This is a genomic window from Pseudomonas sp. fls2-241-TYG-175, assembly GCF_030209155.1.
GTDB lineage: Bacteria > Pseudomonadota > Gammaproteobacteria > Pseudomonadales > Pseudomonadaceae > Aquipseudomonas > Aquipseudomonas viridiflava.
The window spans coordinates 57469-113952 of the sequence record NZ_JARVSO010000011.1 but is presented as its reverse complement, the minus strand read 5'-3'; the positions used below and the strand labels follow the sequence as shown (position 1 = coordinate 113952).

The 56484-nt window shown below is 59.2% G+C and carries 55 protein-coding genes and 1 other RNA gene (2 of these 56 cut by a window edge); 14 read left to right on the top strand and 42 right to left on the bottom strand.

Annotation, left to right across the window (positions count from 1 at the left end; genetic code table 11):
- The 3 genes from QRN20_RS09765 to colR all read right to left on the bottom strand — a co-directional run.
- On the bottom strand, positions 1 to 436 hold the 5' portion of the coding sequence (locus QRN20_RS09765) for a class I SAM-dependent methyltransferase (RefSeq protein WP_004881473.1). It extends 245 nt beyond the left edge of the window; only the first 436 of its 681 coding nucleotides appear in the window; its start codon is at positions 434 to 436; its stop codon lies beyond the left edge, outside the window.
- A gap of 184 nt (positions 437 to 620) precedes the next feature.
- Entirely contained in the window at positions 621 to 1910 is a 1290-nt protein-coding gene (locus QRN20_RS09760; RefSeq protein WP_029243277.1) for a sensor histidine kinase, read from the bottom strand.
- The gene (gene colR, locus QRN20_RS09755) at positions 1900 to 2583 is read right to left on the bottom strand and encodes a two-component system response regulator ColR (RefSeq protein WP_004881475.1); all 684 of its coding nucleotides are present in this window, start codon (positions 2581 to 2583) and stop codon (positions 1900 to 1902) included. The genes QRN20_RS09760 and colR overlap by 11 nt, the downstream gene beginning before the upstream one ends.
- A 179-nt stretch (positions 2584 to 2762) precedes the next feature.
- Between colR and QRN20_RS09750 the strand changes: the two genes are divergently transcribed.
- Entirely contained in the window at positions 2763 to 3575 is an 813-nt protein-coding gene (locus QRN20_RS09750; RefSeq protein ID WP_413818014.1) for a phosphatase PAP2 family protein, read from the top strand.
- Between the two features lie 546 nt (positions 3576 to 4121).
- On the opposite strand, the gene groL is transcribed toward QRN20_RS09750, so the two are convergent.
- The 4 genes from groL to QRN20_RS09730 form a co-directional block, all read right to left on the bottom strand.
- Positions 4122 to 5765 (bottom strand): chaperonin GroEL, encoded by a 1644-nt coding sequence (gene groL, locus QRN20_RS09745; RefSeq protein WP_029243278.1) that lies wholly within the window; start codon positions 5763 to 5765, stop codon positions 4122 to 4124.
- A gap of 49 nt (positions 5766 to 5814) precedes the next feature.
- Positions 5815 to 6108 (bottom strand): co-chaperone GroES, encoded by a 294-nt coding sequence (locus QRN20_RS09740; protein ID WP_004881479.1) that lies wholly within the window; start codon positions 6106 to 6108, stop codon positions 5815 to 5817.
- A gap of 257 nt (positions 6109 to 6365) precedes the next feature.
- Complete coding sequence (locus QRN20_RS09735) at positions 6366 to 6860, bottom strand: FxsA family protein (protein ID WP_004881480.1); 495 nt, start codon at positions 6858 to 6860, stop codon at positions 6366 to 6368.
- 67 nt (positions 6861 to 6927) lie between these two features.
- Complete coding sequence (locus QRN20_RS09730) at positions 6928 to 7659, bottom strand: HugZ family pyridoxamine 5'-phosphate oxidase (RefSeq protein WP_122605970.1); 732 nt, start codon at positions 7657 to 7659, stop codon at positions 6928 to 6930.
- Between the two features lie 137 nt (positions 7660 to 7796).
- On the opposite strand from QRN20_RS09730, the gene QRN20_RS09725 reads away from it, so the two are divergent.
- Positions 7797 to 8555 carry an SDR family oxidoreductase gene (locus QRN20_RS09725; protein WP_029243280.1) on the top strand — a complete coding sequence of 253 codons (759 nt, stop codon included), beginning with the start codon at positions 7797 to 7799 and terminating at the stop codon, positions 8553 to 8555.
- Between the two features lie 51 nt (positions 8556 to 8606).
- Here QRN20_RS09725 and QRN20_RS09720 read toward each other — a convergent pair whose 3' ends face one another.
- Positions 8607 to 9614, bottom strand: a complete 1008-nt coding sequence (locus QRN20_RS09720) for a DUF481 domain-containing protein (RefSeq protein WP_043304909.1) — start codon at positions 9612 to 9614, stop codon at positions 8607 to 8609.
- A gap of 160 nt (positions 9615 to 9774) precedes the next feature.
- On the opposite strand from QRN20_RS09720, the gene QRN20_RS09715 reads away from it, so the two are divergent.
- The 3 genes from QRN20_RS09715 to QRN20_RS09705 are packed head-to-tail and all read left to right on the top strand — an operon-like array spanning position 9775 to position 12102.
- The gene (locus QRN20_RS09715; protein WP_043304908.1) at positions 9775 to 10131 is read left to right on the top strand and encodes an MGMT family protein; all 357 of its coding nucleotides are present in this window, start codon (positions 9775 to 9777) and stop codon (positions 10129 to 10131) included.
- A 54-nt stretch (positions 10132 to 10185) separates the two neighbouring features.
- A complete protein-coding gene (locus QRN20_RS09710; RefSeq protein WP_057407933.1) occupies positions 10186 to 11736 on the top strand; it encodes an AmpG family muropeptide MFS transporter in 1551 nt (516 codons plus the stop codon).
- A gap of 42 nt (positions 11737 to 11778) precedes the next feature.
- Positions 11779 to 12102, top strand: coding sequence for a hypothetical protein (locus QRN20_RS09705; protein ID WP_122501632.1), 324 nt, complete (start codon positions 11779 to 11781; stop codon positions 12100 to 12102).
- 54 nt (positions 12103 to 12156) lie between these two features.
- Here the strand turns inward: QRN20_RS09705 and QRN20_RS09700 are convergent, their stop codons facing one another.
- Positions 12157 to 12999 carry a mechanosensitive ion channel family protein gene (locus QRN20_RS09700; protein WP_029243284.1) on the bottom strand — a complete coding sequence of 281 codons (843 nt, stop codon included), beginning with the start codon at positions 12997 to 12999 and terminating at the stop codon, positions 12157 to 12159.
- Positions 13000 to 13118: 119 nt separating this feature from the next.
- Positions 13119 to 13598 carry a YajQ family cyclic di-GMP-binding protein gene (locus tag QRN20_RS09695; RefSeq protein ID WP_004881488.1) on the bottom strand — a complete coding sequence of 160 codons (480 nt, stop codon included), beginning with the start codon at positions 13596 to 13598 and terminating at the stop codon, positions 13119 to 13121.
- Positions 13599 to 13769: 171 nt separating this feature from the next.
- Between QRN20_RS09695 and QRN20_RS09690 the strand changes: the two genes are divergently transcribed.
- Genes QRN20_RS09690 through QRN20_RS09680 form a run of 3 tightly spaced genes read left to right on the top strand, consistent with a single transcriptional unit; the run spans position 13770 to position 17364 of the window.
- Positions 13770 to 14690 (top strand): putative 2-dehydropantoate 2-reductase, encoded by a 921-nt coding sequence (locus QRN20_RS09690; RefSeq protein WP_122517898.1) that lies wholly within the window; start codon positions 13770 to 13772, stop codon positions 14688 to 14690.
- 44 nt (positions 14691 to 14734) lie between these two features.
- Entirely contained in the window at positions 14735 to 16771 is a 2037-nt protein-coding gene (locus QRN20_RS09685) for a sensor histidine kinase (protein WP_122501630.1), read from the top strand.
- 14 nt (positions 16772 to 16785) lie between these two features.
- Positions 16786 to 17364 carry a cob(I)yrinic acid a,c-diamide adenosyltransferase gene (locus QRN20_RS09680; protein WP_004881491.1) on the top strand — a complete coding sequence of 193 codons (579 nt, stop codon included), beginning with the start codon at positions 16786 to 16788 and terminating at the stop codon, positions 17362 to 17364.
- A 196-nt stretch (positions 17365 to 17560) separates the two neighbouring features.
- Here the strand turns inward: QRN20_RS09680 and QRN20_RS09675 are convergent, their stop codons facing one another.
- From QRN20_RS09675 to secA, 4 genes are all read right to left on the bottom strand, one after another.
- Positions 17561 to 18508: a Nudix family hydrolase gene (locus QRN20_RS09675; RefSeq protein WP_122413639.1), complete on the bottom strand. Its 948-nt coding sequence runs from the start codon at positions 18506 to 18508 to the stop codon at positions 17561 to 17563.
- 2 nt (positions 18509 to 18510) lie between these two features.
- Positions 18511 to 19137: a glutathione S-transferase family protein gene (locus QRN20_RS09670; protein WP_029243289.1), complete on the bottom strand. Its 627-nt coding sequence runs from the start codon at positions 19135 to 19137 to the stop codon at positions 18511 to 18513.
- A gap of 51 nt (positions 19138 to 19188) precedes the next feature.
- A complete protein-coding gene (argJ, locus tag QRN20_RS09665) occupies positions 19189 to 20406 on the bottom strand; it encodes a bifunctional glutamate N-acetyltransferase/amino-acid acetyltransferase ArgJ (RefSeq protein WP_122413638.1) in 1218 nt (405 codons plus the stop codon).
- Between the two features lie 111 nt (positions 20407 to 20517).
- Positions 20518 to 23256 (bottom strand): preprotein translocase subunit SecA, encoded by a 2739-nt coding sequence (secA, locus tag QRN20_RS09660; protein ID WP_088234613.1) that lies wholly within the window; start codon positions 23254 to 23256, stop codon positions 20518 to 20520.
- A gap of 305 nt (positions 23257 to 23561) precedes the next feature.
- Between secA and QRN20_RS09655 the strand changes: the two genes are divergently transcribed.
- A complete protein-coding gene (locus QRN20_RS09655; RefSeq protein ID WP_025996288.1) occupies positions 23562 to 24017 on the top strand; it encodes a DUF721 domain-containing protein in 456 nt (151 codons plus the stop codon).
- A gap of 274 nt (positions 24018 to 24291) precedes the next feature.
- Here the strand turns inward: QRN20_RS09655 and lpxC are convergent, their stop codons facing one another.
- The 18 genes from lpxC to rsmI form a co-directional block, all read right to left on the bottom strand.
- Positions 24292 to 25203 (bottom strand): UDP-3-O-acyl-N-acetylglucosamine deacetylase, encoded by a 912-nt coding sequence (lpxC, locus tag QRN20_RS09650; protein WP_029243292.1) that lies wholly within the window; start codon positions 25201 to 25203, stop codon positions 24292 to 24294.
- A 112-nt stretch (positions 25204 to 25315) separates the two neighbouring features.
- The gene (ftsZ, locus tag QRN20_RS09645; protein WP_004881499.1) at positions 25316 to 26503 is read right to left on the bottom strand and encodes a cell division protein FtsZ; all 1188 of its coding nucleotides are present in this window, start codon (positions 26501 to 26503) and stop codon (positions 25316 to 25318) included.
- Positions 26504 to 26579: 76 nt separating this feature from the next.
- Positions 26580 to 27836, bottom strand: a complete 1257-nt coding sequence (gene ftsA, locus QRN20_RS09640; RefSeq protein WP_004881500.1) for a cell division protein FtsA — start codon at positions 27834 to 27836, stop codon at positions 26580 to 26582.
- 14 nt (positions 27837 to 27850) lie between these two features.
- Positions 27851 to 28714 (bottom strand): cell division protein FtsQ/DivIB, encoded by an 864-nt coding sequence (locus QRN20_RS09635; RefSeq protein ID WP_029243293.1) that lies wholly within the window; start codon positions 28712 to 28714, stop codon positions 27851 to 27853.
- 3 nt (positions 28715 to 28717) lie between these two features.
- On the bottom strand, positions 28718 to 29677 hold the full coding sequence (locus tag QRN20_RS09630; RefSeq protein ID WP_122754792.1) for a D-alanine--D-alanine ligase: 960 nt from the start codon (positions 29675 to 29677) through the stop codon (positions 28718 to 28720).
- Positions 29674 to 31134, bottom strand: coding sequence for a UDP-N-acetylmuramate--L-alanine ligase (gene murC, locus QRN20_RS09625; protein WP_122754793.1), 1461 nt, complete (start codon positions 31132 to 31134; stop codon positions 29674 to 29676). The genes QRN20_RS09630 and murC overlap by 4 nt, the downstream gene beginning before the upstream one ends.
- The gene (gene murG / locus QRN20_RS09620) at positions 31127 to 32197 is read right to left on the bottom strand and encodes an undecaprenyldiphospho-muramoylpentapeptide beta-N-acetylglucosaminyltransferase (RefSeq protein WP_122425466.1); all 1071 of its coding nucleotides are present in this window, start codon (positions 32195 to 32197) and stop codon (positions 31127 to 31129) included. The genes murC and murG overlap by 8 nt, the downstream gene beginning before the upstream one ends.
- Positions 32187 to 33401: a putative lipid II flippase FtsW gene (gene ftsW / locus QRN20_RS09615; RefSeq protein WP_004881505.1), complete on the bottom strand. Its 1215-nt coding sequence runs from the start codon at positions 33399 to 33401 to the stop codon at positions 32187 to 32189. The genes murG and ftsW overlap by 11 nt, the downstream gene beginning before the upstream one ends.
- Complete coding sequence (gene murD / locus QRN20_RS09610) at positions 33398 to 34744, bottom strand: UDP-N-acetylmuramoyl-L-alanine--D-glutamate ligase (protein WP_122440187.1); 1347 nt, start codon at positions 34742 to 34744, stop codon at positions 33398 to 33400. The genes ftsW and murD overlap by 4 nt, the downstream gene beginning before the upstream one ends.
- Positions 34745 to 34749: 5 nt before the next feature.
- Positions 34750 to 35832: a phospho-N-acetylmuramoyl-pentapeptide-transferase gene (mraY, locus tag QRN20_RS09605; protein WP_025996294.1), complete on the bottom strand. Its 1083-nt coding sequence runs from the start codon at positions 35830 to 35832 to the stop codon at positions 34750 to 34752.
- Complete coding sequence (locus QRN20_RS09600; RefSeq protein ID WP_096767552.1) at positions 35832 to 37202, bottom strand: UDP-N-acetylmuramoyl-tripeptide--D-alanyl-D-alanine ligase; 1371 nt, start codon at positions 37200 to 37202, stop codon at positions 35832 to 35834. The genes mraY and QRN20_RS09600 overlap by 1 nt, the downstream gene beginning before the upstream one ends.
- Positions 37195 to 38658: a UDP-N-acetylmuramoyl-L-alanyl-D-glutamate--2,6-diaminopimelate ligase gene (locus QRN20_RS09595; RefSeq protein WP_029243300.1), complete on the bottom strand. Its 1464-nt coding sequence runs from the start codon at positions 38656 to 38658 to the stop codon at positions 37195 to 37197. The genes QRN20_RS09600 and QRN20_RS09595 overlap by 8 nt, the downstream gene beginning before the upstream one ends.
- Complete coding sequence (locus QRN20_RS09590; protein WP_161987312.1) at positions 38658 to 40385, bottom strand: peptidoglycan D,D-transpeptidase FtsI family protein; 1728 nt, start codon at positions 40383 to 40385, stop codon at positions 38658 to 38660. Before QRN20_RS09590 ends, QRN20_RS09595 begins: the two co-directional genes overlap by 1 nt.
- Complete coding sequence (gene ftsL / locus QRN20_RS09585; RefSeq protein WP_004881511.1) at positions 40385 to 40678, bottom strand: cell division protein FtsL; 294 nt, start codon at positions 40676 to 40678, stop codon at positions 40385 to 40387. The genes QRN20_RS09590 and ftsL overlap by 1 nt, the downstream gene beginning before the upstream one ends.
- The gene (gene rsmH / locus QRN20_RS09580; protein ID WP_080922308.1) at positions 40675 to 41616 is read right to left on the bottom strand and encodes a 16S rRNA (cytosine(1402)-N(4))-methyltransferase RsmH; all 942 of its coding nucleotides are present in this window, start codon (positions 41614 to 41616) and stop codon (positions 40675 to 40677) included. Before rsmH ends, ftsL begins: the two co-directional genes overlap by 4 nt.
- Before the next feature lie 2 nt (positions 41617 to 41618).
- On the bottom strand, positions 41619 to 42074 hold the full coding sequence (mraZ, locus tag QRN20_RS09575; protein ID WP_004881513.1) for a division/cell wall cluster transcriptional repressor MraZ: 456 nt from the start codon (positions 42072 to 42074) through the stop codon (positions 41619 to 41621).
- Positions 42075 to 42380: 306 nt separating this feature from the next.
- An RNA gene (gene rnpB, locus QRN20_RS09570) (RNase P RNA component class A) lies at positions 42381 to 42738 on the bottom strand.
- A gap of 88 nt (positions 42739 to 42826) precedes the next feature.
- Positions 42827 to 43696: a 16S rRNA (cytidine(1402)-2'-O)-methyltransferase gene (gene rsmI, locus QRN20_RS09565; protein WP_025996301.1), complete on the bottom strand. Its 870-nt coding sequence runs from the start codon at positions 43694 to 43696 to the stop codon at positions 42827 to 42829.
- Positions 43697 to 43970: 274 nt separating this feature from the next.
- Between rsmI and QRN20_RS09560 the strand changes: the two genes are divergently transcribed.
- From QRN20_RS09560 to QRN20_RS09545, 4 genes are all read left to right on the top strand, one after another.
- On the top strand, positions 43971 to 45785 hold the full coding sequence (locus tag QRN20_RS09560) for a penicillin-binding protein activator (protein ID WP_285360247.1): 1815 nt from the start codon (positions 43971 to 43973) through the stop codon (positions 45783 to 45785).
- Positions 45785 to 46156: a YraN family protein gene (locus tag QRN20_RS09555; protein WP_425331849.1), complete on the top strand. Its 372-nt coding sequence runs from the start codon at positions 45785 to 45787 to the stop codon at positions 46154 to 46156. The genes QRN20_RS09560 and QRN20_RS09555 overlap by 1 nt, the downstream gene beginning before the upstream one ends.
- Before the next feature lie 122 nt (positions 46157 to 46278).
- Entirely contained in the window at positions 46279 to 46872 is a 594-nt protein-coding gene (locus tag QRN20_RS09550) for a phosphoheptose isomerase (RefSeq protein WP_025996304.1), read from the top strand.
- Positions 46869 to 47447 carry a BON domain-containing protein gene (locus QRN20_RS09545; RefSeq protein WP_058431416.1) on the top strand — a complete coding sequence of 193 codons (579 nt, stop codon included), beginning with the start codon at positions 46869 to 46871 and terminating at the stop codon, positions 47445 to 47447. The genes QRN20_RS09550 and QRN20_RS09545 overlap by 4 nt, the downstream gene beginning before the upstream one ends.
- A gap of 49 nt (positions 47448 to 47496) precedes the next feature.
- On the opposite strand, the gene QRN20_RS09540 is transcribed toward QRN20_RS09545, so the two are convergent.
- The 7 genes from QRN20_RS09540 to rplM all read right to left on the bottom strand — a co-directional run bounded on the left by QRN20_RS09540 (position 47497) and on the right by rplM (position 52444).
- Positions 47497 to 47913: a ClpXP protease specificity-enhancing factor gene (locus tag QRN20_RS09540; RefSeq protein WP_004881519.1), complete on the bottom strand. Its 417-nt coding sequence runs from the start codon at positions 47911 to 47913 to the stop codon at positions 47497 to 47499.
- A 17-nt stretch (positions 47914 to 47930) separates the two neighbouring features.
- Positions 47931 to 48548: a glutathione S-transferase N-terminal domain-containing protein gene (locus tag QRN20_RS09535; protein WP_025996306.1), complete on the bottom strand. Its 618-nt coding sequence runs from the start codon at positions 48546 to 48548 to the stop codon at positions 47931 to 47933.
- Positions 48549 to 48772: 224 nt separating this feature from the next.
- Positions 48773 to 49552, bottom strand: a complete 780-nt coding sequence (locus tag QRN20_RS09530; RefSeq protein ID WP_058431415.1) for a cytochrome c1 — start codon at positions 49550 to 49552, stop codon at positions 48773 to 48775.
- A complete protein-coding gene (locus QRN20_RS09525) occupies positions 49549 to 50763 on the bottom strand; it encodes a cytochrome b (RefSeq protein WP_285360246.1) in 1215 nt (404 codons plus the stop codon). Before QRN20_RS09525 ends, QRN20_RS09530 begins: the two co-directional genes overlap by 4 nt.
- Complete coding sequence (gene petA, locus QRN20_RS09520) at positions 50763 to 51356, bottom strand: ubiquinol-cytochrome c reductase iron-sulfur subunit (RefSeq protein WP_004881523.1); 594 nt, start codon at positions 51354 to 51356, stop codon at positions 50763 to 50765. Before petA ends, QRN20_RS09525 begins: the two co-directional genes overlap by 1 nt.
- 252 nt (positions 51357 to 51608) lie before the next feature.
- Complete coding sequence (rpsI, locus tag QRN20_RS09515; RefSeq protein ID WP_004881524.1) at positions 51609 to 52001, bottom strand: 30S ribosomal protein S9; 393 nt, start codon at positions 51999 to 52001, stop codon at positions 51609 to 51611.
- Between the two features lie 14 nt (positions 52002 to 52015).
- Complete coding sequence (gene rplM, locus QRN20_RS09510; protein ID WP_002555065.1) at positions 52016 to 52444, bottom strand: 50S ribosomal protein L13; 429 nt, start codon at positions 52442 to 52444, stop codon at positions 52016 to 52018.
- Between the two features lie 493 nt (positions 52445 to 52937).
- Between rplM and QRN20_RS09505 the strand changes: the two genes are divergently transcribed.
- A complete protein-coding gene (locus tag QRN20_RS09505) occupies positions 52938 to 53834 on the top strand; it encodes a GlxA family transcriptional regulator (RefSeq protein ID WP_161627638.1) in 897 nt (298 codons plus the stop codon).
- A gap of 75 nt (positions 53835 to 53909) precedes the next feature.
- Here QRN20_RS09505 and zapE read toward each other — a convergent pair whose 3' ends face one another.
- From zapE to QRN20_RS09490, 3 genes are all read right to left on the bottom strand, one after another.
- A complete protein-coding gene (zapE, locus tag QRN20_RS09500; protein ID WP_004881527.1) occupies positions 53910 to 55004 on the bottom strand; it encodes a cell division protein ZapE in 1095 nt (364 codons plus the stop codon).
- 61 nt (positions 55005 to 55065) lie between these two features.
- Positions 55066 to 56415, bottom strand: a complete 1350-nt coding sequence (locus tag QRN20_RS09495) for a tryptophan--tRNA ligase (RefSeq protein ID WP_029243308.1) — start codon at positions 56413 to 56415, stop codon at positions 55066 to 55068.
- Positions 56416 to 56442: 27 nt separating this feature from the next.
- Positions 56443 to 56484: the 3' end of an alpha/beta hydrolase gene (locus QRN20_RS09490; RefSeq protein WP_032650795.1), read on the bottom strand. Its footprint extends 588 nt past the window's final position; only the last 42 of its 630 coding nucleotides appear in the window; the start codon falls outside the window, past its right edge — the gene reads right to left on this strand; its stop codon occupies positions 56443 to 56445.

Below are 56484 nucleotides of genomic sequence, written 5' to 3'. Positions count from 1 at the left end.
GCTGAAACTCCCGTAACAGAGCCATCCGGTCACTCGACTGACCGACATGGTGCAACAGACGCATGCAGAAGATGCTGTCCACCGCGTTGTCAGGCAGGTCGATAGCGAAAGCAGATGTCTGCAAGGGTCGTACCCTTTTCACCACATCGGCCGGTTGAGATTCACAGGCGATTCGCAGCATGTCGGCGGAGTTGTCCGCACCGATGATGGAACGATTGGGTTTCTCGGCCAGCAAAGGCCAGAAACGACCTGCCCCGCATGGAAGATCCAGCACCAGACCGGGGTCTCCGACCATGTGCAGTGCCTTTCGTGCCAACTGTTCGTCACGATAATGAGACAACTTGCGCCATAGACCGTCCTGATGTTTTTCCAGGTACTGGCGAGCGTGGTCCTTGTCGTACTTACGGGAAAACTCAAGTTCAATGCGGTCGCTCATGAGAGCATCTCCTGACGTTAATGGCGGCCAAATTAGTCAGGTCGCCGTCATCGTCAGGTCATCTGAATGTGAAAAAAACGTCACATTGACCGGTCAAATGTTTCCAGAGTTTACAGGTACTTGCGTGCCACGTGAGCCGCCTCTGGTCAGAGAGCGGCCTGCACATGGCGAATCAGGACGGGCATCAGGGTTTGACGATGTCCAGCGTGACCCTGAAGCGGCAGCCATGGGGCTCCATCGGCGTCAGGCTCACACTCCAGCCCTGGTTGGCACAGATACGCTGTACCAGCGACAGACCCAGGCCGAGACCTTCGCCACGCTGCTCATTGCCGCGCACGAAGGGTTCGAACATGGCTTCACGTTTCTCTTCGGGGATCCCCACACCGCTGTCTTCGACGACGAAGCTTTCGGACTGCAGCGTCAGCGTAATGAAACCGTGGTCGGTATAATGCAGCGCATTGCGCAGCAGGTTGCCCATCACGGCGTGAAGGAAGGTTGCGTTGTAGCGGATGTCAGAGACCTGGCCTTCCGGTGGCGGGTTATACGTCAGCTTCAGCCCTTTGCCCTCTATCGGGTCACGCCATTGTGAGATCAGTTGCTCGGCAACACCGACCAGCGTCGCCTTGGGCGTCATGGCGGGATCTTCGCGCTGGGTACGGGCGAGCATCAGGAAGGTCTGGACCAGATCACGCATCTCTTCACAGGCGCGGCCGATGCGCTCCACCTGCCGGCGCGCACGCTGGTCGAGTGCCGGGTTCTCCAGCAGCAATTCACAGGAGCTGGCGAGCACCATCAGCGGCGTGCGCAGCTCATGGCTCACGTCGCTGGTGAACATCCGCTCGCGGATCAATGCCTGGCGCAGGCGCCCCAGCGTGGCGTCGAAGGCGACGGCCAGCTCACCCACTTCGTCTGCGGCGTAGTCAGGTGCCAGAGGCGGCGCAAGGCCCAACAACTGATCGCGATGACGGACCTGTCGGGCCAGCCGCACAACCGGCGCCATCACGCGTCGGGCAAGCACCCAGCCCAGGAAGACGGCCAGCGCCAGTGCGAGGACAAAGCCCACCAGCACCACCGCGAACAGCACGCGCTCGCGCTCTTCAAAATCGCTCTGGTCCTGCAGCAAGGCGTAGTGACGACCATCGACCACTTCGATCATCGCGTGATAGGACAGCGGCCCGCGGAACACCTCGTGAAAGCCCGGCTCGAGATGACGCAAGTCCTTGGGCAGGTCGAAATCGCCAGGACCGTTGGTGAAATAGAACAACTGGTCAGGCTTGGGCCGATGGCTCCAGTCGCTGACGCTGTCCATCAGCATCAGGCGGTTGAGATCGCCGCCCAGGCCTGCGGAAATCAGTTTTTCTTCGACCAGGTGAACGGTGGAAATAATGCCGATTGCAAAGGATCCGGCGACCAGCGCACTCATCAGGGCAAACGCGATGATGATTCGCTGGGCAAGGCTCTGTTTAAACTCCATCCCGGCCCTCGGCCAAGCGGTAGCCCACACCGTGTACGGTTTGCAGCAGCGGCTTGGAAAACGGTTTATCGATCACCTGACGCAGCTGGTGCACGTGACTGCGCAGGCTGTCGCTGTCAGGGCAGTCATCGCCCCACAGCGCTTCTTCGAGAATTTCGCGACGCAGCACATGCGGGCTCTTCTGCATCAAGACCGCGAGCAGTTTGAGCCCGACCGGGTTGAGCTTGAGCATCCGCCCTTCCCGCGTCACTTCCAGCGTGTCGAGGTCGTAGATCAGGTCGGAGACCTGCAGGGTGCGACGTCCGCCGCCTTGGGCACGACGCAGCACAGCCTCTATACGCGCCGCGAGTTCGGACAGGGCGAATGGCTTGAGCAGATAATCGTCAGCGCCGGAGCGAAAGCCCTGCAGGCGGTCGTCGAGCTGGTCACGCGCGGTCAGCATGATCACTGGCGTGTCACGACGAGCATCTTCGCGCAGGCGCTTGCACAGGGTGTAACCGTCGATACCGGGCAGCATGATGTCCAGTACGATCAGGTCGTAATGTTCGGTGGCGGCCAGATGCAGTCCCGAGAGGCCATCCTGTGCGCAATCGACGGTGTAGCCTTTCATGCCCAGGTAATCGGCCATGTTTGCCAGGATGTCGCGGTTGTCTTCAACCAGAAGAATTCGCATGGAGCACTCTCATATGCAATTTGGGCTGGCGCAGCTTAAGACGAAGTGGACGTCAGGGCCAGCGCCGAAACGGCCTAACGATTTTTTCATCCAGAATTCACAACTCACATGACACACTCCGAAACAAAATTGCCGCAATTCACGACTGCGGTACGTATTCCACCAAAACCGGATTTGCCATATTGAAAGCCGTCTCCCCGCCGTACTTCCGTCCGCTCAACTTCTGGATATGCCTGGGCATACCCGCCGTCACCGCCCTGATACTGGCTCTGCTGGAGCTGACCTCCGTGGACATGGACCTTGCCAGACTGGCTTTCGATCCGGCGGCCGGTGCGTTCATTGGCAGGCACAGCTACTTTCTGGAAGACGTGCTTCATGATCGCGCCAAACAGGTAGTGATGGCGATTGGAGTACTGGCGATGATCAGCTTCGCTGCGTCCTTCAAGGTCGAGCGCGTGATGCCATGGCGTCGCGAACTGGGGTGTCTGGTGCTGTCGATGGCCCTAGCCACCGGTTTCGTGACTCCGCTCAAGGTTGTGACCTCCGTGCAGTGCCCCTGGAGCCTGACCGAGTTCGGCGGCCAGGAAACCTACAGCGAACTGCTCAGCCCGCGTCCCGAGACCGACAAGCCCGGCCGCTGCTGGCCGGGCGGTCATGCGGCTACCGGTTTTACCCTGTTTGCCCTGTTCTTCATGTTTCGCGACCGCAAGCCCCGTCTGGCCAAAGCCGGACTGATACTGGCCTTCACGCTGGGATCGATCTTTTCAGTGGGTCGCATGCTGCAGGGTGCGCACTTTCTGTCGCACAACCTCTGGACGGCGGTGTTCTGCTGGTTGATCTGTCTGGGGGTTTATTACTTTGTCTTGTACAGGCCCGAATATAAGAGATCTTTGACAGAGCATGGAGGAACAACCGAGTCACACTGCGTAAGTGTGCCGCAAGAAGTAGATCAAACTAACAAGACGCACCTCAAGCCTGACAGTACTCGATAATCAATAAACCCCGCACCATGCGGGGTTTATTTTAGGCAATCCGCCTTCAGCACTGAAGCCAATCAGTGCTGGCTCTCCCCGTATTGCTCATCCACAAAGCAGCGGGTTGATCACGCACATTGAGATAGGAATACAGATCGTCCCCCCAATACCAGAGATCTCTATTTCACCGGGTGGGCAATTTCCTGCCCAGGCGCCAGAAGAAACCAATGCACTGCTAGCCAGCACCGCTGCAAAACTTATCATCCTTATAAAGCTTTTCATTTCATCCACATCCCCGAAGGGCCTGTCGCTTTTGAAATACCACCAGCGTGGAATACATCCTTACGGTGGTTACACAGCGCCATTGCCTTCTCTGTCGTGAGAGCTCACAACGTTGCCTTACTACCAAGTTTAATGTGCCGTTCCGTTAGCGCCATTGAAGGCTAATCATATTTAGCAGCAACTCCATTTCCTGAGTGCCGTATTCGATATATTCACCAACCCATAAAAAAACCCCGCACAAGGCGGGGTTCTTTATGGGTGTCGCTTAGGGGTAAAGCTGGCTTACATCATGCCGCCCATACCACCCATGCCGCCCATGTCCGGCATGCCGCCGCCTGCTGGCTTGTCGTCAGGCACGTCAGCGATCATCGCTTCGGTGGTGATCATCAAGCTGGCGATCGAGGACGCTGCTTGCAGAGCCGAGCGAGTGACCTTGGCCGGGTCCAGGATACCCATTTCGATCATGTCGCCGTATTCGCCGGAAGCAGCGTTGTAACCGAAGTTACCCGAACCCTGCTTGACCTTGTCGACTACAACGCTTGGCTCGTCGCCGGAGTTGGCAACGATCTGACGCAGTGGTGCTTCAACAGCACGACGCAGCAGAGCGATACCGACGTCCTGATCGGCGTTGTCGCCTTTCAGACCTTCGATGGCCTGCAGGGAGCGAACCAGCGCCACGCCACCGCCAGGTACCACGCCTTCTTCAACGGCTGCGCGGGTTGCGTGCAGGGCGTCTTCAACGCGGGCTTTCTTCTCTTTCATTTCGACTTCGGAACCGGCGCCGACCTTGATCACCGCAACACCGCCGGACAGCTTGGCCAGACGCTCTTGCAGTTTCTCTTTGTCGTAGTCGGAGCTGGTGTCACCGATTTGCTGGCGGATCTGAGCGATGCGCGAGTCGATGTCGGTTTTAACGCCAGCACCGTCGATGATGGTGGTGTTTTCTTTGTTCAGTACAACGCGCTTGGCATTACCCAGGTGTTCCAGGGTAGTGGTTTCCAGGCTCAGACCGATCTCTTCGGAGATAACGGTACCGCCAGTCAGAACAGCGATGTCCTGCAGCATGGCCTTGCGACGGTCACCGAAACCTGGAGCCTTCACGGCTGCAACTTTCACGATGCCGCGCATGTTGTTCACTACCAGAGTCGCCAGGGCTTCGCCTTCGACGTCTTCGGCAACGATCAACAGTGGACGACCTGCCTTGGCGACGGCTTCCAGAACCGGCAGCATTTCGCGGATGTTGGAGATCTTCTTGTCAACCAACAGCAGCAGCGGGCTGTCCAGCTCGGCAACCATGGTGTCCGGCTTGTTGATGAAGTACGGGGACAGGTAACCACGGTCGAACTGCATGCCTTCAACGACAGACAGTTCGTTTTCCAGACCCGAACCTTCTTCAACGGTGATAACGCCGTCTTTGGTCACTTTTTCCATGGCTTCGGCAATGATGTCGCCGATGGAGTGATCAGAGTTGGCCGAGATGGTGCCGACCTGGGCGATTGCCTTGGTGTCGGTGCATGGCTTGGACAGCAGCTTGAGCTGAGCAACGATGGCGATGGTCGCCTTGTCGATGCCGCGCTTCAGGTCCATCGGGTTCATGCCGGCAGCGACGGCTTTCAGGCCTTCGTTGACGATAGCCTGAGCCAGAACGGTGGCGGTGGTAGTACCGTCGCCCGCATCATCGTTGGCACGGGAAGCAACGTCTTTGACCAGCTGCGCGCCCATGTTTTCGAAACGGTCTTTGAGTTCGATTTCCTTGGCAACCGACACACCATCTTTGGTGATCAGCGGAGCGCCGAAGCTCTTCTCGATGATGACGTTACGGCCTTTTGGGCCCAGGGTCGCTTTTACTGCGTCAGCCAGGACGTTTACACCGGCGAGCATTTTCTTGCGGCCAGAATCGCCGAATTTAACTTCTTTAGCAGCCATGATCATTATTCCTTGAATACTTTGTAGTAACGGAAATCAGCGCGAGCACTCAGCCTTCGATAACAGCGAGAATCTCGTTCTCGCTCATCACCAGCAGGTCTTCGCCATCTACTTTCACAGTGTTGCTGCCGGAATAAGGGCCAAACACCACCTTGTCACCCACTTTCACGGCCAGCGCACGTACTTCACCGTTGTCCAGCACGCGGCCGGTACCAACAGCGACGATCTCGCCACGGTTTGGCTTTTCGGCAGCCGAACCTGGCAGAACGATACCGCCGGCAGTTTTCGTTTCTTCTTCGCTGCGACGGATTACGACGCGGTCATGCAGAGGACGAAGCTTCATTGTCGATCTCCTGATTATGGTTGTTGAGCGTCCGGTGAATGCACCGGCCTGTTATAAATTCCGGACTTGCCGGTTACGGTTCGACGCGCGAACCGCAGAATACGGTCTGGCAATCAGGCCAGAAACCTTGCGGTGACCCATACATAAGGGCGAGCAAGGTTATTACAAGGCTTGGGCAAGAAAATTTTTGCAGTTTGACAGAGCCCACAAACGAGCGCGGCACCCGAAGGTGCCGCGCAGCGAAGGGGTTGCAGGGATTATTTGTCCCGGTGCTCGAACTCGCCCTCGATCACGTCGGGTTCGCGGGTGGGCTGGTGAATCGCGTGCGTGCGGCTGTTCGCCGTCTGCTCATCGGCACGACTCTGCAGGTCATCGGCGAAGGCGCGCTGGCGCATGGCCTGAGCCTCGGCGCGCTGACGAACCTTGCTGATCAGCAACCGTCGAGTGACAGGCAGCAGACAGATCACGCCCAGGATGTCACTGATGAAGCCTGGCAACAGCAGAAGGCCACCGCCTACCGCAACCATCAGGCCTTCAAGCATCTGCTGGGCAGGCAGCTCGCCACGGGACAGGCTTTCACGGGCACGCAGGGCCGTTGCAAAACCTGCCACACGCATGACGAAAAGTCCCAGCATCGATGTCGCCAGGACCAACAGGAATGTCCAGAGAAAACCAATGGACATGCCGACCCGAACCAGAATGAACAGTTCGAGTACCGGAAAAAGTAAGAACATCAGCAAAAAAACACGCATCAAATCAGTTCCTCAGCGCAAGAGTGCCTTGCAAGTAGACCGTATGTGATGTCAGAAAGTCGTTAATTCAAGCGTGCTTCCCGTCATTTACCGGCCATTTTTCTGCGTGAGCCAGTTGAACCAAGGCCTCGCGGACTTGTGTCGGTGTATTACAAGGCTCGCTGAATGCCAGCCAATAAACGCTGTTCGCGATACCCAGGTGCATACCTTCACTGTCGATACCGACCAGTCGCGCGGGCTCGGTTTGCGGCAGGCCCGACAATTCGACGTAGTGCGCAATGGCTTTGGCGTGGTCCTGATTCATGTGCTCGACCATGCCCGTTTCGACCTTGCCGGCAAACGGATTGTCCAGCGCCACCTCGTCCAGCCAGTGAATGGCGCCGAAGCCGCCGATGTACCGGTAGCGAACAGGTGCAAGCACCCAGAAATCGAAATCGTGAGCGGTGTGATAACTCTGCGACTCGGGGAAGAACCGGTAGTACCGTCGTGCTGCAGCCTCGATCGCATCGGGATCACTGAGCTTTTCGGCCTGCGCCAGAACCGTCACCCGGCCAACCGCCTGCACATCCTCGGCGCCCCGATCGCCCACCAGCAGCGAGCACTTGGGATCGAGCGTCAGGTTATGGGTGTGCTGAGCGATGCGGCTGATCAGTACCAATGGCCGCCCCCGATCATCCAGGCAGTAAGGTACAACCGAACCGAACGGGTAGCCCGGCATTGACTTGGAATGCGTTGACAGGACAGCCCTGTACTCCTTGAGCAGCAGGTGCCTGGCATCCTTAGAGGCTTTCGCGCTCATCGTGTGACTCCTTGAAACGTTTGCGTCGAGCTGAAGACGAACGCGCGGAAACAGAATATAACGTGCTCTGGCAACGGCATTCGGACTCATCTCGAATGAGCCATGCCGTGAAGACAATCAGCGGATTGGACACGCACATGGAATTGAAAGACAAGCTAATAATAATCACCGGCGGAGGCCAGGGTCTGGGCCGCGCGATGGCCGAATACCTGGCCGGCAAAGGTGCGAATCTGGCGTTGGTGGACCTGAATCAGGAAAAACTCGACCAGGCGGTTGCAGCCTGCCAGACACAAGGCGTGCAGGCACGGGCCTACCTGTGCAACGTCGCGAACGAAGATCAGGTTGTGGAAACCGTGAGCAGGATCGCCGAGGATTTCGGGACCATTCACGGATTGGTCAACAACGCGGGCATCCTGCGCGACGGTCTGTTGGTCAAGGTCAAGGACGGCGTCATGACCAAGCTGAGCCTGGCTCAGTGGCAGTCGGTGATCGACGTCAACCTGACCGGCGTCTTCCTGTGCACACGCGAAGTGGCCGCGAAGATGATCGAGCAGAACAGTCAGGGCGCGATCATCAATATCTCTTCGATTTCACGCGCGGGCAACATCGGCCAGACCAACTATTCGGCCGCCAAGGCCGGTGTCGCGGCAGCGACCGTGACTTGGGCACGGGAACTGGCGCGTTACGGCATCAGGGTCGCAGGCGTGGCACCCGGTTTCATCGAAACCGAGATGACCGGCAGCATGAGGCCAGAGGCGCTGGAGAAGATGACGTCTGCCATCCCGCTCAAACGCATGGGCAAGCCGGACGAAATCGCCCACTCGGTCGCTTACATTCTGGAAAATGATTATTTCAGCGGGCGCATACTGGAGCTGGACGGCGCGATGAGAATCTAGACGGTGATTGACCAGCGACGCGCCCTGTAAGCGCGTCGCTGGCCCACGTGCTTACCAGGCGACGCCGAAACCTGCGGTGTAGCGAGTCTTGTCGACATCGCCGTTGCTGGAGCCGCTGATGACATCTTTCTCGGCCTTGAGGTTAAGCGAGGCCCACTCGGTGACCTTGTAGCGCAGCCCCGCCTCTACATCCAGCGAGTAATCCGCAACGCCACTCAACGGTTTGCCCAGCTCGCCGTTGGTGAAGAACTCGACCTTCTTGCCGATCAGGTAACGGTTGTAGTCCCAGGTGCCGGCAACGGAGTAGAAGTTTTCCTTCTCGTCGTTGGAAAACTCGAAGTCAGTGCGGTTGAGCAGTGCGCCGACCTTGAAGGCACCCAGTTCGTCATCCCAGAACTGATAACCAGGACCGGTACCGACGACACGCTGGCGGGACAGGTCTTCGATCTTGTCGCGCTTGTAGGTGACGCGGGCGTCCCAGAAGAATTTCTCGGTCAGGAAGCGGTCGATGGAGTACTCGGCGCTCCAGTTGTCGGTGCCGACCACATCGTCTGTGGTTTCGCGGTTGTATTCGCCTCTGGCGTTATGACGCCACTGACCGTGACGCGCCGACGTCTTGAAAGCGACGTTGTAATCATTGGTGTCGTTCTCGGCCTGCTGGAAGTCCAGCGCAGCGTCGATGTTGCCCTTCCAGACCAGATCGGTGATGACCGGCTTGGGCTTGATGATCTGCTGAATGCTCGCCAGTTCGACGGTTTTAGGCGCCTCGCCATTGGCGAGAATCACCTTGCCGTCATCGGATGCTTTCAGTGACTTGGCGACTTCACCCGTGTACTGGTCCTGTTTGACGAGTAACGGCTGATCGCTTTCCAGGGTCTTGACCTTTTTCCAGTCAATCGGAATGGCACCGCCGTATTCGGTCTGCAGCAGCAACTTGCCGCCGTCGAAAACCTTGATGGTACCGGTCAGCTTGTCGCCGTTCTTCAACCAGACGGTATCGGCAAGCAAGGGAGTGGAGGCGGCGGTGAGGGCAAGACACAGAAGGGTTCTGGACAACATAAGCGACGACTAGGCTCTGTTTGGCGGAAAATCGGGCATCATCCCGCTGGAAAAACGTCAAGGCAGTCCACGGACCCCCGAACACAGGTATCACTGACCATCAGATCCATCTGTAGTTCCAGGAAACGACAATCAATCTCGTTTTATACAGGATAAACGTGTGAGCGACCCCGTTTCAGAGCAAAACGACCCCAGCGGGCTTTCGCCTGCCGACGTACGGCGCACGGCACTTTATTTGGCGCTGGCCCAGGTGCCGGAAGGCAAAGTGGTCAGCTACGGACAACTGGCGGAACTGGCCGGACTTGGCAAGGCGGCCCGCTGGGTAGGCCGTACCTTGAGCCAGTTGCCGGACGGTTCGACGCTTCCCTGGCACCGTGTTCTGGGTGCCGGCGGCAGACTCAGTCTGCCACCCGGCAGCCCCTCGGGTGACGAACAGCGCGCCCGTTTGCGTACCGAAGGCCTTACCATTCTGAACAATCGGGTTGATATGCAGCGTCATGGCTGGCGCCCCATGTAGTTCAACGGTTAGAGTGCGCCCTTTGTTTTCGTAACCTGAGGCAGATTCCAGCCCATGCCCCGTAAAACCTGGCGCGCCGCGCTCGCCGCATATGCCAGCCCATCGACTTTAGTGTTGCTGCTGCTCGGATTCGCTGCGGGCATGCCTTACATGTTGGTCTTTTCGACGTTATCCGTATGGTTGCGTGAAGCCGGTGTCGCTCGCGAAACCATCGGCTACGCCAGCCTGATCGGTCTTGCCTACGCCTTCAAATGGGTCTGGTCTCCCCTGCTCGACCAATGGCGCCTGCCATTGCTTGGCAAACTGGGCCGTCGTCGTTCCTGGCTGGTGCTGTCCCAGACCCTTGTGCTGCTGGGCCTGATCGGCATGGGTTTCTGCGATCCGCAGCAACATCTTTCCTGGTTGATCGCCATCGCGGTGGTCGTGGCCTTCGCGTCCGCGACCCAGGACATCGCGATCGATGCGTATCGCCTGGAAATCGCCCATGACACCCAGCAGGCCGCGCTGGCCGCCAGCTACATGTCCGGCTACCGCGTTGCCGCACTGCTGGCGACCGCAGGCGCACTGTATTTTGCCGAAGGCTTCGGCTCGACTGGCTTCGCCTACAAGCATTCGGCCTGGACCGGCACCTACGTACTGTTCGGTCTGCTGATGCTGCCCGCACTGATCACCACGCTGGTCATGCGCGAGCCGCCCGTACCGCTGCGCACCCAGCTGTCGGCAGCGCGCTACGGCTTCACCCACCAACTGGCCTCAGTCTTTGTCCTGATCGTGCTGCTGGTGTCGGTCCCGGCGATGTTCACTCAGCTCTACAACACCGACTTCGCCAGCGTGCTCTTCCAGGACACCAGCTGGATGGACCTGCTGCTGGAAGACCGGGCGTTCCTGCGCGCGATCCTTTATACCCTGCTCACCATCGGCTGCCTGTCTTCGATGGGACGCCGCGGCCTGGCACCGGTCCTGACGCCAATCAACGATTTCATCATGCGCTACCGCTGGCAGGCCTTGCTGCTGCTGGGTCTGATCGCTACTTATCGTATGTCGGACACGGTGATGGGCGTCATGGCCAACGTGTTCTACATCGACCAGGGCTTCACCAAGGATCAGATCGCCAGTGTCAGCAAGATCTTCGGCCTGATCATGACACTGCTGGGCGCAGGCGTCGGCGGCCTGCTGATCGTGCGCTTCGGCATCATGCCGATCCTGTTCATCGGCGGCCTGAGTTCGGCAGCCACCAACATCCTGTTTCTGCTGCTGGCAGACATGGGGCCGAACATCAAAATGCTGATCCTGACCATCTCGCTGGACAACCTCAGCTCCGGCCTTGCGACGTCCGCGTTCGTGGCCTACCTGTCGAGCCTGACCAACCTCAAGTTCTCGGCAACCCAATACGCCCTGCTCAGCTCGATCATGCTGTTGCTGCCGCGCCTGATCGGTGGTTATTCGGGGGTGATGGTGGAGAAGTTCGGTTACCACAACTTCTTCCTCATCACCGCCCTGCTCGGCGTGCCGACGCTGGTGATGATCATCCTGCAGTGGAGCAAGGACGCCAAAGGCGTGAAAATCGAAGAACCTGCTCAATCGACGACCATTGACAAGCCTTGAGACCGGCGAGGCTTTTCCGCATACGATGCTAAAGGAACGACATTGAACACCGCAAAAAAACCAAGCTTCAACCAATACCTGATGCTTGCCCTGATCGGGCTGGGTATCTGGTTCCCTGTCGTCTGGACCGCGCTGGCGTATGCCGCTTCAAGCGCCGCCGAGCCGATGACGGTCGGCAGTGCCATCGTGCTGCTGGGTCAGCTCGAAATCTTCGCGATCATTTTCCTGATCATCTATACGTTCTGCTTCAAGCCGTGGAGGTTGTCCACTGCACTGCGTTTCGGTTTTTTTCTGAACGTACTCGGGGCAGGGATCGCTATCGTCGGCATTATCGTTGCTCTCGCGAATGTATCGCTGGGCAGCTAATGCAAAAAGCCCTGACTTGACAGGTCAGGGCTTTTTTATGCCTCAATTTGCGAATCAGGCCTGTGGTGATTCCTGAACCACACGAATCACACGTTGTGGAAACGGGATATCGATGTTTGCCGCCTTCAGACGATCCCGGGCTTCGGCATTAAGCATGAACATGACGTCCCAATAGTCCGCCGTCTTGACCCAGATGCGCAGCGAGACGGTAATCGAACTGTCTCCCAGCGTGGACACCACAGCCGCAGGGGCCGGGTCTTCCAGAACCCTCGGGTCCTTGGCCAACTCCAGCAGCACTTCGCGTGCAGTCTGCAGATCAGCCTCATAGTCGACGCCCACGTCAAACACCACCTTGCGCGTCGGTTGCCGGTTGGTATTGGTGATAATGCCGTTCGAGAGATTGCCGTTGGGCAAAATCACTGTCTTGTTGTCGCCCGTACGCAGGATCGTATGGAAGATCTGAATACTGTCGACGGTACCCGCCACGCCCTGCGCTTCGATCCAGTCACCGATGCGGAACGGACGAAACAGCAGAATCAGCACCCCGCCTGCGAAGTTCGCCAGACTGCCCTGCAGCGCCAGACCGATCGCCAGACCGGCAGCACCGATGGCTGCGACGAATGAAGTGGTTTCGACGCCAATCATCGACGCGACACTGACCACCAGCAGAATCTTCAGAATGATGTTCGCCAGGCTGCTGACGAAGCCCTGCAACGCCAGGTCCGCTTGTCGCCGGCCCAACAGCGCGCCGAGCTTGCCGGTCACCTTGTTGATCAGCCACCAGCCGATGCACAGCGTAACGAGTGCCAGAAGCAGACGGCCGCTGTACTGCATGATCATCGGAATCCAGGCCTGCGACGCTTGCCACAGGTGACCGACTTCTGCGTTTAAATCCATCTTTCTCTCCTTAACCTGACGAACCGGCGTCGATGGACAGCAACGGCTGTCGTTTCAATGCACAGGGCGATTCGGACTGGCCGGGCAACCCTTGGTTCCCCGGTCAGCACTGCAAATCGTCAGTCACGGAAGTTGTTGAACTGCAGCGGCATGCCCGAATCGTAGGCGCGCAGGGCTGCGATGGCTTCCTGCAGGTCGTCACGCTTCTTGCCGGTGACACGCACCTGCTCGCCTTGAATGGCGGCCTGGACCTTGAGTTTGGCTTCCTTGATGTGAGCGACGATCTTCTTCGCCAGCTCCTTGTCGATGCCTTCGCGCAGCACGACTTCCTGTTTCATCAGCTTGCCGGACGCATAGGCATCCTTGATTTCCAGGCACTTGGCGTCGATCTTGCGCTTGACCAGTGCCAGCTTGAGGATCTCGATCATGGCTTCAAGCTGGAAGTCTGCTTCGGCGGTCAAGCTGACGGTCAGTTCCTTGAACTCGAACGTCCCCTTGCCTTTCAGGTCGTAGCGACGATCCAGCTCTTTGATAGCGTTGTCGACGGCATTCGTGACTTCGTGTTTATCCAATTCGGACACTACGTCGAACGAGGGCATGTATGTTCTCCAATTGAACGGCGCGCACGGCAATCAACGGCGCGCATGACTTGACGGTATGAAAGAACGCTCATTATAACGAGACTTTTCCGACCTTCACTGTGAGCCTTTCATGTCGAATACCGATTTCACTGCTTCAGGGCCGCTTTTGTCCTTGAAGGCCGATCACTGATGTCGACCACCTGGCATGTATTGGGCGCAGGCAGTCTGGGCAGCCTGTGGGCCACGCGGCTGGCGAGGGCAAACGTGCCGGTCAGCCTGCTGCTGCGTGACGCCGCCCGTATAGCCGCGTATCAGGCCAGCGGCGGCTGCCTGACCTTGATAGAAAACGATGCGCCCCGTTCGTTCCCGATACCTGCGCAAGCGCTAGACGATCAGGCGCCGATCGCTCGTCTGCTGGTGGCCTGCAAGGCCTATGACGCCGAACAGGCCGTGGCGCAACTGGCGCACCGCTTGACGGCCGATGCCGAGGTCATCCTGTTGCAGAACGGCCTCGGCAGTCAGGACGCTGTCGCAGCACGAGTGCCGCATGCCCGCTGTCTCTTTGCTTCGAGCACCGAAGGTGCGTTTCGCAAGGCCGACTGGCAGGTGGTATTTGCCGGTCATGGCTTTACCTGGATGGGCGATGTTGCGAATCCTGCTCCACCTTCTCTTTTGAAGGACTTGCACGCCAGCGCAATTCCTCACGAGTGGACGCCGGATATCCTCACCCGCCTGTGGCGCAAGCTGGCGCTCAATTGCGCGATCAATCCATTGACCGTGCTGCACCATTGCCGCAACGGCGAACTGCTGGAGCATCACTGTGAAGTCGCCACGCTCTGCGCCGAGCTGACCGACCTGTTGCATTGCTGCGGTCAGCCGGCGGCCGCTGCTGACCTGCACAGCGAAGTGTTGCGGGTCATCAAGGCCACGGCGGCGAACTACTCGTCGATGTATCAGGACGTGGCGCACCAGCGACGCACCGAAATCAGCTACCTGCTGGGCTACGCCTGTGCCGCTGCCAAGCGCCATCACTGCCCGGTGCCGCATTTGCAGCAGTTGCAGACGCGGCTGGTCACGCATCTGGCAAGCAAGGGTTTGCGTACGGACTAGCCCGCGCTACCCTGCTTGTTCCACCTGCCACTGCGACCTGCCCCATGCCTTTGCGCCAACGCCTGGAAAACCTGCCTGTCGGCCAGAAGCTGCTGGCTGCCCTGCTGGTTCTGATGACCACCGTCCTGCTGGTCGCCAACCTGACCTTCATCAGCGCGGCCTATTACATTTCCCAGGAAGCCATGGCGCCGCAGGCCTTGCAGACCATTGGCCGTCTGATCAGCAGCGCCAACCTCAATGAAAACGCACTGAATTCACCCGACGACGCACGCACATTGCTGAGGGAGCTGAAAAGCTACGGTCCGTTGCGCGCGGCGGCCATTTACGACAACGATGGCGAACGCCTGGGGCAAGTGCAGCAGGGCGAAGGGCTCGAGTTGCCCCATCATTTCAAGGATCTTGAAAGCTGGCGTCTGACCGAGTTTCGTAGCACGCAGGTCATCACCGTACCCAAAGGCGAGCAACCACCGGGCCATCTATTGCTGGTCGCCAGCAGCGAACTGCCGCCTGCGTTTTATACCGGCACACTGACTGCCAGCCTGGGCATTCTGGTGTTCAGCGTATTGCTGTGGCTGGTCGTGGCCCGGCAGATTCGTCGCCTGATCACCGAGCCCATCTACCAATTGGAGGAGCTTTCCCGTCAGGTGACCCGCGAAGAGAACTACGCGTTGCGCGCCGAGCCGGGCAACGAGGATGAAATCGGCAGCCTGGCTGAAGCCTTCAACACCATGCTGTCGCGCATCGAAGCCCGCGAGCAGCAGCTCAAACGCGCCCGCGACGACTCTCAGGAAGCCTACGATCAGGCGCAGGGTCTGGCCGAGGAAACCCGGCACACCAATCGCAAGCTTGAGCTCGAAGTTCAGGTGCGCAGCAAGATCGAAAAGAAGCTCACGGGCTTTCAGAACTACCTCAACAGCATCATCGACTCGATGCCCTCGGCCATGATCGCGCTGGACGAGCAACTGTACGTGACCCAGTGGAATCAGGAAGCCAGCGCGCTTTCCGGCACAACCCTGGACGAGGCGATGAACCAGCCGATCTTCATCGCTTTCGAGCCGATGCGCTCGTTTCTGCCGCAGATCAAACACACCGTTGAACGACACAGTGTCACCAAGATCGAGCGCGTGACCTGGATCAAGAACGACGAGTCTCGCCATTACGCGCTGACGTTTTACCCGCTGACCGGCGACGCAGGCCGTGGGGTGGTGATCCGGATCGACGACATCACTCAGCGCATCTCGCTGGAAGAAATGATGGTGCAGTCGGAAAAAATGCTTTCGGTTGGCGGCCTCGCAGCGGGCATGGCCCATGAGATCAATAACCCATTGGGCGCGATCCTGCACAACGTGCAGAACATCCGCCGACGTCTGTCGCCAGACCTGCCGAAGAACATCGAGCAGGCCGAAACCGACGGGATCGACCTGGCCGTGGTGAACAACTACCTGACCAGCCGCGAAGTGCCGCAACTGCTGGATGGCATTCAGCAGGCAGGCGCGCGAGCCGCGAAGATTGTCAGTCACATGCTCAACTTCAGCCGCTTGAGTAACCGTCAGCTCTCGCCCAGCGACTTGCCTGCTCTGATCGATCAGGCGGTGGAAATCGCCAGCAACGACTTTGACCTGACCATCGGTTTTGATTTCAAGGGCCAGCACATCATCCGCCAGTTCGATCCGGAGCTGGGGCCGGTGCCGTGCATTGCCAACGAGCTGGAACAAGTGCTGCTGAACCTGCTGAAAAACGCCGCTCAGGCGATTCATCAACGGCCCGATGGCGAGGATGAGGGACGCATCATTCTGCGCACCCGACTCAATCCGCCATGGGCAGAGATTCAGGTGGAAGACAACGGCATCGGCATGTCCGAAAACGTGCGCAAACGCACCTTCGAGCCGTTTTTCACCACCAAGGAGATCGGCCAGGGCACTGGACTGGGCCTGTCGGTGTCGTACTTCATCATCACCAACAACCACAAGGGCCAGATGGAAGTGCAATCTTCCGTCGGCAATGGAACCTGCTTCACGCTGCGCCTGCCGCTGATCGCCAATCAGGTGAATGTGCAGCAACAGGTTATTTCCAAGCTATGACCAGGAGCCACTGAATGGGCTTTCGTTTGTCGAAAATCTACACACGTACCGGCGACGCCGGGGAAACGGGGCTGGGCGACGGTCGCCGGGTGTCCAAGGATCACCCACGCGTCGAAGCGATTGGGGAGGTCGATACCCTCAACAGCCAGCTTGGCCTGCTGCTGGCCGGGCTGATCGAACTGGCACCGAGTGTGTCCGGGCTTAACGAAGTGATCGATGTTCTGGCACCCTGTCAGCACCGTCTGTTCGATCTGGGCGGCGAGCTGGCGATGCCGAGCTACAAGGCGTTGAACAGCGCAGAAGTCGAGCGTCTCGAGGCGGCGATTGATGTCTGGAACGAGGAATTGGGGCCGCTGGAAAACTTCATCCTGCCCGGCGGTTCAGCGCTGATTGCACACGCTCATGTGTGCCGCAGCCTGGCCCGCAGTGCCGAGCGTCGCTGCCAGCATCTGAATGCGGTCGAACCACTGGAAGGATCTGGCTTGGCGTATATCAACAGATTGTCGGACCTGCTGTTCGTCGCCGCCCGGATCATTGCCCGGCGACAAGGCATCGCCGAAATCCTGTGGCAGCCTGCGCCGAAGCCGGAGTGAGGCATGATCGTGCCCGCTCTGGGCATTCGAGAGCGGACGCGGAGCGTCCTGGGAGGCATTCCCACGCAGAGCGTAGGAACGATCACCATCAGTGTGAGCTTGATGATCGTGCCAATGCTCCGCGCGGGTATGTATCCCGTGACGCTCCGCGTCACATTCGGGAGCGGACGCAGGAACGATCAATGATCCAGGACCATCAGAGTTCTTCAGGCCAGAACGCACGTATCCCTGCAACGCCCTGAGCGCCGTTTTCCCATGCTTTCTGCCTTTCGGCAGGCCCTACGCCACCTAGCAGATAAACAGGCTTGCTGAAGCCTGTGATCAACTGTGCGGCCTGTTCCCAGCCCAATGGCAGAGCATCGGGGTGCGACAAGGTTGGTTGCACCGGGGACAAGGTCACGAAATCAACGCCCATCTGTTCTGCCAACGCCAATTCTTCTGCGTTGTGGCAGGAAGCGGCCAGCCAGCGATCCTCTGGAAACGGCCGTCCACGGCTGGCGTATTTGCGCAGCTGCTCGGCCGTCAGGTGCCAACCGGCGGACGGGAAATCACCCAGCCATTCCAGTGGTCCTTTGAGCATCAGTTGCGCCTTGCCTGCACACAGACCCGCCGCGTCCACCGCCATGTCGCGGTACTTGGGGTCGTAGCCGCCCGGCGCGCGCAGTTGGACCAACTTGATGCCGCCCGCAACGGCTTTCTGAATCCCGCGCAGGACTTCGATGTTGTCCAGTCCTTCCGGGGTGATCAGGTATTCGCCCGGCAGACGCGCCGCCGCGACGATCGGCCGGTTGGCGGCCGGAAAGTCGTAATTGGCCAGTTCACGGGAAGACGCCCAGACCAGCGGCTGACCTTCGGCACCGTGCGGTTCGCCAGTGAACGCCGAGACTTCCCACACATCCAGCAGCACATGCTTGTCCGAGTAGTCATGCTGAATCTTGATCAGTGGACGCGCCGCCGTGACGACGATGCCCAGCTCTTCCTGCAGTTCGCGTCCCAGCGCAGTCTCGACGGGTTCGCCCTCTTCGACCTTGCCGCCGGGAAACTCCCAGAGACCGCCCTGATGCTGGCTGTCAGCCCTTTTGGCGATCAGGATTTTGCCGTCGGCGCCACGAATGACGGCAGCGGCCACGTGAATGCGTTTCACGATCAGGACTCCTCTAGACCAGCCTGCCGCCAGCGCTGGAAGGCAGGCCATTGGTAAATGGTTTCGATATAGGCCAGCGCCTCGTCGGGCAACGCCACGCGATACGTGCGCAGGCGGATCGCGACCGGCGCGAAGAACGCATCGGCAATGCTCGGACGGCCGAACAGGAACGGACCGTCTTCCTTGGCTGCCTTTCGGCATTCAGCCCAAAGCGCAACGATACGGTCGATGTCGGCCTGGGTATCGACCGGAATGACTTCCAGCGCCTGATCCTGACGCAGGTCCATCGGCATGTTGGAACGCAGGCTCATGAAGCCGCTGTGCATCTGGGCGCAGGCAGAACGCGCTTGGGCACGGGCAGAGATATCACGCGGCCAAAGGTCGACATCCGGGAAACGCTCGACCAGATACTCACAGATCGCCAGCGAATCGATGATGGTGCCGTGCTCGCACTGCAGCGCAGGCACTTTGCCGGTAGGCGAATACTTGAGGATGTTCTCGCGGGTGTCAGGCAGGTTAAGACGGATGACCTGATCGGTGAACGGCGCGCCGGTCATCTCCAGCACCAGCCAGGGACGCAGCGACCAGGAGGAATAGCGTTTGTCGCCGATGATTAGGTGCAGGCTCATGTTCAACTCCGTTGAATGGCGCAGGCGAGCGATCGCCCGCGCCGGAATGAATCAGGTGCGGTATTCCGCATTGATCTTCACGTACTCGTGGGACAGGTCGGTGGTCCAGATCGTTTCGCTGCAATCACCGCGGCCCAGCTCGATGCGGATGGTGATCTCCTCTTCAGCCATGACCGCCGAGCCCTGCTCTTCAGTGTAGGTCGTGGCGCGGCAGCCCTTGCTTGCGATGCACACACCGCTCAGGAACACGTCGATCCTGCTCACGTCCAGGTCCGGAACGCCTGCACGGCCGACAGCGGCCAGAATGCGACCCCAGTTCGGATCGGAGGCGAACAGCGCGGTCTTGATCAGTGGCGAGTGAGCAACGGCGTAGCCGACATCAAGACATTCCTGATGATTGCCGCCGCCATTGACTTCAACGGTGACGAACTTGGTCGCACCTTCGCCGTCGCGCACGATGGCCTGGGCGACTTCCATGCAGACGTCGAACACGGCCTTTTTCAGGGCATCGAACAACGGGCCTTTGGCTTCGGTCACTTCAGGCAGACTGGCCTGGCCGGTGGCGATCAGCATGCAGCAGTCGTTGGTCGAGGTGTCGCCATCGATGGTGATACGGTTGAACGACTTGTTCGCGCCGTCGCGGATCAGGTCTTGCAACACGCTCTGGGAAACCTTGGCGTCGGTCGCGATGTAGCCGAGCATGGTCGCCATGTTTGGACGAATCATGCCCGCGCCCTTGCTGATGCCGGTCACGGTGATGGTCACGCCGTCGTGCTGAAACTGACGGCTCGCGCCCTTTGGCAGGGTATCGGTGGTCATGATGCCGGTGGCCGCCGCCGCCCAGTTATCCACAGACAGATCGTCAAGAGCCGCTTGCAGCGCGCCTTCGATCTTTTCCACAGGCAGTGGCTCACCGATCACACCGGTGGAGTAAGGCAGTACGGCAGACGCATCGACACCGGTCAGCTCGGCAAGCTTCTCGCAGGTACGACGCGCAGCTGCAAGGCCGGGCTCGCCGGTACCCGCGTTGGCGTTGCCGGTGTTGGTCAGCAGATAACGCACGGTGCCCTGCACGCGCTGCTTGGCCAGAATGACCGGAGCGGCACAGAACGCGTTCAGCGTGAACACACCGGCAACGCTCGAGCCTTCGGCACAGCGCATGACCACGACATCCTTGCGACCCGGGCGTTTGATGCCGGCAGAAGAGATGCCAAGTTCAAAACCGGGAACCGGGTGCAGCGTAGGCAACGGACCAAGACCAACAGCCATCGGGGTGCTCCTCGTGGGGTGTATGCGCCGCCCGCATCGGTACGGCGATTCAATGAAAAAACGCCGCGACGGGCAAGCCGGTCGCGGCGCGGGTATTACAGTGTCAGGGCCTTAGTTGATCTGGCCGTGACAGTGCTTGAATTTCTTGCCCGAACCACACCAGCACAGCTCGTTGCGACCCAGTTTCTGGTCGTTGCGAACCGGTGTAGTTGCGACGGCAACGGTCTCGCCCTCTTCCTCGATCAGCGCAGGCTGATCGATACCCGGGGCTTCAGCGTGTTCGAACTGCATGCGCTTGGCCAACTCCTCGGCTTCCTGACGCTGACGCGCCTCTTCTTCCTCGGGGTCTTCGCGGCGAACCTGAACGTGGGACAGGACGCGAATGGTGTCGCGCTTGATCGAGTCCAGCAGTTCCTGGAACAGGGTGAACGACTCGCGCTTGTATTCCTGCTTCGGGTTCTTCTGGGCGTAGCCACGCAGGTGGATACCGTGACGCAGGTGATCCATGGTCGACAGGTGGTCTTTCCACAGGTCGTCCAGAACGCGCAACAGAATCTGCTTCTCGAAGGAGCGCAGCGCTTCGGCACTGGCCTGATCTTCTTTCTCGTTATAGGCGACCAGCAACTGATCCATGATCTTGGTGCGCAGGCTGTCTTCGTGCAGGTGATCGTCTTCGTCGAGCCACTGCTGAATCGGCAGCTTCACGGCGAAGTCGGTGTTCAGTGCAGCTTCCAGACCCGAAACATCCCACTGCTCGGGCAGCGATTGTGGCGGAATGTGCTGGCTGATGAGGTTGTTGAGCACTTCAGCACGGAAGTCAGCGATGGTGTCGCCAATGTTGTCCGCAGCCAGCAGCGTGTTACGCATGTGATAGATCACTTTGCGCTGCTCATTGGCTACGTCATCGAATTCAAGCAGTTGCTTGCGGATGTCGAAGTTGCGACCTTCGACCTTACGCTGCGCTTTCTCGATGGCGTTGGTCACCATGCGGTGCTCGATGGCTTCGCCGGACTGCATGCCGAGCGCCTTCATGAAGTTCTTCACCCGGTCAGAGGCGAAGATGCGCATCAGGCTGTCTTCCAGCGACAGGTAGAAGCGGCTGGAACCGGTGTCGCCCTGACGACCGGCGCGACCGCGCAACTGGTTGTCGATACGGCGCGATTCATGACGCTCGGAGGCAATCACGTGCAGACCGCCCGCTTCGATGACCTGCTGGTGACGCTTCTGCCAGTCGGCCTTGATCTGTGCGATCTGCTCGGGTGTCGGGTCCTCCAGATTGGCGACTTCGACTTCCCAGTTACCGCCTAGCAGGATGTCAGTACCGCGACCGGCCATGTTGGTGGCGATGGTCAACGCACCCGGACGACCGGCCTGAGCGATGATTTCCGCTTCCTTTTCGTGGAACTTGGCGTTCAGAACCTTGTGCTCGATGCCTTCGGCATTCAGCAGGCGAGACATGTGCTCGGAGGTTTCGATGGTCGCCGTACCCACCAGCACCGGACGGTTTTCCGCCAGGCAGGCCTTGATGTCGGTCACGATGGCCGCGTACTTTTCTTCCGCCGTCAGGTAGACGAGGTCGTTGAAGTCCTTGCGCGCCAGTGGCTTGTTCGGCGGAATGACCATCACGGCCAGGTTGTAGATCTGGTGGAATTCGAACGCTTCGGTGTCGGCTGTACCGGTCATGCCGGACAGTTTGTTGTACAGACGGAAGTAGTTCTGGAACGTGGTCGACGCCAGGGTCTGGCTTTCGGCCTGAATGTTCAGGTTTTCCTTGGCTTCGATGGCCTGGTGCAGGCCTTCGGACAAGCGACGGCCCGGCATGGTACGACCGGTGTGCTCGTCGACCAGCAGCACCTGACCGTCCTGGACAATGTACTCGACGTTTCGGTTGAACAGTTTGTGCGCACGCAGACCGGCATAGACGTGAGTCAGCAGGCCCAGGTTGTGCGCCGAATACAGGCTCTCGCCTTCAGCCAGCAGGCCGACTTCGGTGAGCATTTCTTCGATGAACTGGTGACCGGCTTCGTTCAGCTCGACCTGACGGGTCTTCTCGTCAACGGTGAAGTGACCGGCCTTGGTGACCTGGCCTTCCACTTCCTCGATGTGCTGCTCGAGCTTGGGGATCAGGCGGTTGATTTCGGTGTACAGCTTGGAGCTGTCTTCAGCCTGACCGGAAATGATCAGCGGCGTACGCGCTTCGTCGATCAGAATGGAGTCGACTTCGTCGATCACGGCAAAGTTGAGTTCGCGCTGGAACTTGTCGTCCATGCTGAACGCCATGTTGTCGCGCAGATAGTCGAAGCCGTATTCGTTGTTGGTGCCGTAGGTGATGTCAGCGGCATAGGCTGCGCGCTTCTCTTCCGGCGGCTGGAATGGAGTGACGATACCTACGGTCAGACCGAGGAATTCGTACAGCGGACGCATCCAGTTGGCGTCGCGGCGTGCCAGGTAGTCGTTCACGGTAACCACGTGAACGCCTTTGCCCGACAGCGCGTTGAGGTAGACCGCCAGGGTGCCGACGAGGGTTTTACCTTCACCGGTACGCATCTCGGCGATCTGGCCTTCATGCAGGGTCATGCCACCGATCAGCTGAACATCGAAGTGGCGCATGCCCATGACACGCTTGCCCGCTTCACGCGCGACGGCAAACGCTTCCGGCAGCAGTTGATCGAGGGTCTCGCCTTTGGCTATGCGGGCCTTGAACTCTTCGGTCTTGGCGCGCAATTGCTCGTCCGAAAGGGCCACCATTTGCTCTTCGAAGGCATTGACGAGTTGAACCGTCTTGAGCATGCGTTTGACTTCACGCTCGTTCTTGCTTCCAAAAAGTTTTTTCAACAAAGGCGCAAACATATCGACAGGATCTTCCACACATAGGAATGGAGGGCGGCCCCGTGAGTCGCCCGTGCAGCCCTGATGGCTGCATGCGAACGAGCATTCTACCCGGAAACGATGGTGAGGAAAGTGGCGTTATTCCACGATGCTGGCACAGCGCTGTGACGGGGCAGATTTACAATGGGGCCATTTTCAAGCACTTCAACCCGCAAAACGGGGAAGTTACTCATTGATTTGCATATGAAAGCACGGAAAGGCCTCTGAAAGCAGCCGTTACAATGCTTTCTGTTAAGATGAGCGCCTTGTCACCAAGGCACCTCCCCATGGCTTTTCGTCCTCTGAATGCTCGTGCGCCTGCAGTGCTGCTGCGCGAAGCCAAGCCTTTGAAGGCTATCTTTCGGCACGCCGAACGCCTGAGCCACCTTCAACGCCTGGTCGAGAGCCAGTTGCAACCCGCTGCCCGCGAGCATTGCCATGTGGCGTCGTGGCGGGAAGGCAGCCTGTTGCTGATCGTGACGGACGGTCACTGGGCCACCCGTCTGCGTTATCAGCAAAAGCGCCTGCACCGACAACTGGTCGCGTTCGATGAATTCATCAACCTGACCCGGATCGTGTTCAAGGTTCAGCCACCTGCAGCGCCACGCGGCGCGGCGACGCACACCATCGACCTATCCACGGTTGCGGCTGAAAACATCCAGGCCACCGCCGACGGCATCACCGACCCCAAGCTGCGCGCCGCACTCGAGCGGTTGGCCAGTCACGCCAGGGATCGCAAATAAGCAAGTGGCCGCCTGAGCACCCTCTTATCAAACAACCTGTAAGCCACTGAAGAAAACGACTTTGTGGAAGGCGGCTTGCCGGCGATGCAGTCGACGCGGCATGTCAGGAAAGTCGCTTCATCGTTCATCGCCGGCAAGCCGCCTCCCACGGACCGGTGTTTGCCGCGCGACAGCGCTACGTCGAAGACGTAGTGGCGCCCGCCTCCCAAGCCCATAAAAAAAGGCCGCCCGAGGGCAGCCTTTAAAGAACAAAAGGAAAGAGAGTAAAGCTTGCTTACACGGCCGCGACAGGGCGCATGTAAGAAATAGGTGCCGTACTGGCATCCTCGAAGGTCACCACTTCCCAGGCATCTGTCTGCGCAATAAGCGCACGCAGAAGGCGGTTGTTCAGTGCATGCCCCGACTTGAAGCCCTTGAACTCACCGATCAGGCTATTGCCCAGCAGGTAGAGGTCACCGATGGCATCCAGGATTTTATGTTTGACGAATTCGTCCTCGTACCGCAGGCCGTCTTCGTTCAATACGCCTTCCTTGTCGACCACAATGGCATTTTCCACACTGCCGCCGAGTGCGAGGTTGTGCTTGCGCAGGTACTCGATGTCACTCATGAACCCGAAGGTCCGGGCACGGCTGACTTCCTTCACGAAGGAAGTGCTGGAAAAGTCCACGCTTGCACTCTGGGTGCGGTCACGGAAGACGGGGTGATCGAAATCGATCTCGAAACTGACCTTGAACCCTTCGAAAGGCACGAAAGTAGCGCGTTTACCGCCCTCTTCCACTGTGACTTCCCGCAGGATCCGGATGAATTTCTTCGGCGCGTCCTGTTCTTCCAGGCCAGCCGATTGAATCAGGAATACGAATGGGCCTGCGCTGCCGTCCATGATAGGAACTTCGGAGGCAGAGAGCTCGACGTAGGCGTTATCGATGCCAAGGCCAGCCATGGCCGAGAGCAGGTGTTCTACCGTGTCAACTTTGACATCACCATTGACCAGTGTGGTCGACAGAGTGGTGTCACCGACGTTTTCCGCACGCGCAGGGATCTGCACGACAGGATCAAGGTCGGCTCGGCAAAACACGATGCCGGTATTCACAGGTGCAGGCTTGAGGGTCAGGTAAACCTTCTCCCCGGAGTGCAGGCCTATACCTGTGGCACGGATAATATTTTTCAGGGTGCGTTGTTTAATCATGGCATGGGCCGCTTCAGCGCAAGTTGCGAACTGGTATCAACAAAGGCTGGCGATGATAGCAGACCATGCCTTTGCTGAACACCAATCACCCTAATACCCCTGATACATTTCATCAATCGGCCTGACGACGCAGGAAGGCCGGGATGTCCAGGTAGTCCAGATCATCGTTAGGGTTCATCTTCGCTGCTGCAGTGGCGCCTGCGTGTGCCTGATTGCGCATCACGGTAGGACGGTCCAGATCGCGGTAGTTGACCGAAGGGGCTTCCTGACGGGCCGCTGGCTGAGCCGAGGACTGCTGAGTGGTCTGCAGGGTATTGTCGATCACCTTGACAGGCTTCTCGATTTTCGCGCCCAGACCGGTCGCAACCACGGTCACGTGCAACTCGTCACGCATGTCCGGATCGATAACGGTACCGACCTTGACCATCGCGTGCTCGGAAGCGAACGCTTCGATGATGCTGCCCACGTCCGAGTATTCACCCAGAGACAGGTCAGGACCGGCAGTGATGTTGACCAGGATGCCGCGAGCGCCCTGCAGGTTGACGTCTTCGAGCAGCGGGTTGCGGATGGCTGCCTCGGTCGCTTCACGTGCACGGTTCGGACCGCTGGCGCAGCCAGTGCCCATCATTGCCATGCCCATTTCGCTCATCACGGTACGTACGTCGGCAAAGTCGACGTTGATCATGCCCGGACGCTTGATGATGTCGGAGATACCGCGAACGGCACCGGCCAGTACATCGTCTGCCTTGGCGAAAGCCGACAGCAGGCTGGCGTCCTTACCCAGGATGGTCAGCAGCTTCTCGTTGGGAATGGTGATCAACGAGTCGACGCTTTCGGACAGCATGCGGATGCCTTCATCGGCGATCTGCATACGCTTGCGACCTTCGAACGGGAACGGACGGGTCACGACTGCGACCGTCAGAATGCCCATTTCCTTGGCCACTTCGGCAATGATCGGTGCTGCACCGGTACCGGTACCGCCGCCCATGCCTGTGGTAATGAAGACCATGTTGGTGCCTTGCAGGACTTCTGCAATGCGCTCACGGTCTTCCAGCGCGGCCTGACGACCGACTTCAGGGTTGGCGCCAGCGCCAAGGCCTTTGGTCACGCCTGTGCCCAGTTGAAGAATGGTGCGCGCGCCGATGTTTTTCAGCGCTTGAGCATCGGTGTTGGCGCAGATGAATTCCACGCCTTCGATGTTGCTCTTGACCATGTGATTGACAGCGTTACCGCCACCACCGCCTACACCGATGACCTTGATTACCGGGCTTTGCGGGACGTTGTCTACGAGTTCGAACATTTTCTCTCTCCTTCCGCTCTCTAGTTAGTTTGCCTACTGCCTGCCGCTATTGTTTTGAAGCTTGAATCTTTGAAGCTTAAAAATTGCCCTGGACCCAACGCTTGATACGCTCAAGCACAGGAGCCTTGGGTTCGTCGCCGTAACTGCTGTTGCCGACAATCCCCGACAGCGAAATGCCATCGGATTGTTTCTGCAGCCCGTACAGCAACAGGCCTACGCCTGTGGAGTAGATAGGGTTGCGGACGACATCAGCGAGCCCTTTGACGCTATGCGGAACGCCCAGGCGCACCGGCATGTGGAAGATTTCCTCGGCAAGTTCCACCGCACCTTCCATTTTCGAGGTACCACCGGTCAGCACGATGCCGGCCGGGATCAGATCTTCATAACCGCTGCGACGCAGTTCGGCCTGGATCAGGGTGAACAGCTCGTCGTAACGAGGCTCAACCACTTCGGCCAGGGCCTGGCGCGACAGCTCGCGAGGTGGACGGTCGCCCACGCTCGGTACCTTGATGGTTTCGCCGGCACCAGCCAGTTTGGCCAGGGCGCAGGCATAACGAATCTTGATTTCTTCGGCGTACTGGGTCGGTGTGCGCAGCGCCATGGCGATGTCATTGGTCACCTGATCGCCCGCAATCGGGATCACCGCGGTGTGCCGGATCGCGCCTTCGGTGAAGATCGCGATATCAGTGGTGCCGCCGCCGATGTCCACCAGGCAGACGCCCAGCTCTTTCTCGTCATCGGTCAGGACCGAATAGGCCGAGGCCAGTTGCTCCAGAATGATGTCGTCGACTTCCAGACCGCAGCGACGCACACACTTTTCGATGTTCTGGGCGGCGTTCACTGCGCAGGTCACTACGTGGACCTTGGCTTCCAGACGTACGCCCGACATGCCCAGCGGCTCACGAACGCCTTCCTGGTTGTCGATCACGTAGTCCTGAGGCAGCGTGTGCAGCACGCGCTGATCGGCAGGGATGGCAACAGCCTGGGCGGCGTCAAGTACACGCTCCAGATCCGCAGAGCTCACTTCACGGTCGCGGATCGCCACGATGCCGTGGGAGTTCAGGCTGCGGATGTGGTTGCCCGCGACGCCGACGAACGCCGAGTGAATGCGGCAGCCAGCCATCAGCTGGGCCTCTTCGACAGCGCGCTGGATCGACTGAACGGTCGATTCGATGTTCACCACCACGCCCTTCTTCAGGCCGCGGGAGGGATGGGTACCGATACCCACGATTTCCAGCGAGCCATCGGCCGCGACTTCGCCTACCAGTGCCACCACCTTGGAGGTACCGATATCCAGCCCGACGATCATTTTGCCGCTTTGCACATTTGCCATGGTCCTGCCTCTTATCAATTCTTCGCGACGGCGGGTTTGTCCGACGTCGGCGCTGCCTGTTCACGCCAGCCAACTGCAAGGCCGTTGGCGTAACGCAGGTCGATGCGCGCAATATTCGTGATTTGGTCTTTAAGCGTTTTGTCGTAAATCGCGATGAAGCGGCGCATTTTTTCGACGAGATGGTCGCGTCCCAGCAACAACTCGATACCCGGCCCAGCACTACCGGCACCTGTTGTCAGGAACCAGCTGCCACGCTCGCGCAATTCCAGGCGCACGATGGAGAAGCCCATGGGGCGCAACATCTGACTCAACACCTGGTACTGCTGCATCACCTGCTGCTGGGCCCGCTGCGGGCCGAACAACTGGGGAAGATGTTCATAATTGGACAGTTCACGCGGCGTGAAAGCCTGCCCCTGGTTGTTCAGCAGCGACTCGTCACCCCAACGGGCAACGGGCAGCTGCTCTTCCAGGCGAATCACCACCTGGTCCGGCCACACACGTCTGACTTCGGCGTGTGCAATCCATGGCATCTGTTCAAGCTCAGTGCGCATGGCGGCCAGATCGATCTTGAAAAAGCTCGACGCCACGAACGGTGCAATCCGCTGCTGCACGGCCTGCTGACTGATGTAGCTCAGATCGCCCTGCACATTGATGCGGGTGATCGGGCGGTCGGCATACGGCATGATCCGCAGCGCCGCTTCGTACGTACCAAAACCCAGCACGACCAGCATCACCGGCCAGAACAGACGCTTCAGGAAACTGAAGTTCGGTTTTGGCATACGCGCAGACAGCGGCTCCTTGGCCACCATCCGGCTGGCGCCACGAGGCACCGGCTTGCGGTTCGGTGCTGGAGGCTGATGGCGTGCCGAAGCGTTCATGCCTTAAGCCCTCGCCTGAACGCTGTCGGCCAGAATCGCCAACACCAGTTGCTGAAAATCCAGACCCGCAGCACGCGCCGCCATCGGAACCAGGCTGTGATCGGTCATGCCCGGCACCGTATTGACTTCCAGCAGCCAGAACTTGCCTTGCGCGTCCTGCATGACATCCGTGCGCGCCCAGCCGGCAATGCCAATGGCTTCGCAGGCGCGTGCTGTCAGTTGTTTGAGTTCCTGCTCACGCTCGTCGCTCAACCCGCATGGAATCCGGTACTGGGTATCGGAAGCCAGGTACTTGGCGTCGTAGTCGTAAAAACTGTGGGGAGTGCCCAGGCCGATGACCGGGAGCACTTGGTCACGCAGAGAAGCCACAGTGAACTCCGGCCCCTGAATCCACTGCTCGACCAACACTTGCGAATCGTAGGTACTGGCGGCTTTCCAGGCGGCGATCAATTCGTCGACGCTGGTCACTTTAGCCATACCGATACTTGAGCCTTCATGGGCCGGTTTGACGATCAAAGGGAAGCCCAGTTCCGTCGCGGCGGAAATACAATCCTGCTCGCTGACGAGTGCCGCGTGCAAAGGCGTTGCAAGGCCCAGACTCTGCCAGACCTGCTTGGTGCGCAGCTTGTCCATCGCCAGAGCAGAAGCGAGTACGCCGCTGCCGGTATAGGGGATTTCCAGGCACTCCAGCAGCCCTTGCATGGTGCCGTCTTCGCCGCCGCGACCGTGCAGCACGATGAACGCCCGGTTGATCTTTTCATTCACCAGTCGTTGCAGGAAACCGTCGCCCACGTCGATGCCGAACGCATCCACACCGGCAGACTGCAATGCCTCAAGCACTGCCTGTCCGGATTTCAGGGACACTTCCCGTTCGGCACTCTTGCCGCCAAAAAGCACGGCAACGCGGCCGAAGCTTTTCGGCTCGAGTGTCGAGCGCAGGGAAGACGGGGCGACGGCTGTCATTTCAGCTTACCTTCGGTTGAAGCCACTTTTGCGCCGACGAACAGCGGACTCTTGAGCAATTGCGGAGCCAGACCACCAATGTCGCCCGCGCCCTGACACAGCAGGATGTCGCCGGCGCGCAGCAGCGGCTTGACCAGCGGTGCCAGCTCAACGCCACGCTCGATGTAGATCGGATCAAGCTGACCACGCTGACGAATGCTGTGGCACAGGTTGCGGCTGTCCGCACCGGGGATCGGTTCTTCACCGGCCGGGTAGACTTCCATCAGCAACAGCACGTTGGCGTCGGCCAGCACCTGCACGAAATCGTCGTACAGATCACGGGTCCGGCTGAAACGGTGCGGCTGGTAAACCATGACCAGACGACGATCCGGCCAGCCACCGCGCACAGCATTGATCACCGCAGCGACTTCACGTGGGTGGTGACCGTAGTCGTCGACCAGCATCACGTTGCCGCCTTCGACCGGCAGTTCGCCATACACTTGGAAGCGACGGCCCACACCCTGAAAGCCCGACAGGCCCTGAACGATGGCTTCGTCACTCACGCCTTCGTCGGTCGCGATTGCAATGGTCGCCAGCGAATTGAGCACGTTGTGATTGCCCGGCATGTTCACGGACACATCCAGCGGCTCGCGGTCGCGACGCAACACGGTAAAGAACGTCAGCATGCCGTCCTGGCGCACGTTGATTGCGCGCACATCGGCTTCTTCGCTGAAACCGTAGGTCAGGATCGGACGCTTGACCTGCGGCAGGATTTCACGAACCACAGGATCATCGATGCACATCACTGCCAGCCCATAGAACGGCAGGTTGTGCAGGAATTCGACAAAGGTTTTCTTCAGTTTGTTGAAGTCGCCTTCGTAGGTCGCCATGTGATCGGCGTCGATGTTGGTGACCACAGCGACCAGCGGCTGCAGGTGCAGGAAGCTGGCATCGCTTTCGTCGGCTTCGGCGATCAGATAACGGCTGGTGCCCAGCTGGGCATTGGTGCCCGCCGCGTTCAGACGACCACCGATCACGAACGTCGGGTCGAGGCCACCGGCCGCGAACACCGAAGCGATCAGGCTGGTGGTGGTGGTCTTGCCGTGGGTACCGGCCACCGCGATGCCATGGCGATAGCGCATCAGCTCGGCCAGCATCTCGGCGCGTGGCACAACCGGAATACGACGTTCCAGGGCGGTAGCCACTTCCGGGTTGGAGGTATTGACCGCACTGGACACAACCAGCACATCGGCACCCACGGTGTTCTCGGCACGATGGCCGAGGAAAATCTGCGCGCCGAACGATTCGAGACGTTCGGTCACTGGAGAGCTTTTGAGGTCGGAACCCGACACTTCGTAGCCCAGGTTCAGTAGCACCTCGGCAATGCCGCACATGCCGACACCGCCGATACCGACGAAGTGGATGCGACGGATGCGGCGCATTTCAGGTTGCGGCATGGCGCGTTGACTCTCAACCATTGACCACCTCCACACAGACATCGACCACGGTATTGGTTGCATCGGGCTTGGCCAGGCGACGTGCCGTGCGGGCCATGCTGTTCAATTGTTCGGGTTGCATCAAAACCTCTTTCAGGCGTGCAGCCATCTCGGCTACGCCAGTTGTCGCTTGCGGCATGACAAAGGCTGCGCCTTCGCGGGCCAGATAATCAGCGTTACGGGACTGATGGTCATCGATCGCATGGGGCAACGGGATCAGCAGCGACGGCAGGCCTGCGGCGGCCAGTTCGCTTATGGTCAGTGCGCCTGCGCGGCAGACCACCAGATCGGCCCAGCTGTACGCTTGAGCCATGTTCTGGATGAACGGCGCCACTTGCGCCTCGACGCCCACGTTGCGATAACGCTCGGCGGTAATTTCGTCGTGATTCTTGCCCGCCTGATGGAACACTTCAGGACGGATATCCACAGGCAATTGCGCCAGCGCTTCGGGCAGCAGCTTGTTCAGCGGCTCGGCACCCAGGCTGCCGCCCAGCACCAACAGGCGTGCCTTGCGACCGGCCAGGGCCTGACGCGGCGTTTCAAGAAACAGCTCGACACGCACCGGGTTGCCGGTCGTGCGGCGTTTATTCGAGGCCGCGAAGGTGTCCGGGAACGCCTCGCACACTCGACTGGCGAACGACGCAAGACTGCGGTTGGCAGTGCCGGCTACAGCGTTCTGCTCGTGAATGATCAAGGGCACGCCTGCCAGCTTCGCGGCAAGACCACCGGGACCTGTGACATAGCCACCGAAGCCGACCACACACACAGGCTTGAGCTCACGCACCACCTTGCGGGCCTGCATCAATGCCTTGAGCAACATCAGCGGTGCCTTGAGCAGGGACAGACGTCCCTTGCCACGCAAGCCGGTGACATTGATCAGGTGCAGGGTCAGCCCTGCCTGAGGCACCAGTTCGTTCTCGATACCGCGCGGGGTGCCCAGCCAGTGAACCTTGTAGCCGCGCGACTGGAATTCGCGGGCGCAGGCCAGCGCCGGGAACACATGCCCGCCGGTGCCGCCCGCCATGATCAGCACGTTAGCGTCCATGAGGCGTCTCCTCGGCGAAGTCGCTCTCTTTGAACTCGGCCTCTTCACTGCCCATGTTGTTGCGCGATTCCCATTCGATGCGCAGCAGCAGCCCAAGGCTGGCACAGCAGATCACCAACGAGCTGCCGCCGTAACTCAGGAACGGCAAGGTCAGCCCCTTGGTCGGCAACAGACCGACGTTCACGCCGATGTTGATCAGGAACTGGCCGATCCACAGGAAAGAAAGACCGTAGGCAACGTAGGCACCGAAGAACTGTTTGGCCCTTTCTGCCCACATACCGATGTACATGCCACGAATACTGACGAACAGGAACAGCGCAACCGTGAGCAACGAACCCACGACACCCAGTTCTTCAGCGAGCACAGAGAACACGAAGTCCGTATGCGCTTCCGGCAGATAGAATTGTTTCTGGACGCTGTTGCCCAGACCGACACCGAACCATTCGCCCCGACCGAAGGCGATGAGCGCCTGGGTCAGCTGGTAGCCGGAACCGAACTGGTCGGCCCACGGGTCGGTAAAGTTGGTCAGACGCGCCATCCGGTAAGGCTGGGCTTGAACCAGCACCACCACCGAGGCGACGGCCAGCACGACCATCAGCGAGAAGCGGAACAGCCCTACGCCGCCAAGGAACAGCATCGCGGCCGCAGCGCCCATCATCACGACGGTTGCACCGAAGTCAGGCTCCATCAGCAACAGACCGGCCATGGGCAGCAGCACGATGAACGGCTTGAAGAAGCCCATCCAGCTTTCGCGCACTTCCTGCTGACGACGAATCAGGTAACCGGCCAGAAAGATCACCACGAAGACCTTGGCGATCTCGGACGGCTGCACGTTGAACGCGCCAAATCCGATCCAGCGCATGGACCCGTTGACCTCGCGTCCGATACCCGGCACCAGCACCATCAGCAGCAAGCCGAACGCGCCGAGCAGCATCAGCCAGCCCAGGCGCTGCCAGGTGGCGACCGGGATCATCATGGTCACGCCGCAGGCGCCAAGGCCGATCAACAGGTACACCAGGTGACGGGTCATCATGTACAGCGTGTTGCCCGACTGCACCGCGGCAACCTCCGACGACGCGGAGGTGATCATCACCAGACCGAGGCCCAGCAAGGCAAGGCAACCGACCAGCATCGGGAAGTCGAGGTCGATGCCCCGTCCGCTGATCAGGGGCGATGGATACGGCTTGATCACACCGAAGATCATGACAAGCACTCCACTGCCTGCGCGAACACTCGTCCGCGCTCTTCATAATTCTTGAACATGTCCAGACTGGCGCAGGCCGGGGACAGCAGAACGGCATCGCCGTCCTGAGCCAGTCCGGCACTGCGTTCGACGGCAGCCTGCAGGGTGTCGACATGCACCAGCGGTGCAGCGTCGCCCAATGCCTGAGCGAGTCGTTCGGCGTCACGCCCCAGCAACACGACGCTGCGGCAATGCGCGGCAACGGCAGCACGCAAACCGCTGAAATCGGCGCCCTTGCCGTCGCCACCGGCAATCAGCACCAGCTTGCCCGGAATGTCTGCGCCTAAGCCTTCGATGGCAGCCAGTGCGGCGCCCACGTTGGTGGCCTTGGAGTCGTTGTAATAATGAACGCCGTTCAGCTCACGGACCCACTGACAGCGGTGCTCGAGACCCGAGAACTCACGCAGCGCCGAAAGCATGGCATCGAATGGCAGGCCGACCGCATGGCCCAGCGCCAGAGCTGCCAGCGCGTTTGCGTGGTTGTGCGCGCCGCGCATTTTCAGATCGCGAACCGGCATCAGGTTTTCGAACTGGAAAGCCAGATACTTTTCGCCGTTCTCTTCGCGCAGACCAAAGCCATGGAAATCAGGCTTGTTCAGGCCGAAGGTCCAGCACGGCAAACCTTCGCCAATCAATGGACGGGACAACGCATCCTGACGGTTGACCACCACCTGCCGCGCACCACGGAAGATCCGGTGCTTGGCCAGATGATACGCAGGCAGACCGCTGTAACGGTCCATGTGGTCTTCGCTGATATTCAGCACGGTCGCCACTTCAGCGTTGAGCTGATCGGTGGTCTCCAGTTGAAAGCTGGACAGCTCCATCACGTACAACTCGACGTCATCGCTGAGCAGATCAAGCGCCGGAGTACCTAGGTTGCCGCCCACGGCGACGCGCTTGCCTGCCGCTGCTGCCATCTCGCCTACCAGCGTCGTCACAGTGCTTTTCGCATTGGAGCCGGTGATGGCGACAATCGGGGCCTTGGCGTAACGCGCGAACAGCTCGATATCGCCAGCCATCTTCACGCCACGCGCCTGCGCCTGCTGCAAGGCAGGCGTCGCGAGGGCAAGACCGGGGCTGACATAGACTTCGTCGGCACGGCAGAGGAATTCCACGTCCAGCTCGCCACAACGCACTTCCACCTGCGGGTAATCCCGGCGCAAGGTCGCCAGTTCCGGCGGATTCTCCCGCGTGTCGGCCACGGCAAAGGACACGCCCCGGTTCGCCAGGAAGCGAACTAGGGACATGCCGCTTTTGCCTAGACCCACGACAATGCGGAAGCGGTCGGAAACGATCAGGGACACTCGCTCTACCTCAGTTTCAGCGTGGCAAGGCCGATCAGCACGAGAATCACGGTGATGATCCAGAAACGGACGATCACGCGTGGCTCGGGCCAGCCTTTGAGTTCAAAGTGGTGGTGTATGGGCGCCATGCGGAAAACCCGGCGACCGGTCAGTTTGAAAGACGCAACCTGAATGACCACTGAAAGGGTTTCCATCACGAAGATGCCGCCCATGATGAACAGGACGATTTCCTGACGGACGATCACGGCCATGGTGCCCAGTGCAGCGCCCAGCGCCAGCGCGCCGACGTCGCCCATGAAGACCTGGGCCGGATAGGTGTTGAACCAGAGGAACCCCAGTCCCGCCCCGATCAGTGCCCCGGAGAACACAATCAGTTCACCCGCCCCCGGTACGTAAGGGATCAGCAGGTATTCAGCGAATTTCACGTTGCCGGACAGGTAGCAGAAGATGCCCAGCGCGCCACCCACCATCACGGTCGGCATGATCGCCAGACCGTCCAGGCCGTCGGTGAGGTTCACCGCGTTACTGGAGCCGACGATCACGAAATAGGTGAGCACCACGAAGCCTATGCCCAGCGGGATACGGACGTCCTTGAGCATCGGTACGATCAATGTGGTTTCGGTCGCCGACGGCGCGGTCGTATAAAGGAAGATCGCGGCGCAGAGGCCAAACACCGATTGCCAGAAATACTTCCAGCGACTCGGCAGGCCACGGGAGTTCTTCTCGATCACCTTGCGGTAATCGTCGACCCAGCCGATGGCACCGAACAGGAAGGTGACGAGCAGCACGACCCAGACATAGCGGTTGCTCAAGTCAGCCCACAACAAGGTGCTGATGCCGATGGAAGAAAGAATCAGCGCGCCGCCCATGGTGGGCGTGCCCGACTTGGACAGGTGCGACTGCGGACCGTCGTTGCGCACGGACTGGCCGATCTGACGCATCTGCAAGGTGCGGATCATCCACGGACCCAGGCACAGCGACAGCGTCAGCGCAGTGAGCACGCCAAGGATCCCGCGCAGCGACAGGTACTGAAAGACTGCGAAGCCTTTGTAGAACTGTTGTAAGAACTCAGCCAACAGCAGCAGCATCAATGTTTCTCCAGGCTAGAACCGCACAAAGCAGCCACGACGTTTTCCATCGCAGCGCTACGCGAGCCCTTGATCAATAAAGTGGTGTTTTTGTCTTGCTCAGCGCCCAGCGCTTCGATCAGCTCGGCCTGAGTGATGAAATGACGTGCGTGCGGGCCAAAGGCGCTGACCGCATGGGTCATCAGCGGGCCGACGGCATACAGCGCCGAGACCTTGCCAGCAGCGTAAGCGCCCACATCGTGGTGGCCCTGCTCGGCCCATTCGCCCAGCTCGCCAATGTCGCCCAGCACCAGAACGGTCCGTCCTGCAAAGCTGGTCAGCAGATCAACGGCGGCATTCACAGAAGACGGATTGGCGTTGTAGGTGTCATCAATCACGCGCATGCCATTGCTGGCGATGTGCGGTACGGCGCGGCCCTTGACCGGCTGTACGTTGTTCAAGCCTTCGACGATGCCGTCCAGGCTGACGCCCAGCGCGCAGGCAGCGGCTGCGGCGGCCAGTGCGTTGGTCACATTGTGCGTGCCCAAGAGATTCAGTTGTACCTGCGCGGAGCCTGACGGACTGTGCAGCGTGAAGCCCGGGCAGCCGCGCTCGTCGCGAGTCAGCTCACTGGCATGCAGATCCGCTGCTTCGTTGTTCAGTGCAAACGTCAGGACCTTGCTTTTACCGGCACGTGCTTGCCAGATCGGGAACGCCTTGTCGTCGAGATTCAGAACCGCCGTGCCGTTGGCATCGAGACCTTCGATGATCTCGCCCTTGGCTTCGACAATGCGATCAGGACCGCCGAACTCGCCAACATGGGCCGTGCCCGCATTGGTGAGAATGGCGACGTGCGGCTTGGTCAGGCTAACGGTGAAAGCGATTTCCCCGACACGCGATGCGCCCAGTTCGATGACTGCAGACGTATGCTCGGCGCCCAGTTCCAGCAGGGTCAACGGCACGCCCAGCTCATTGTTCAGATTGCCACGGGTCGCGAGAACGGGGCCGCGCGTGCGCAGAATGCTGGCGAGCATTTCCTTGACCGTGGTTTTGCCGCTGGAACCAGTGACCGCCGCTACCGGACGATCAACAAACGCATTACGGTTCATCGCACCCAGTTGCGCCAGTGCCTTGCGGGTGTCCAGCACGACCAGTTGCGGCAGCTTCGAATCCGGCACTTCGCGCTCGACGAGCGCACCGACAGCGCCCTTGGCAGCGACTTGATCGAGGTATTCATGACCGTCGAAACGCGGACCGGTCAGTGCGATGAACAGCTGGCCCGGCACAATCGCACGGCTGTCGGTGCTCACACCGTCAAAGCTGCAATCGTTGCCAACCAGACGGGCATCGAGCGGTGCAACCAGTTCGCTGAAGGTCAATGGCTTAAGCATGCGCAGGCTCCCATGCGGCCAACGCTTTGGCAGCTTCTTCCAGATCCGAGAATGCGTGACGCTGGCCGTCGATTTCCTGATAGTCCTCGTGCCCCTTGCCAGCCAGCACAACGACGTCGTCGGCCTTGGCACTGGCAATGAGTTGCGCGATGGCCTGACCGCGACCTTCAACGAAATTCACGTTATCCGCCGTGCTGAAACCGCCACGGATGTCATCGAAAATCTGCGACGGTGCTTCTGTACGAGGGTTGTCGTCGGTGACCAGAACACCGTCGGCCAGACGCTCGACGACCTCGGCCATCAGCGGGCGCTTGCCGCGATCGCGGTCGCCGCCACAGCCGAACAGGCACAACAGCTGGCCCTTCGCGTGCGGGCGCAAGGCTTCGAGAACTTTTTCCAGCGCATCCGGCGTGTGGGCGTAGTCGACCACCACCAGCGGCTTGTCGGCACCACCCAGACGCTGCATGCGCCCGACCGGACCTTCCAGTTTTGGCAGGACCTTGAGAATTTCGTCCAGCGCGTAATCCAGACCGAGCAAGGCGCCGACCGCAGCCAGGACATTGCTCAGATTGAAGCGACCCAACAGGCTGCTGCGCAGGAAATGTTGACCTTGCGGGGTCACCAGCGTGGCGCGCACGCCATCGTCGTCGAACTTCGCGTCGCGGCAGTACAGATAAGCCGAGCTGTCCAGCAGGCTGTAGGTAATCAGCCGCGACTCCTGCTTTTCTGCCGCCAGCGCGCGACCGAATTCGTCATCCAGATTGATGACCCGGCAACTCAGATCAGGCCAGGCGAACAGCTTCGCCTTGGCCGCGCCATAAGCTTCCATGGTGCCATGGTAGTCAAGGTGGTCACGGGACAGGTTGGTCAGCACCGCCACATCGAAGGCCAGCGCAGTCGCACGACCCTGATCGAGACCGTGGGACGACACTTCCATCGCAACAGCGCGAGCACCGGCCTTTCTCAGGTCAGTAAGTGTGGCCTGAACGGCAATCGGGTCTGGCGTGGTGTGACGTCCGCTTTGCAGCGCGCCATAAAAGCCGGTGCCCAGCGTGCCGACGATGCCGCAGTGCTGACCCAGCAGATCGAGCGCCTGGGCAACCAGCTGAGTAACGCTGGTCTTGCCGTTGGTGCCGGTTACGCCGACCAGATTCAGACTGCGGCTCGAATCGCCATAGAAACGTCCGGCGATGGCAGACAGCTGCGCCGCCAGGCCCTTGACCGGAATCAACGGCACATCGGTGATCGGCAACACGGTCGAGCCTTCGGCTTCATAGGCAACGGCGGCTGCGCCGCGCTTGAGCGCGTCGGCGATGTGCGCACGCCCATCGACCTTGAGGCCAGGGATTGCCAGAAACAGATCGCCCGGACGCACGTTACGGCTGTCCAGCGTCAACTCGCGAATCAATGCATCACGGTCGGTGTGAGCGAAAAGCTTGCTCAGATTAAAAGCCATCAACCACGCCCTCCTTTGACGACTGCCGGGGCAGTGTTGACCTGCTCAGGTGCGAGGTTGTCGGGAGAAACGTTCATCAAACGCAACGTGCCGGACATGACCTTGCTGAATACCGGGGCCGAAACCAGGCCGCCGTAGTAACCGCCCTTGCTCGGCTCGTCGATCACCACAACGATGGCGTAGCGAGGGTTGCTCATCGGACCGAATCCGGCGAACAGCGAACGGTAGGAATTCTCGGCGTAACCCTTGGTGCCGATGGACGTCTTGCGCGCCGTACCGCTCTTGCCGCCGACGTGATAGGACGGCACACGGGCGCGATACACACCACGGGAGTCTTCGATCACTTGTTGCAACATGCCTTGCACCGTCTTGGCGGTCGCTTCCGGAATCGCTTGAACCGCTGTCGGCGCTGCGTCACTTTTCAAAATGGTCAAAGGCACGATGCGGCCGTTGTTGGCCAGCGCGCCATAGGCGTGCACCAGCTGCAACGCGGTGACCGACAGGCCGTAGCCGTAGGACAGCGTGGCGGTTTCAGCCTTGCGCCATTCGCGATAGTTCGGCAGGTTCCCTACACGTTCGCCCGGGAAACCCAGGCCGGTGTACTGACCGAAGCCGACGCGCTGCATCGCACGGAAAATCGATTCACCGCCCACATCGAACGCGACCTTGCTCATGCCGACGTTACTGGAGTTGATCAGGATGCCGGTGAGGTCAAGCACCGGGCCTTCCGTCTTGGTCACATCGCGGATGGTGTATTTGCCGATCTGCAGCGTGCCCGGATACACCTCGACCTTGTCGGTCGGTTTCCAGCGACCGCTGTCCAGCGCGGCGGTCATCGAAATCGGCTTCATGGTCGAACCCGGCTCGAACACGTCGATGATCGCCCGGTTACGCATGGCGGCCGGCACCATGGTGCGGCGGTTGTTCGGGTTGTAGGTCGGCTGGTTGACCATCGCCAGCACTTCGCCGGTCTTGACGTCCATGATCACCAGACTGCCTGCCTTGGCCTCGTTTTCGACGATGGCATTGCGCAGTTCACGGGTCGCCAGATATTGCAGACGCAGGTCAATAGACAAAGCCAAGGTCTTGCCGGCCTTGGCGTTCTTGGTCACCTGTACGTCCTTGATCAGTCGGCCTCGCCGGTCCTTGATGACCTGCCGCTTGCCGGGCACTCCGGCAAGCCAGTCGTCATAAGCCAGTTCGACCCCTTCGCGGCCATGATCGTCCAGGTCGGTAAAGCCGACCATGTGGGCGGTCACATCGCCTGCCGGGTAGAAACGACGAAATTCCTCGATGCCGTAGACACCGGGGACTTTGAGATCAAGTACCGACTGACCTTGTTCAGGTGTCAAACCGCGGACCAGATAGATGAATTCCTTGGTGGCCTGGGCATCGAGGCGCTCGGTCAGTGCCTTGAGGTCCTGCCCCATGGCAGCAGCGAGCATCGGCCACTTGGACTTGTCCTGCTGCATTTCGCGCGGGTTGGCCCACAGCGTCGTGACAGGCGTACTGACAGCCAGAGGCTCGCCGTTACGATCGGTGATCAGACCACGGTGAGCCGGAATGGGGATGTGACGAAGGCTGCGCGCATCTCCCTGTTCCTTCAGGAACGTATGGTCGATGACCTGCAGATCGACGATGCGCCAGCAGATGGCGAGCACCAGGCTGACCAGTAGTCCCACGACAACCCGAAAACGCCACGGGTAAAGTGCGCCGTCAAGCTTCATCATGGCGCCACCATCCGTACTTCGGCCGCATTGGGAATGCGCATTTTCAATTGTTCGGTCGCCAACTGCTCGATACGGCTGTGGGCTGTCCAGGTGCTTTGTTCAAGGATGAGGCGGCCCCACTCGGCCTGTGCCTTGTCGCGCACGCTCATTTCCGAATACAGCGAGTTGAGCAATTGACGGTTCAAATGCGCGCTATAGGAAACGCCAATCGCCGAAACGAGGACGGCGATGAACAGCAGCAGCATAATGAAGCTGCCACCGGGCAAGGGTTTCAGGAAAAGACGGCTCACCTGAGCTTCTCCGCTACGCGCATGACAGCACTGCGCGAGCGTGGATTGGCTTTGGTTTCGGTGTCCGATGCAAATTGGGCCTTGCCGTGAATGCGGATCTTCGGCTCGAACGCCTTGTACTGGATCGGCAGGTTGCGCGGCATGTTATCGGCTTCGCCCTTGGCGAGCTTGCGCATGAACAGTTTGACGATGCGGTCTTCCAGCGAGTGAAAACTGATGACCACCAGACGGCCGCCGATTTCCAGCGCGTCCAGGGCAGCTTCGAGGCCCGCTTCAAGATCGCCCAGTTCGTTGTTGACATGGATACGCAGCCCCTGAAAGGCGCGCGTCGCAGGATTCTTGCCTTTTTCCCAGGCAGGGTTGGCAACCTTGAGGACTTCTGCGAGGTCGGCAGTGCGCTCGAAAGGTTGGACTTCGCGGCGTTGTACCACGGCGTTGGCCATACGTTTGGCGAAGCGCTCTTCACCGTATTCCTTGAAGACCCGGGCGATTTCTTCGGCAGGTGCCGTGGCGATGAACTCGGCCGCACTGACACCACGCGTCGGATCCATACGCATGTCCAGCGGACCGTCATTCATGAAACTGAAGCCGCGCTCAGGGTCATCAAGTTGCGGGGAGGACACACCCAGGTCCAGCAGGATGCCGCTCACTTTGCCCGCAAGACCCCGTTCTTGAGCTTCGGATCCCAATTCGGCAAAGCTGCGCTGCACAATGACAAAGCGGCCGTCTTCGGCCGCTAGCGTTTGCCCCGTGGCAATCGCTTGAGGGTCCTTGTCAAACCCGAGCAGCCGGCCATCAGGACCGAGGTGGCTGAGGATGAGTCGACTGTGCCCGCCACGACCGAACGTTCCGTCCATATAGCAGCCATCCGCGCGCAACGCGAGAGCCTCCACGGCTTCTTCGAGCAGTACGGTGATGTGGGTAAAGCCGCTATTCATAGTCACAGGATCAGGTCACGTAATTCATCAGGCATCGCGCCAGGTTGTTGAATGGCAGCAAGGTCCGCATCAGCAAGTGCGTTCCAGGCGTCCTCGTCCCACAATTGAAACTTGTTGAGTTGCCCCACGAGCATTACGCGCTTATCCAACTTGGCATATTCGCGAAGACGCGGAGGAACCAGAAAACGTCCGCTGCCATCCAGCTCCAGATCGACTGCATTACCAATCAAAAGCCGTTGCAAACGGCGGTTTTCTTCACGAAACGTCGCGAGCTCACGAAGTTTGGCTTCAATCAGTTCCCACTCGGACAGCGGATAAAGACACAAGCAGGGGTCAACGGCATCTATGGTCACGATCAACTGGCCGGCGCTACGCGAATCCAACTCGTCGCGATACCGGCTCGGCATGGCGAGACGGCCTTTGGCATCGAGATTGATCGCGTTGGCACCACGGAACACAGGCGCATTCTCCAAATATTAGCTTTTTGCGCTCAAAAAACCCACTTCGTGCCACTTTCTGCCACTTGCGCACACTATAGGAATGCGCCTGCCACACCGTCAAGGCACGCTCTCAAGGAAAAGCCTTACATTTCGCAGATTTAGGAGTGGTATTGGAGGGTTTTAGCTAAATTACGGAAGGTTCTGACGGACGAATCCCACTCAACTCAATCCGCTAGGGCTTGAAGTTAAAGTGATTTGTGAGGTTTAAGATTTTTTTGGTCTTACGAAGGGATTTTGCTGCTGAAAAACGAAGGGGAGAAAAAGGTGGAGAGTCGATCTGTAAGCCGGGTTCTGTCGAGGACAGTCATTCCTCTACGACGGCCATCACTGGACGTCTTTAGCAACCTACCCGGTTCCAGCGCGGGCCACGCCTAGGAACCCTATTTGGTCTTGCTCCGAGTGGGGTTTACCTTGCCACGAACTGTTGCCAGACGTGCGGTGCGCTCTTACCGCACCTTTTCACCCTTACCGGCACCGAAGTGCTTAGGCGGTTATTTTCTGTGGCACTTTCCGTAGGCTCGCGCCTCCCAGGCGTTACCTGGCACTCCGCCCTATGGAGCCCGGACTTTCCTCCCCCCCTTGTTGCGGAACAACAAGAGGCAGCGACTGTCCAATCGACTCTCCGCCGACAAGGTTAGCGGCACACGCCATCGAGAACAAGCTTTAAAAGCTTGCGCGGCCTGTGTGAGCCATTGAAAAACCGGCATTTCTCACTCTTTCTGCTTGTCCAGCGCAACCTGATACAGCAGATTCTTACGCACCCCGGTGATCTCTGAAGCCAGCGCCGCAGCGCGCTTGAGCGGCATTTCCTCAAGCAGCAGATCCAGAATCCTGCGTGCCTCGGCGCCGATCACATCTTCGTCTTCAGGCGGCGTCCAGCCTGCGACCAGTACCACACACTCACCACGCTGCTGGTTACTGTCCGCCTCGACGAAAGCGCGCAGCTCACCCAATGGCAGACCCTTGAGGGTTTCGAAAGTTTTGGTTATTTCACGGGCCAGCAAGGCCGGGCGATCCGCCCCAAATACCTGCTCCATGTCCTGCAGGCATTCCAGAATACGATGCGGTGCCTCATAAAAGATCAGCGTACGCGGCTCTTCCTTTACCTGCTCGAGCCTGGCCTTGCGTCCGACCGCCTTGGCGGGCAGAAACCCCTCGAAGATAAAGCGATCCGACGGCAGTCCTGCTGCGGACAGCGCGGCAATCAAGGCGCAGGCACCCGGCACCGGCACGACAGGAATACCCGCAGCACGCGCCTGACGCACCAAGTGATAGCCAGGGTCGGAAATCAACGGTGTGCCCGCGTCCGAAATCAGCGCGACATCATCCCCGGCCAGCAATCGGGTGATAAACCGGCTACCCTCATCACGCTCGTTATGCTCATGGCATGCGGCCAGCGGTGTGGATATACCGAAGTGTTGCATCAGACGCGACGAGTGACGCGTATCCTCTGCCGCAATCAACGTAACCTCACGCAGAACCTTCAGCGCCCGCACGCTCATGTCATCCAGATTGCCGATAGGTGTAGCCACCACATAAAGCGAACCAGGGGTGGAATTCGAAGCAACCGGGACAGTCAAAGCGCAGACCTCATGTTTATCAGGCAGGGTGTCGTAAAAGACGCATTGTACAGGCAACGACCTTGATCAGCGGTTTACGCATCAGGGAAGCCTATAAAAAAGGAGTAAGGACGCATGATCTTTGTTAAATGCCGCATAGAAACGCTTGCCGCAATGATCAGGATTGTCGGGTAGAACACCCTGCCACAATCAATATCACACCTTCGAAGTCGCGCCCCGGCCAGTGCTTGGGTACAATTCGCCGTTAATTCGCTCGAGTATCAGGAACACATCAATGATCGCCTGCCTGCGGCTGTTCTCTGCCCTCTGCCTCGCTGCCCTTCTTGCAGCGTGCGCCAGCTCGCCCTCGTCCAGCCTTGGCGAGCTTCCTCGCACTCCTGATGCCAGCATTGAGCAATTGCTCGATCAGGCCTCGGCTGCCAAAACACCTGAACAGGCCGCCACATTGCGCCTGAGCGCCGCCGACCTGGCCAACCGCCAGAACGATGCGGGTCGCGCTGCGCAGATTCTTGCCCAGGTGCAGATGGATCAACTCAAGCCCGGCCTGCAGGTCTTCGCCAGCACGCTGTCCGCCGAACTGGCGATGGGCCGCAACCAGCCCAAGGCCGCCCTGACCGCCCTGAACCACCCAAGCATGCAACGCCTGGGCGAGCTCTCGGTCGAGCAGCAGGTGCGCACCCACATGGTCAAGGCCCGCGCCCTGGAAGCTGACGGTCAGATCCTGCCCGCTGCCAACGAGCGCGTCTTTGCAGGCCCGCTGCTGAAAGATGCCGACGCCACTGCCAACAACGATGCCATCTGGAAACTGGTTTCCTCGCTGCCCGCCGAACAACTGCAGGCCAACGCGAGCGGCGACATGGGTGGCTGGCTGAGCCTTGCGCGCTCGGTGAAAGGTGCAGGCACGCTGGAACAGCAGCAGGCTGCCATCGACACCTGGAAAGCCCAGAACCCGCAGCACCCTGCCGCGCTGCAACTCCCAACGACGCTTGCCCAACTGCGCGCCCTGACCAGCGAACCGCTGACCAAGATTGCCTTGCTGCTGCCGCAGGATGGTCAACTGGCTTCCGTTGCAAAAGCGCTGCGTGAAGGCTTCATGGCCGCGCACTACCAGGCTCAGCAGGCAGGTCAGAACCCTCCAGCCATTCAGGTCTTCGACAGTTCGCGCCTGACCTCGATGGATGAGTTCTACCGTCAGGCCCAGGCTGCCGGCGTTCAACTGGTCGTCGGCCCGCTGGAAAAGAATCTGGTCAAGCAATTGAACAGCCGTGAGCAACTGCCTATCACCACCCTCGCGCTCAATTACAGCGATGCAGGCAACGAAGGCCCTCCCCAGCTGTTCCAGTTCGGCCTGGCCGCAGAAGACGAAGCCCGTGAAGTGGCACGTCGCGCCTGGGCAGACGGCAAGCGCAGCGCGGTTGCCATGGTGCCGAAAGGCGAATGGGGCGACCGCGTACTCGATGCTTTCCGCAAGAGCTGGCAAGCCAAGGGCGGCACTCTGATCGCTGCCGAGCACGTTGATCAGCCGGTCGAACTGGCCCAGCAGGTTGCCGATCTGTTCCAGCTGCGCAAGAGCGAAGGCCGTGCCCAGCGCCTGCAAAGCACGGTAGGTACTGATGTAGCCGCACAGCCGAGCCGTCGTCAGGACATCGACTTCATGTTCCTGGCCGCCACGCCACAACAGGCCCAGCAGATCAAGCCGACCATGGTGTTCCAGTACGCAGGTGATGTTCCGGTCTATGCCACCTCGCACCTGTTCACCAACAGCAACGATCACGCCCAGTACATGGACCTGAACGGCGTTCGCTTCTGCGAAACGCCGTGGCTGCTCGACGCCAATGATCCTCTGCGCCAGCAAGTGACCGCCCAATGGCCACAGGCTTCCGGCAGCCTGGGTCGCCTGTATGCGATGGGCATCGACGCCTATCGCCTGGCTCCACGCCTGGGTCAGCTCAACACCATGCCTGACAGCCGCATCGACGGCCTGTCCGGCAGCCTGAGCATGAACCCTGGCCGCCGGGTCGAGCGTCAACTGCCTTGGGCAGAGTTCGTGGACGGCAAGATTCAGCGCCTTCCGGACACCGCACCTTGATTGCAGGCAACACCCGCCAACAAGCAGGGCGCGAGGCCGAAGCCTTCGCCCTGCAGCATTTGCAACAGCAGGGTTTACGCCTGATTGTCCAAAACTGGTTATGCAAACGTGGCGAGCTTGATCTAGTCATGCTCGACGGCGATACAGTAGTATTCGTCGAAGTTCGCTACCGCCGCCATTCCGGCTGGGGTGGCGCGGTGGAAAGTGTCGATTTTCGCAAACAGGCGAAGCTCGTTACCGCTGCACAGCTCTTCCTGCAACAAGAGTCAGACTGGGCCCGCTATCCTTGTCGTTTCGACGTGGTCGCGGTTGAAGGAACAGCAGGCGACTCTGCCCCTTTGAACTGGATCAAGAACGCTTTCGACAGCTGACAGGCACGCAGCGCAGTCATGACCGGCAAGAAGCCATTACCACTACCGATTTCGCTATTGCTTTGCGGGCTGCACTCCGGCAAGCCGGGCAGCCGCCGTACGCTCTAATTAAGGTCACATTGATGGACATGCAATCCCGGATTCGCCGGCTGTTTCAAGCCAGCATCGATACCAAGCAACAGGCGATGGAAGTCCTTGCACCCTTTATCGAGCAAGCCAGCCAGGTCATGGTCAATGCCCTCCTCAACGAAGGCAAAATGCTATCGTGCGGCAATGGTGGTTCGGCAGGTGATGCGCAGCATTTTTCTTCCGAACTGCTCAACCGGTTCGAACGTGAACGCCCCAGCCTGCCGGCCATTGCGCTGACGACCGACAGCTCGACCATCACCTCGATCGCCAACGATTACAGCTACAACGAGATCTTCTCCAAGCAGATCCGCGCACTGGGTCAGCCGGGGGATGTGCTGCTGGCGATTTCCACCAGCGGCAATTCCGCAAATATTATTCAGGCCATCCAGGCCGCACATGATCGCGAAATGATTGTCGTAGCATTGACGGGACGCGACGGTGGCGGAATGGCTTCGCTGCTGCTGCCGGAAGATGTGGAAATTCGTGTGCCGGCGACCGTTACGGCACGCATACAAGAAGTCCATCTGCTGGCGATCCATTGCTTATGCGATCTGATCGACAGCCAACTGTTCGGGAGTGAAGAATGACCCCTAATCGTCTTAGCCTACTGGTTCTGACACTGTGCCTGAGCGTGACCGGATGCAGCTCGGTTATTACCGCAAGTCGCGACAAGCCGATCGAGGATGATCGAGGCACACGCACTTTTGGCAGCAAGATCGACGACTCACTGATCGAAACCAAGGCGGCGGTGAACATCTCCAAAGCCAACCCAGACCTGGCCGAAGGCTCACACATCGTCGTTACCAGCTTCAACGGTATCGTCCTGCTGGCAGGCCAGGTTCCACGCGCAGACCTCAAGACCATCGCCGAACAGGCTGCAAGCTCCGTACAGCGCGTCAAGAAGGTCAACAACGAGCTGCAGGTCATGGCGCCCTCCTCGCTGCTGGCCCGCAACAACGACGCCTGGCTGACCACCAAAGTCAAAAGCCAGATGATCGCTGATGCGTCCATCCCCGGCTCGCGCATCAAGGTCGTGACCGAGAACGGCATTGTGTTCCTGCTGGGTCTGGTGACTCAGGACGAAGCCAATCGCGCCACCAATCTGGTGCAGGGCGTGTCCGGCGTGCAGAAAATCGTCAAGCTGTTCGAATACATCGACTGACAGCTGAATGGCAGACATGAAAAAGGCGATCCTTGCGGATCGCCTTTTTTTATTTCACCACTTTAAGGCTCGGCCTGCCCGTAGGACGAGGCGGATCGCTGTCTGGCGGCGTGTCGTCGCCGTCGTCCAGCTCGATCTCTTCATCCTCCTCAAGGGAAGGCTCCAGATCGAAAACCATCCCCTGGCCATTCTCGCGGGCATAAATGCCCAGAATCGCACCGACAGGGACGTAAAGGGTATGCGGCACACCGCCAAAGCGGCCTTCGAAACTGACTGCTTCGTTATCCATGTGCAGATGACGCACTGCACTCGGCGAAACATTCAGGACAATCTGTCCGTCATTGGCAAACCCTTGTGGGACCTGCACGGACGGGTACTCCGCATTGACCAGCATATGCGGGGTGCAATCGTTATCAACGATCCACTCATAAAGAGCGCGAACCAGATAAGGGCGACTGGAGTTCATCAACGGCTCCTTAAGCCTTAGCGCATTTCACGTTCGGCGGCAGACAGACTTGCCTGAAAAGCCTCACGCGCAAATTGGCGCTCCATGTAATCAAGCAGCGGCTTGGCAGGCCGCGGCAATTCGATACCCAGAATCGGCAGACGCCAGAGTATGGGCAGTAGACAGCAATCGACAAGACTTTGCTCGTCACTCAGGAAAAAAGCCTTTTCCGCGAACAACGGGGAAACCCCGGTCAGGCTCTCACGCAATTCCTTGCGCGCCTGCACACGTGCCGGCTCCTTGCTGCGCGGATCAAGAATCAGATCCACCAGCCCGCACCAGTCACGCTGGATGCGATGGATCAGCAGACGACTGTTGGCACGCGCCACCGGGTAGACCGGCAACAGCGGAGGATGCGGATAGCGCTCATCCAGGTATTCCATTACCACCGTAGACTCGTACAACGCCAGATCGCGATCGACCAGGGTTGGCACACTGCCGTAGGGGTTCACTTCAATCAGCTGCGGCGGATGACGCCCGGCCACAACATCAATGATTTCAGCGCTGACACTTTTCTCGGCGAGCACAATGCGCACACGATGTGAATAGTGATCGGCGGGGTCGGAGTAACAGGCCAACCGGTTGGTCACGCCCATGGCGATCCTCCTCGCTTGTTGAAATTTATCGGACAGATTGAAAACCTGCCCACAGAAAGCCTTTTATAAAGCGCGCGACAGGGCAGGTGCTCACTGCGGGCGACACGATAGCTCATTTATGCCCGCTAAATTCTGTAATCTTGCCCCGCTATGCTGTTCACCGCGTATTTGATTCACATTGCGACCGCGATGACGCATTTATGTAAGGCTGGCGTGACACCCACTCAATGAACATCTTTCCAGTATTCGCGTTTGAGCAGGTAAACGAAGACCAGTAGAAAGGCCAGGTACAGCAGCACATACGTGCCGATACGCTGATGTCGCAATTTGACGGGGTTGGCCGAGTAATCGAGAAAGGTCACTAGGTTCCTGATTTTTTCATCGAACTGAGCAGGCGTCAGACTTCCCGAGCCCGGCACGATGGTCAGCTGATCACACGCCTCATGAGTCAGAGGCGCACCGCTCAACGGGTCATATCGTTTTTTGCCATCCTCCTCGATTTGCACCTGCTTGCAGCCGATCACCTGACGCCCCTGTAGCCCCACCAGCACATTCGGCATTGCCACATCAGGGAAAACCTTGTTGTTGACGCCCCAGGGCCGCGCCGGATCCTCATAGAACGAACGCAGGTAGCCATAAAGCCAATCGGTACCTCGCACACGCGCCACCAGGGTCAGATCAGGCGGCGCCGTGCCGAACCAGGTCTTGGCATCTGCCGGCTGCATACCGGTCTGCATGTGATCGCCGATTTTGGCTCCAGTGAAGACCAGTTTTTCCAGCATCACTTCATGAGGGATACCCAGATCGTCGGCCACACGCTCATACCGCTGGTATTTGGCGCCATGGCAGCCCATGCAGTAATTGACAAAGGTACGCGCCCCGTCCTGCAGGGCCGCCTTGTCGGACACATCGATGTCGACATGCTCAAGCGGCGCTCCACTTTCCGCCGCGAACACGAGCGCTGGCAGCGCCGCGAGGATCAACACAGCCAGAAATTTTCTCATAGCCCCGTTACCCTCTCCGGAACCGGCCGCGTGCGCTCCAGCCGGGTGTAGAACGGCATCAACAGAAAGTAGGCAAAGTACAGGCAGGCGCATATGCGCGCCACGACAGTACCCTCAGGCGTCGGCGGTTGAACTCCCAGGTAGCCGAGCGTAACGAATGACACGCAGAACAGGACCAGCGCGAGGCGGCTGATCCAGCCCTTGTAACGCATGGACCTGACCGGACTGCGATCGAGCCACGGCAGCACGAACAGCACCGCAATGGCCGATCCCATGGCCATGACGCCCATCAGCTTGTCAGGCACGGCGCGCAGAATGGCGTAGAACGGCGTGAAGTACCACACGGGCGCGATGTGCTCCGGGGTCTTGAACGCGTTGGCCGGCTCGAAATTCGGCTTCTCCAGAAAGTAGCCACCCATTTCCGGAAAAAAGAACACCACTGTACAAAAAACAAACAGAAACACCACCACCCCCACCAGATCCTTCAGGGTGAAATACGGATGAAAGGCGATGCCATCCAGAGGCTTGCCGTGTTCATCCTTGTGCTTCTTGATGTCGATGCCGTCCGGGTTATTGGAGCCCACTTCATGCAGCGCAAGAATGTGCAAAACGACCAGACCCAGGATCACGATGGGCAGCGCCACGACATGCAGCGCGAAGAAACGGTTCAGGGTGATGCCTGACACCAGATAGTCGCCCCGAATCCACTGGGTCAGGTCTTCACCTATCACCGGAATTGCACCAAACAGCGAAATGATCACCTGCGCGCCCCAGTAGGACATCTGCCCCCAGGGCAGCAGATACCCCATGAAGGCTTCTGCCATCAGACTCAGGTAGATCAGCATGCCGAAGATCCAGACCAGCTCACGAGGCTTCTGATAGGAGCCGTAAAGGAATCCTCGAAACATGTGCATATACACGACGATGAAGAACGCCGAAGCGCCTGTGGAGTGCAGCAGCCGCAAGATGGGACCGTACTCCACGTCACGCATGATGTATTCGATCGAGGCAAACGCACCCTCCGCCGTGGGCGTGTAACTCATCGTCAGCCAGATACCAGTCAGTATCTGATTGACCAGCACCAGCAATGCCAGCGAGCCGAAGAAATACAGAAAATTGAAGTTGCGCGGTACGTAGTATTTGCTGAGATGGTCTTCCCACATCCGCGTGGCGGGGAAGCGCGCATCGATCCAGTCCACCAGCCTGCCCATTACACGCCCTCCTGATCGACACCAATGACGATGACCGTGTCCGACTCGTAGGAATACGGAGGAACTGGCAGATTCAGAGGCGCGGGTTGAGACTTGTATACCCGACCAGCCAGGTCGTAGTGAGAGCCGTGACATGGACAGAAATAGCCGCCTACCCAGTCCTTGCCCAGGTCGGCAGGGGCGACTTCAGGACGGAAGGTCGGCGAGCATCCCAGGTGCGTGCAGATGCCGACCAGCAACACAATATCCGGCCTGATCGAGCGCAGCGCTGGATCGACATAGCCTGGCTGGACTGACGCCCTGGATTCGGGGTCAGACAATTGCCCGGTCAGTTTGCCAAGATTGTCCAGTATCTCGGGGCCGCGCCGCAGGATGAACACAGGTTGACCACGCCATTCAGCGACCATTTGCTGGCCCGGCTCTATCTTGCTGATGTTGACCTTGACCGGCGCGCCTGCCGCACGAGCCCTGGCGCTCGGAGACCAGGAGCCCACGAACGGAATCGCAGCGCCCACGGCCCCGGCGGCCCCCACCACCGACGTGGCAGCTACGAGAAAGCGACGCCGGCCCGTATTCACGCCGTCATTGCTCATTCAACCTTCTCCCATCAGCGATCCGGCCTGTCGAAGGCAGGCGTCTGTCTGATAACAATTTAGCTGTTATAAACGCTGCCGGAGGGTAAAAACACCCTTCGGCAGACGACCGCCTCAAAAGCACGGCAGGCTGTAAGTCATACGTTACAGCCCGGCCCTCGCCTGCAAAAAATCGAACAGCTCAAAACCGGCCCATAAAAAAACGCCCAACTCGATAAACGAGGTGGGCGTTCTTTTTGAACGAAGAACGAATTAACGCTTCGAGTACTGCGGACGCTTACGCGCTTTACGCAGACCGACTTTCTTACGTTCAACTTCACGAGCATCGCGAGTCACGAAGCCTGCTTTACGCAGCGCGCCACGCAGGGTTTCGTCGTACTGCATCAGAGCGCGAGTGATACCGTGGCGGATTGCGCCAGCCTGACCACTTACACCGCCACCGATAACGGTGACGTAGATGTCGAACTTTTCAACGGTCTCGGTCAGTTCCAGCGGCTGACGAACTACCATGCGGGCAGTTTCGCGGCCGAAGAACGATTCCAGAGTGCGGTTGTTGATCGAGATGTTACCAGTACCCGGACGCAGGAAAACGCGTGCGGTTGCGGTCTTGCGACGGCCAGTGCCGTAATTTTGAGTCGCCGACATAATGAACTATTCCGTTAAAACTTCAGTTCTTGGGGCTGCTGAGCAGTATGAGGGTGTACAGCGCCCGCATAGACTTTCAGCTTACGATACATGTCGCGACCCAGCGGGTTCTTAGGCAGCATGCCTTTGACCGCGGTCTCGATCACGCGCTCAGGAGCTTTGGCGATCAGCTTTTCGAAGTTGATCGACTTGATCCCGCCCGGAAAACCGGAGTGTGAGTAGTAGATCTTGTCGGTAGTCTTGGCACCGGTAACGCGGATCTGCTCGGCATTGATCACGACGATGTAGTCGCCGGTATCAACGTGCGGAGTGTATTCCGGTTTGTGCTTGCCACGCAGACGGCTCGCGATTTCGGTGGCCAGACGACCCAGGGTCTGACCAGCAGCGTCGACGACGAACCAGTCGCGCTTAACTGTTTCCGGTTTAGCAGTAAAAGTTTTCATTCTTTATAGCCTCAGGGGCCGCCCTGAAAATGAGACGGCGGATCTTACTGAATAGTGCGTACTTTGACAAGTCAAAGGCAGCCGGAAACAGACGCTATCGGGGGCTCGGGTCAGCGCGTCCGTTCTACGGCAAGATTCTTCGGCAGACGGCGCATCACTTCCACTGCAAAGAGCTGGCGGATTATACAGGCTGAAAAAATAACCTCAACCGGTTTTTCGTTCACGTTCTGTTTATTGCTCCGGACCGCCGTGATGGAGGATATTTGCCGCCTGCCATCCAGCCTTCGGAAGGTCCGCACACCTCGGGTTGCCTGCGACCTGACTGGACACGCCCGAGAAAAAATAAGACGATCCAGCCGTTGATTGACCATTTACCCATATAAGAATAAAGACTATGCCAACCCAACACTCAACGCCTCTGCGGCGCGTCAGCATTCTGGCCACCGACAAGGTGTTCGCCTCGACCCTGATGCAGGCCAAGGACTTTTTCCACCTGGCCAGCCTCAGGTACAGCAGACAACTGGGTCACGGCCTGGTACCCGCTTTCGAAATACGCCTTGTCAGCCCGGACGGTCAGCCCGTCGGCAGCTTCAGCGATGTCACGCTGCCGGTGGATGGCGACCTGTGCCAGAGCGACATCATTGTGATCCCGGCCTTCTGGGATGATTTCGACGCGCTCTGCCAACGTTACCCTCAGGTCCTGCCGTGGCTGCGCGAGCAGCATGCCCGTGGCGCAGTCCTGTGCGCAGAAGCCACCGGGGTGTTCTGGCTCGCCGAGGCCGGGCTGCTCGATGGCAAGGAAGCGACCACCTACTGGCGCTTTTTCAACCAGTTCGCCGAGCGCTACCCGAACGTGCTGCTCAATCAGGAGAAACACCTGACCGACGCCGACAACCTGTATTGCGCGGGCGGCACCACGTCTGCCTGCGACCTGTACATCTATCTGATCGAGCGGTTCTGCGGTGCAAACGTCGCACAGGCCGTGGCCCGCGACATTCTTTATGAAGTCCGGCGCACCTATTCACCGGGCAGAATCGGCTTCGGCGGTCAGAAGCTGCATCAGGACGTGATCATCCTGCAGATCCAGCACTGGCTCGAGGAACACTTCGCAGACAAGTTTCGCTTTGAAGATGTGGCAAGAGAACACGGCATGAGCATTCGCAACTTCATGCGCCGCTTCCAGACCGCCACCGGTGACAAGCCTTTGCATTACCTGCAACGCCTGCGCATCGAAACCGCCAAGGGTCTGTTGTCCGGCTCACGCAAAAGCATCAAGACCATCAGCTACGAAGTCGGTTACGACGACGCCAGCTTCTTCGCGCGCCTGTTCCGCCAACACACCGAACTGTCACCGAATCAGTATCGCCAGCAATTTCAGCAGGCCGCCTGACCGGCTGAAACCTGCGGGACGCAAAAACGAAAAAGGCCTGCAATGCAGGCCTTTCCGTATCTAACTTTCAAACCATCAAGGCTTGTGCGCCCGCGACAGAAACTCGTGGGACTGCATTTCCAGCAAACGGCTGAGGGTGCGCTGGAATTCGAACATCAGTCGACCGCCGGTGTACAAATCCTTCAGCTCGACTTCCGCCGAGATGATCAGCTTCACGTTGCGATCGTAGAATTCGTCGACCATGTTGATGAAACGACGGGCGATGTCGTCCTTGGAGACGTCCATCTGCTCGACACCACTGAGCAGCACGGCGTGGAAAATCTTGCCCAGCTCGATGTAGTCGTTCTGGCTACGCGGGCCGTCGCACAATTCGCGGAAATCGAACCAGGCCACGTCATCACAGGTGCGCAAGGCACGAATCTCGCGATTCTCGATCACCAGCACATCGTTCTCGATGGTTTCTGCGCATTCCGGCGTCAGCGCCTTGAAGCTTTTGCGCATGCTGTCCTGCGCCGCTTCATTGAGCGGGAAGTGGAACAGTTCAGCCTGCTCCAGGTGACGCAGACGATAATCGACGCCGCTGTCGACGTTGACGATGTCGGTGTTCTGCTTGATCAGCGCGATGGCCGGCAGGAAGCGTGCCCGCTGCAGGCCGTCCTTGTACAAGCCGTCCGGCACGATGTTGGACGTCGCGACCAGCGTTACACCGTTCTTGAACAGCTCTTCCATCAAGGTGCCGAGGATCATCGCGTCAGTGATATCGGACACGAAGAACTCGTCGAAGCAGATCACGCGTGCCTCATCGGAAAAACGCCTGGCGATGATCGTCAGCGGGTTTTTCTCGCCCTTGAGGGTCTTCATCTCTTCGTGCACGCGCTTCATGAAGCGGTGGAAGTGAGTACGGACCTTGTCCTTGAACGGCAGTGCGTCGAAGAAGGTATCGACCAGATAGGTTTTGCCGCGCCCTACTCCGCCCCAGAAATAAAGGCCTTTGACCAGGGTCGGCTCTTTCTTGCCGAACAGCTTGCCGAACAGGCCGGGCTTGCTGTCATGGGAAGCGATCAGATCGTCGTACAGGCGCTGCAAATGACGCACAGCATTCTCCTGCGCGGCATCATGGAAAAAGTCCGGGCGCTTGAGATCAGCTTGATATCGTTCTAGGGGCGTCATATTCGTTAGCAAGGCAACAAAAACGGGCCGTCACTGTAACGACGACCCCAGGGAATGGCAATCAGTCCTGTTGAGGAGCGAGTGCCGACTTGAGGGTCTGGATGGCGCTGTCGCGTGCGGCAGCATCGGCAAACACCGGACTGTCGGCCACGCACGCGTCATCCAGCCAGAGCGTGAAACGATCAGCTTCAGTACGCAGATCGAGCTCACCGCCCTGCTGCAACTGTTTGCTCACCGCACCCGCCGCCTTGCCGTCGGCAAAATTGCGCGACAACAGCAACTGTTCGCCATCGGCCGCCAGCAGACGGAAACGGAAGCTGCCGTCATCCTCACGGAAGCTGACGAAGCGTGCGCCCTTGGCGGCTTTCTTCTTGCCGGTGTCCGCGCCCTGCACCACGGTACGGAATGAGCGAAGGCCAACAGCCTCACGCAGTTCGCCGAGGAACGGCGTGGCGACACGACGGGCCTTCTCGGCACCCGCCAACAAAATGTCTTCCAGATCGGCGGGACGCTCGATCAGACCCAGATACTTTTCACGCTTCTCGGCCAACTCGGCGTCCAGCAACGTGAACAGACGATTTTTCGCCTCACCCCAGCCAAGACCTTCCAGCAACTCGGCACGGAACGCTGCGCATTGCTCGGGCGTGGAGAAGGCCTGATACAGCGTGAACAGATGGGAATTGTCCGGATCCTTCGCTTCGCCCGGCGCACGCGAGTCAGTCACGATGCGCGAAATCGCATCCTTCATCTCTTTGGCGCTGCTGAACAACGGGATGGTGTTGTCGTAGCTCTTGGACATCTTGCGGCCGTCCAGACCGGGCAGCGTCGCGACACTCTCCTCGATCAGCGCTTCGGGCATGACAAAGAATTCCTTGCCCTTGCCGAACAGGTGGTTGAAGCGCTGGCCGATATCACGCGCCATTTCGACGTGTTGAATCTGATCGCGACCCACCGGGACCTGATGTGCGTTGAACATCAGGATGTCTGCCGCCATCAGCACCGGATAGCTGTACAGCCCCATGGTGATGCCGGAGTCCGGGTCTTCGCCACCTTCGACGTTCTTGTCCACCGACGCCTTGTAGGCATGCGCACGGTTGAGCAGGCCCTTGGCGGCCACGCAGGTCAGCAGCCAGGTCAGTTCAGGAATTTCCGGGATGTCGGACTGACGGTAGAACGTCACGCGATCAACGTCCAGACCCGCAGCCAGCCAGGTCGCTGCGATTTCCAGACGCGAGCGCTGAATGCGCAGCGGGTCATCGCATTTGATCAGCGCGTGGTAATCGGCCAGAAAATAGAACGAGTCGAAGCCGCTCTGACGGCTGGCGACGATGGCCGGGCGAATCGCGCCCGCGTAGTTACCCAGATGGGGGGTGCCGGTGGTCGTGATACCGGTCAGGATACGAGTGGTCATGGCAGGTCGCTTATCTATGGGCTGCAATCAATTGGAGAGACGCGGCAGGATCAATTCTTTGAGATCGGT

What these genes read in the sequence shown, in the direction of transcription:
- QRN20_RS09760 (WP_029243277.1), bottom strand. Translation starts at nt 1,910, where the DNA reads ATGGAGTTTAAACAGAGCCTTGCCCAGCGAATCATCATCGCGTTTGCC.
- colR (WP_004881475.1), bottom strand. Translation starts at nt 2,583, where the DNA reads ATGCGAATTCTTCTGGTTGAAGACAACCGCGACATCCTGGCAAACATG.
- groL (WP_029243278.1), bottom strand. Translation starts at nt 5,765, where the DNA reads ATGGCTGCTAAAGAAGTTAAATTCGGCGATTCTGGCCGCAAGAAAATG.
- QRN20_RS09740 (WP_004881479.1), bottom strand. Translation starts at nt 6,108, where the DNA reads ATGAAGCTTCGTCCTCTGCATGACCGCGTCGTAATCCGTCGCAGCGAA.
- QRN20_RS09735 (WP_004881480.1), bottom strand. Translation starts at nt 6,860, where the DNA reads ATGCGTGTTTTTTTGCTGATGTTCTTACTTTTTCCGGTACTCGAACTG.
- QRN20_RS09730 (WP_122605970.1), bottom strand. Translation starts at nt 7,659, where the DNA reads ATGAGCGCGAAAGCCTCTAAGGATGCCAGGCACCTGCTGCTCAAGGAG.
- QRN20_RS09725 (WP_029243280.1), top strand. Translation starts at nt 7,797, where the DNA reads ATGGAATTGAAAGACAAGCTAATAATAATCACCGGCGGAGGCCAGGGT.
- QRN20_RS09720 (WP_043304909.1), bottom strand. Translation starts at nt 9,614, where the DNA reads ATGTTGTCCAGAACCCTTCTGTGTCTTGCCCTCACCGCCGCCTCCACT.
- QRN20_RS09710 (WP_057407933.1), top strand. Translation starts at nt 10,186, where the DNA reads ATGCCCCGTAAAACCTGGCGCGCCGCGCTCGCCGCATATGCCAGCCCA.
- QRN20_RS09700 (WP_029243284.1), bottom strand. Translation starts at nt 12,999, where the DNA reads ATGGATTTAAACGCAGAAGTCGGTCACCTGTGGCAAGCGTCGCAGGCC.
- QRN20_RS09695 (WP_004881488.1), bottom strand. Translation starts at nt 13,598, where the DNA reads ATGCCCTCGTTCGACGTAGTGTCCGAATTGGATAAACACGAAGTCACG.
- QRN20_RS09690 (WP_122517898.1), top strand. Translation starts at nt 13,770, where the DNA reads ATGTCGACCACCTGGCATGTATTGGGCGCAGGCAGTCTGGGCAGCCTG.
- QRN20_RS09685 (WP_122501630.1), top strand. Translation starts at nt 14,735, where the DNA reads ATGCCTTTGCGCCAACGCCTGGAAAACCTGCCTGTCGGCCAGAAGCTG.
- QRN20_RS09680 (WP_004881491.1), top strand. Translation starts at nt 16,786, where the DNA reads ATGGGCTTTCGTTTGTCGAAAATCTACACACGTACCGGCGACGCCGGG.
- QRN20_RS09670 (WP_029243289.1), bottom strand. Translation starts at nt 19,137, where the DNA reads ATGAGCCTGCACCTAATCATCGGCGACAAACGCTATTCCTCCTGGTCG.
- argJ (WP_122413638.1), bottom strand. Translation starts at nt 20,406, where the DNA reads ATGGCTGTTGGTCTTGGTCCGTTGCCTACGCTGCACCCGGTTCCCGGT.
- secA (WP_088234613.1), bottom strand. Translation starts at nt 23,256, where the DNA reads ATGTTTGCGCCTTTGTTGAAAAAACTTTTTGGAAGCAAGAACGAGCGT.
- QRN20_RS09655 (WP_025996288.1), top strand. Translation starts at nt 23,562, where the DNA reads ATGGCTTTTCGTCCTCTGAATGCTCGTGCGCCTGCAGTGCTGCTGCGC.
- lpxC (WP_029243292.1), bottom strand. Translation starts at nt 25,203, where the DNA reads ATGATTAAACAACGCACCCTGAAAAATATTATCCGTGCCACAGGTATA.
- ftsZ (WP_004881499.1), bottom strand. Translation starts at nt 26,503, where the DNA reads ATGTTCGAACTCGTAGACAACGTCCCGCAAAGCCCGGTAATCAAGGTC.
- ftsA (WP_004881500.1), bottom strand. Translation starts at nt 27,836, where the DNA reads ATGGCAAATGTGCAAAGCGGCAAAATGATCGTCGGGCTGGATATCGGT.
- QRN20_RS09635 (WP_029243293.1), bottom strand. Translation starts at nt 28,714, where the DNA reads ATGAACGCTTCGGCACGCCATCAGCCTCCAGCACCGAACCGCAAGCCG.
- QRN20_RS09630 (WP_122754792.1), bottom strand. Translation starts at nt 29,677, where the DNA reads ATGACAGCCGTCGCCCCGTCTTCCCTGCGCTCGACACTCGAGCCGAAA.
- murC (WP_122754793.1), bottom strand. Translation starts at nt 31,134, where the DNA reads ATGGTTGAGAGTCAACGCGCCATGCCGCAACCTGAAATGCGCCGCATC.
- murG (WP_122425466.1), bottom strand. Translation starts at nt 32,197, where the DNA reads ATGGACGCTAACGTGCTGATCATGGCGGGCGGCACCGGCGGGCATGTG.
- ftsW (WP_004881505.1), bottom strand. Translation starts at nt 33,401, where the DNA reads ATGATCTTCGGTGTGATCAAGCCGTATCCATCGCCCCTGATCAGCGGA.
- mraY (WP_025996294.1), bottom strand. Translation starts at nt 35,832, where the DNA reads ATGCTGCTGCTGTTGGCTGAGTTCTTACAACAGTTCTACAAAGGCTTC.
- QRN20_RS09600 (WP_096767552.1), bottom strand. Translation starts at nt 37,202, where the DNA reads ATGCTTAAGCCATTGACCTTCAGCGAACTGGTTGCACCGCTCGATGCC.
- QRN20_RS09595 (WP_029243300.1), bottom strand. Translation starts at nt 38,658, where the DNA reads ATGGCTTTTAATCTGAGCAAGCTTTTCGCTCACACCGACCGTGATGCA.
- QRN20_RS09590 (WP_161987312.1), bottom strand. Translation starts at nt 40,385, where the DNA reads ATGAAGCTTGACGGCGCACTTTACCCGTGGCGTTTTCGGGTTGTCGTG.
- rsmH (WP_080922308.1), bottom strand. Translation starts at nt 41,616, where the DNA reads ATGAATAGCGGCTTTACCCACATCACCGTACTGCTCGAAGAAGCCGTG.
- QRN20_RS09560 (WP_285360247.1), top strand. Translation starts at nt 43,971, where the DNA reads ATGATCGCCTGCCTGCGGCTGTTCTCTGCCCTCTGCCTCGCTGCCCTT.
- QRN20_RS09550 (WP_025996304.1), top strand. Translation starts at nt 46,279, where the DNA reads ATGGACATGCAATCCCGGATTCGCCGGCTGTTTCAAGCCAGCATCGAT.
- QRN20_RS09545 (WP_058431416.1), top strand. Translation starts at nt 46,869, where the DNA reads ATGACCCCTAATCGTCTTAGCCTACTGGTTCTGACACTGTGCCTGAGC.
- QRN20_RS09540 (WP_004881519.1), bottom strand. Translation starts at nt 47,913, where the DNA reads ATGAACTCCAGTCGCCCTTATCTGGTTCGCGCTCTTTATGAGTGGATC.
- QRN20_RS09535 (WP_025996306.1), bottom strand. Translation starts at nt 48,548, where the DNA reads ATGGGCGTGACCAACCGGTTGGCCTGTTACTCCGACCCCGCCGATCAC.
- QRN20_RS09530 (WP_058431415.1), bottom strand. Translation starts at nt 49,552, where the DNA reads ATGAGAAAATTTCTGGCTGTGTTGATCCTCGCGGCGCTGCCAGCGCTC.
- QRN20_RS09525 (WP_285360246.1), bottom strand. Translation starts at nt 50,763, where the DNA reads ATGGGCAGGCTGGTGGACTGGATCGATGCGCGCTTCCCCGCCACGCGG.
- petA (WP_004881523.1), bottom strand. Translation starts at nt 51,356, where the DNA reads ATGAGCAATGACGGCGTGAATACGGGCCGGCGTCGCTTTCTCGTAGCT.
- rpsI (WP_004881524.1), bottom strand. Translation starts at nt 52,001, where the DNA reads ATGTCGGCGACTCAAAATTACGGCACTGGCCGTCGCAAGACCGCAACC.
- rplM (WP_002555065.1), bottom strand. Translation starts at nt 52,444, where the DNA reads ATGAAAACTTTTACTGCTAAACCGGAAACAGTTAAGCGCGACTGGTTC.
- zapE (WP_004881527.1), bottom strand. Translation starts at nt 55,004, where the DNA reads ATGACGCCCCTAGAACGATATCAAGCTGATCTCAAGCGCCCGGACTTT.
- QRN20_RS09495 (WP_029243308.1), bottom strand. Translation starts at nt 56,415, where the DNA reads ATGACCACTCGTATCCTGACCGGTATCACGACCACCGGCACCCCCCAT.